Annotated in this window: 35 protein-coding genes and 5 pseudogenes (1 of these 40 cut by a window edge); 15 read left to right on the top strand and 25 right to left on the bottom strand. The window is 59.7% G+C overall.

Features of this window, described 5'->3' with window-relative positions; all coding sequences use genetic code 11:
• Positions 1–147: 147 nt before the first annotated feature.
• Positions 148–567, top strand: a pseudogene (locus GRZ55_RS19725) (transposase); the annotation flags it as partial.
• Positions 568–1133: 566 nt separating this feature from the next.
• Here the strand turns inward: GRZ55_RS19725 and GRZ55_RS19720 are convergent.
• The 10 genes from GRZ55_RS19720 to GRZ55_RS19675 form a co-directional block, all read right to left on the bottom strand.
• Complete coding sequence (locus GRZ55_RS19720; RefSeq protein ID WP_169288669.1) at positions 1134–2417, bottom strand: TRAP transporter large permease; 1284 nt, start codon at positions 2415–2417, stop codon at positions 1134–1136.
• Between the two features lie 23 nt (positions 2418–2440).
• On the bottom strand, positions 2441–3007 hold the full coding sequence (locus GRZ55_RS19715) for a TRAP transporter small permease subunit (RefSeq protein ID WP_169288668.1): 567 nt from the start codon (positions 3005–3007) through the stop codon (positions 2441–2443).
• Between the two features lie 192 nt (positions 3008–3199).
• Positions 3200–4261 carry a TRAP transporter substrate-binding protein gene (locus GRZ55_RS19710; RefSeq protein WP_169288667.1) on the bottom strand — a complete coding sequence of 354 codons (1062 nt, stop codon included), beginning with the start codon at positions 4259–4261 and terminating at the stop codon, positions 3200–3202.
• Between the two features lie 95 nt (positions 4262–4356).
• On the bottom strand, positions 4357–5511 hold the full coding sequence (locus tag GRZ55_RS19705; RefSeq protein WP_169288666.1) for a mandelate racemase/muconate lactonizing enzyme family protein: 1155 nt from the start codon (positions 5509–5511) through the stop codon (positions 4357–4359).
• Positions 5508–7187, bottom strand: coding sequence for a hydantoinase B/oxoprolinase family protein (locus GRZ55_RS19700; RefSeq protein WP_169288665.1), 1680 nt, complete (start codon positions 7185–7187; stop codon positions 5508–5510). The genes GRZ55_RS19705 and GRZ55_RS19700 overlap by 4 nt, the downstream gene beginning before the upstream one ends.
• Positions 7177–9255, bottom strand: coding sequence for a hydantoinase/oxoprolinase family protein (locus tag GRZ55_RS19695; RefSeq protein ID WP_169288664.1), 2079 nt, complete (start codon positions 9253–9255; stop codon positions 7177–7179). The genes GRZ55_RS19700 and GRZ55_RS19695 overlap by 11 nt, the downstream gene beginning before the upstream one ends.
• A 73-nt stretch (positions 9256–9328) precedes the next feature.
• A complete protein-coding gene (locus GRZ55_RS19690) occupies positions 9329–10339 on the bottom strand; it encodes a LysR family transcriptional regulator (protein WP_169288663.1) in 1011 nt (336 codons plus the stop codon).
• A 541-nt stretch (positions 10340–10880) separates the two neighbouring features.
• On the bottom strand, positions 10881–11645 hold the full coding sequence (locus tag GRZ55_RS19685) for a GntR family transcriptional regulator (protein WP_169288662.1): 765 nt from the start codon (positions 11643–11645) through the stop codon (positions 10881–10883).
• Between the two features lie 13 nt (positions 11646–11658).
• On the bottom strand, positions 11659–12996 hold the full coding sequence (locus GRZ55_RS19680; protein ID WP_169288661.1) for an MmgE/PrpD family protein: 1338 nt from the start codon (positions 12994–12996) through the stop codon (positions 11659–11661).
• Positions 12993–13376, bottom strand: a complete 384-nt coding sequence (locus tag GRZ55_RS19675) for a hypothetical protein (protein ID WP_169288660.1) — start codon at positions 13374–13376, stop codon at positions 12993–12995. The genes GRZ55_RS19680 and GRZ55_RS19675 overlap by 4 nt, the downstream gene beginning before the upstream one ends.
• A gap of 418 nt (positions 13377–13794) precedes the next feature.
• On the opposite strand from GRZ55_RS19675, the pseudogene GRZ55_RS23495 reads away from it, so the two are divergent.
• Positions 13795–14019, top strand: a pseudogene (locus GRZ55_RS23495) (hypothetical protein); the annotation flags it as partial.
• Here the strand turns inward: GRZ55_RS23495 and GRZ55_RS19665 are convergent.
• The gene (locus GRZ55_RS19665) at positions 13975–14985 is read right to left on the bottom strand and encodes a GlxA family transcriptional regulator (RefSeq protein WP_210257434.1); all 1011 of its coding nucleotides are present in this window, start codon (positions 14983–14985) and stop codon (positions 13975–13977) included. The pseudogene GRZ55_RS23495 and the gene GRZ55_RS19665 overlap by 45 nt on opposite strands.
• 126 nt (positions 14986–15111) lie before the next feature.
• On the opposite strand from GRZ55_RS19665, the gene GRZ55_RS19660 reads away from it, so the two are divergent.
• From GRZ55_RS19660 to GRZ55_RS19620, 9 genes and pseudogenes are all read left to right on the top strand, one after another.
• Entirely contained in the window at positions 15112–16362 is a 1251-nt protein-coding gene (locus tag GRZ55_RS19660) for a sarcosine oxidase subunit beta family protein (RefSeq protein WP_169288678.1), read from the top strand.
• Between the two features lie 8 nt (positions 16363–16370).
• Positions 16371–16661 (top strand): sarcosine oxidase subunit delta, encoded by a 291-nt coding sequence (locus GRZ55_RS19655; protein ID WP_169288659.1) that lies wholly within the window; start codon positions 16371–16373, stop codon positions 16659–16661.
• Positions 16658–19591 (top strand): sarcosine oxidase subunit alpha family protein, encoded by a 2934-nt coding sequence (locus tag GRZ55_RS19650; protein ID WP_169288658.1) that lies wholly within the window; start codon positions 16658–16660, stop codon positions 19589–19591. Before GRZ55_RS19655 ends, GRZ55_RS19650 begins: the two co-directional genes overlap by 4 nt.
• On the top strand, positions 19584–20150 hold the full coding sequence (locus tag GRZ55_RS19645; RefSeq protein ID WP_169288657.1) for a sarcosine oxidase subunit gamma: 567 nt from the start codon (positions 19584–19586) through the stop codon (positions 20148–20150). The genes GRZ55_RS19650 and GRZ55_RS19645 overlap by 8 nt, the downstream gene beginning before the upstream one ends.
• Positions 20147–21037 (top strand): bifunctional methylenetetrahydrofolate dehydrogenase/methenyltetrahydrofolate cyclohydrolase FolD, encoded by an 891-nt coding sequence (gene folD / locus GRZ55_RS19640; protein WP_169288656.1) that lies wholly within the window; start codon positions 20147–20149, stop codon positions 21035–21037. The genes GRZ55_RS19645 and folD overlap by 4 nt, the downstream gene beginning before the upstream one ends.
• Positions 21038–21099: 62 nt before the next feature.
• Positions 21100–21984 (top strand): formyltetrahydrofolate deformylase, encoded by an 885-nt coding sequence (gene purU / locus GRZ55_RS19635; protein ID WP_169288655.1) that lies wholly within the window; start codon positions 21100–21102, stop codon positions 21982–21984.
• Positions 21985–22292: 308 nt separating this feature from the next.
• A complete protein-coding gene (locus GRZ55_RS19630) occupies positions 22293–23525 on the top strand; it encodes a DUF3422 domain-containing protein (protein WP_169288654.1) in 1233 nt (410 codons plus the stop codon).
• 246 nt (positions 23526–23771) lie between these two features.
• Positions 23772–24119, top strand: coding sequence for a transposase (locus tag GRZ55_RS19625; RefSeq protein WP_169288653.1), 348 nt, complete (start codon positions 23772–23774; stop codon positions 24117–24119).
• A gap of 177 nt (positions 24120–24296) precedes the next feature.
• Positions 24297–24527 (top strand): annotated as a pseudogene (locus GRZ55_RS19620) (IS6 family transposase); the annotation flags it as partial.
• Positions 24528–24582: 55 nt separating this feature from the next.
• On the opposite strand, the pseudogene GRZ55_RS19615 reads toward GRZ55_RS19620, so the two are convergent.
• Positions 24583–25029, bottom strand: a pseudogene (locus GRZ55_RS19615) (transposase); the annotation flags it as partial.
• A gap of 77 nt (positions 25030–25106) precedes the next feature.
• On the opposite strand from GRZ55_RS19615, the gene GRZ55_RS19610 reads away from it, so the two are divergent.
• From GRZ55_RS19610 to GRZ55_RS19600, 3 genes are read left to right on the top strand one after another with little or no spacing between them, the layout of a single operon-like run.
• The gene (locus GRZ55_RS19610; protein ID WP_169288652.1) at positions 25107–25553 is read left to right on the top strand and encodes a transposase; all 447 of its coding nucleotides are present in this window, start codon (positions 25107–25109) and stop codon (positions 25551–25553) included.
• Positions 25550–25906: an IS66 family insertion sequence element accessory protein TnpB gene (gene tnpB, locus GRZ55_RS19605; protein ID WP_169288651.1), complete on the top strand. Its 357-nt coding sequence runs from the start codon at positions 25550–25552 to the stop codon at positions 25904–25906. Before GRZ55_RS19610 ends, tnpB begins: the two co-directional genes overlap by 4 nt.
• Before the next feature lie 58 nt (positions 25907–25964).
• Complete coding sequence (locus tag GRZ55_RS19600; RefSeq protein ID WP_169288650.1) at positions 25965–27494, top strand: IS66 family transposase; 1530 nt, start codon at positions 25965–25967, stop codon at positions 27492–27494.
• A gap of 14 nt (positions 27495–27508) precedes the next feature.
• On the opposite strand, the pseudogene GRZ55_RS19595 reads toward GRZ55_RS19600, so the two are convergent.
• The 10 genes and pseudogenes from GRZ55_RS19595 to GRZ55_RS19550 form a co-directional block, all read right to left on the bottom strand.
• Positions 27509–27766: pseudogene (locus GRZ55_RS19595) on the bottom strand (transposase); the annotation flags it as partial.
• 192 nt (positions 27767–27958) lie between these two features.
• Positions 27959–30427 carry a S8 family peptidase gene (locus GRZ55_RS19590; protein WP_169288649.1) on the bottom strand — a complete coding sequence of 823 codons (2469 nt, stop codon included), beginning with the start codon at positions 30425–30427 and terminating at the stop codon, positions 27959–27961.
• A 17-nt stretch (positions 30428–30444) separates the two neighbouring features.
• Positions 30445–31431, bottom strand: coding sequence for an AAA family ATPase (locus tag GRZ55_RS19585; RefSeq protein ID WP_169288648.1), 987 nt, complete (start codon positions 31429–31431; stop codon positions 30445–30447).
• Between the two features lie 97 nt (positions 31432–31528).
• Positions 31529–32251: an SMC-Scp complex subunit ScpB gene (locus tag GRZ55_RS19580; protein WP_169288647.1), complete on the bottom strand. Its 723-nt coding sequence runs from the start codon at positions 32249–32251 to the stop codon at positions 31529–31531.
• Between the two features lie 5 nt (positions 32252–32256).
• Positions 32257–33279 carry a DUF1403 family protein gene (locus tag GRZ55_RS19575; protein WP_169288646.1) on the bottom strand — a complete coding sequence of 341 codons (1023 nt, stop codon included), beginning with the start codon at positions 33277–33279 and terminating at the stop codon, positions 32257–32259.
• Between the two features lie 273 nt (positions 33280–33552).
• On the bottom strand, positions 33553–34662 hold the full coding sequence (locus GRZ55_RS19570; RefSeq protein ID WP_169288645.1) for a TniQ family protein: 1110 nt from the start codon (positions 34660–34662) through the stop codon (positions 33553–33555).
• A complete protein-coding gene (locus tag GRZ55_RS19565; protein ID WP_169288644.1) occupies positions 34659–35540 on the bottom strand; it encodes a TniB family NTP-binding protein in 882 nt (293 codons plus the stop codon). The genes GRZ55_RS19570 and GRZ55_RS19565 overlap by 4 nt, the downstream gene beginning before the upstream one ends.
• Positions 35533–37149, bottom strand: coding sequence for a Mu transposase C-terminal domain-containing protein (locus GRZ55_RS19560; protein WP_169288643.1), 1617 nt, complete (start codon positions 37147–37149; stop codon positions 35533–35535). The genes GRZ55_RS19565 and GRZ55_RS19560 overlap by 8 nt, the downstream gene beginning before the upstream one ends.
• A 260-nt stretch (positions 37150–37409) precedes the next feature.
• Entirely contained in the window at positions 37410–37937 is a 528-nt protein-coding gene (locus GRZ55_RS19555) for a GNAT family N-acetyltransferase (RefSeq protein ID WP_169288642.1), read from the bottom strand.
• Positions 37934–38212, bottom strand: coding sequence for a DUF1778 domain-containing protein (locus tag GRZ55_RS19550; RefSeq protein WP_169288641.1), 279 nt, complete (start codon positions 38210–38212; stop codon positions 37934–37936). The genes GRZ55_RS19555 and GRZ55_RS19550 overlap by 4 nt, the downstream gene beginning before the upstream one ends.
• Positions 38213–38311: 99 nt before the next feature.
• Between GRZ55_RS19550 and GRZ55_RS19545 the strand changes: the two genes are divergently transcribed.
• A complete protein-coding gene (locus GRZ55_RS19545; RefSeq protein ID WP_169288640.1) occupies positions 38312–39436 on the top strand; it encodes a site-specific integrase in 1125 nt (374 codons plus the stop codon).
• 17 nt (positions 39437–39453) lie between these two features.
• Here GRZ55_RS19545 and GRZ55_RS19540 read toward each other — a convergent pair whose 3' ends face one another.
• The 3 genes from GRZ55_RS19540 to GRZ55_RS19530 form a co-directional block, all read right to left on the bottom strand.
• Positions 39454–39795, bottom strand: coding sequence for a DNA-binding transcriptional regulator (locus GRZ55_RS19540; protein ID WP_169288639.1), 342 nt, complete (start codon positions 39793–39795; stop codon positions 39454–39456).
• Positions 39792–40130, bottom strand: coding sequence for a type II toxin-antitoxin system RelE/ParE family toxin (locus GRZ55_RS19535; protein ID WP_169288638.1), 339 nt, complete (start codon positions 40128–40130; stop codon positions 39792–39794). Before GRZ55_RS19535 ends, GRZ55_RS19540 begins: the two co-directional genes overlap by 4 nt.
• A 186-nt stretch (positions 40131–40316) precedes the next feature.
• Positions 40317–41035: the 3' portion of a TniQ family protein gene (locus GRZ55_RS19530; RefSeq protein WP_169288637.1), read on the bottom strand. The gene runs 445 nt beyond the window's last position; only the last 719 of its 1164 coding nucleotides appear in the window; its start codon lies off the right edge, out of view; the stop codon is at positions 40317–40319.

Raw genomic sequence — 41035 nt, 5'->3', positions numbered from 1 at the left:
GCCCGCATCGCCGACATGCCGCAGAACCGCCTCGACGACCTTCTGCCCTGGAATTGGGCAGCCGGAACTCTTGGGATCGAAAAGGTAGCCGCATAGCCACAGTATCACCGCAGGCCCTTCAAGCCGCGGTCCAGGCCGGACGGTTACCCTGACACTGGCCATGTCATCTCTGCCGATGCCGTCGCTGCTTTGTGCATCAAGCCGCGCGGCCTGCTGACAAACCGCCAGGCAAGACGGGTCGATGCATTGAAGCAGGGCTCAGAAGCGTTCCGCGTGATGCGTGGCTTGGCAATGCGCTTTAGCGGAATTCTGCGCAGCAGGAACCCTGATGCGCTGGATAAGTGGATCGACGATGCCATCGAGACCGAACTTACGGCAATCATGCGATTCGCCAGTGTTCTGCGGCGGGATATCGATGCCGTGAAAAACGCAATCGAGCTCCCTTGGAGCAACGGTCAAGCCGAAGGCCAGATCAATCGCCTAAAAACACTGAAGCGAGCCATGTATGGCAGAGCCGGGCCAGAACTGATGAGAGCCCGTATGTTACCGTTGAATCACACAAAGTGAGGAAGAACCCGTTTAAGTGGCAAGCGACACTAAGCCCTCCGTTAGCCTTCGCGGCCTTCTGATTGGGCGGGCGGGCATCACCCAGCTTCATGCGAACCGACAGGCGTTGTCCGTTTTGCTTCCGCTCGCCCTGAACGACGAAGGTCTTCTTGCGCTTTCCGACCAGAACCGGCGAGCGGCTTTTTCAACAGCCTGCTAAGGCTACTTGCGAAGGGTAATTGCCCCACCCCTATTTTCCGGTCATGGGTCGCGGTCAGCGAGCGCAGGCTTTGAGGATAATTCTGAGTCTAGCGAGCGCCGACCCCGCCCTTGCGACCGCGATCCTCTGGACTGCTCCTGGTTTAAGATTGATGCCCCAGGCGCATCACCATCATCGTCTGGCTTGTTCTCGCTAAGGTACAAAACCCACAAGGGATCCATGACATCTTTCCCCACAAACTACATTTTTTCCTACACTTCTCCACGCAGAAGGATGATCGGGATACGTAGACCACCCAATTCACCTGCCCCGGCGAAGAGACCGCACTGCGACTTTCGTTAACACTTTTCTTGATGCCACACGACTATCAATCGAGTACACCCGGAAGAAACGTTGCGATCTCGGGAAATACTACAAGCCCTATGACCGCCACTATCATTACACCAACATAGGGAATCGCACCTACTACTACATCACGAAACTTCCCTTCAGTTCGGACACTCTGGACAACAAAGAGATTGAGTCCTACTGGCGGGGTAATAAGCGCAAGTTCGATCATGAGGATAACCAAGATACCGAACCAGACTGGATCATACCCTACCGACATCATGATAGGAAATACAATCGGAACAGTGATGACCAACAGCGATATTGTTTCTATAAAAAGCCCAAGAATAAAGTACAACAAAATTACCATCATCAATGTCTCAAACGGACCCAATCCGGAACTCCGAACAAATTCTTCGATCCTGATGTTGATGCCTATTACAGCTAGAACGTAGTTGAGATAGTATGCGGCAACTACAATCAATAGGATCATCCCGGTCGTTCGCATAGTACCGTCGAGTACCTCTATCAACATACGAACATTCAGCGTTCCGATTGTTGCCGCGATAACAAGTGCGCCGACTACACCCAGAGCCGCCCCTTCGGTCGGCGTCGCCCAGCCAGCATAAATCGGTCCAACGATTAGCCCGAACAGAACCACTATCGGCACAAGATGGATCAGTGCACGAATACGCATAGGCCAGTCGTAGTGTCGCCGCGGACCTCCGGCCTTTGGGTTGATGATGCATATAAGCGCTGTACACAGCATAAACATTAGTGCGAGCAGAAACCCCGGTAAAAGTCCGGCAGCGAATAGTTTTGGAACTGACGTCTGGGTCAGGAAACCATAGATAATCAGACTAATGGAGGGCGGGATCAAGATTCCGAGCGTACCGCCCGCCGCAATCGAGCCCGCAAACAATCGTTGATCATAACCCAACTCTTTTGCTTGGGGCATCGCGACCGATCCAACAATTGCCGCTGTTGCAACACTAGATCCTGATGTGGCAGAAAACAATGTGGCCGTACCAATGTTTGCATGGAGCAATCCGCCCGGCAGCCATGACAACCACAACTCCATCGCCCTATACATCTTGGCAGCAAGTCCGGCGCGGACAAGAATCTCTCCGATGAGCACGAAGAGTGGAATGGCGATAAGTAGGAAACTGTTGGAAGCCGACCAGAGAACCTCCCCCATCGCCAAGTGCACGGGGAACGCCGAATATACAGCTCCCAATAGCAGACCAAGCGCGATTATTGACGCTGCCACCGCCACGCTCGTTGCCAGAAGCGCAAGAAGTGCAAGAATTGCCGTTGCTATCATTTTCTACTCCTGGGCCTTCCAAACTAATCGATCGTGTCGGCACTGCTGCCGGCTAACTCCCTGACGTCGCTGTATCTTCTTTGGAAAAGAGCGATCACAATCCGAAGAAGCAACACGTACAGATTCAGGCAGAACCAAGCAAAACCAAACGCCCAAACCGCCTGGGGTATCCATAGAGGAGTGCCCAATGAAGTATTTGCTATATCTCCATACCTAAGCGACGTTGCGGCCGTTCTTATGCTTGCGTCGGCCACGTAGTATGCAACAACACCAAACGCCGCCAGTGCAATCACATCGATAAATGCCTGCACCGGATAAGGAACCGTATTGTGCACTGCGTCGATACGGATATGGCCTCGACGATGCAATACGTGAGCAAGCGGCCAAGTAACGCAGATGGCAAGGGCGTAGCCAGATACTTCCGTTGAGAACCCCATAGATCGGCCAAATAAAATTCGCGAGAATATTTCTGCCGAAATAACCACGACAATCAGCACGACAACGACACCAGAAAGTCGCGCCAAATACCGTGAACCGATTGCTAGAATCCGTATGGAACGGTCTGCCGTCCGGACGCAGAAGTCAAACATGGCAATGCCCTTTGAGATATGTTTCCGCTTCGAGCGCGATCGGCCACATAATGGGTGCAGTCGCATTACAACCACGTGGGCGGCCAAACACTCGCTCGCTACTCCTTCCCGGCGGTCGAGAGCAAGAAGGTGGGCCATTGAAGATAATTGGGCAGGCGGACCCGCTCCACTCTTCAATGGCCTGCTTGCTGACTATTTTGAGTCGAGTGCCAGCCCTGTGACTTGGCCGACGGTTTCATTCCACCTATCAACAGTTTCCGAGTCGACTAGATCCACCCACAAAGGGATGACTTCTTCCACAGAAATTCTGCGCGCTGATTGGAGATCTTCTTCAGTAACGTCGACAAGAACCATATTTGCGGCAGTCCCATGCGTGCATTCTCCTATGCCGGTCAAACAATTTACGCCTTCCTCGTAAGCGGCAGCAGCACCTTCCCACGCTGGTATTTCATAATTTTGCTTTACCTCATTGAGCAATAGTTCCTGTTCTACAGACGTCAATGAATTCCATTCATCACCGTTCATCGCTGTAAGTATGAAATCCCACCCAGCCACCGGCAGTGTATAAAGATGGCTTGCAACTTCAAACCAGCCGGCCTGATAGCCCGAGAGTGTACCGGTGAATGCACAATCGATTACACCACGCTGCAACGCTCCCGGCACCTCTGCAAAGGATATGGTAACACCTGCTGCGCCTATGGCATCGAGAAATTGCGCAACGCTTCGTCCTGTTGCGCGAATCTTCTTACCATTGAGGTCGCTCATATTGGCAATTGCATCCCTGCAGAATAACGCCTGCTGCGGAAAGTGTGAAGTTCCCAGCAACTTCGCGCCTGAGAATGTCTCTGCTATTATTTCCTCGATAACGGGACGATAGACTGCCATAACGTCATTTGCCATCTCTTGGCTAGTGATAAGAACCGGAAGATTCGATCCGCCGAGAGCGGGGGCATTGGATAGGATATATGCGACATCCGTGGTGCCTATGCTAAATGCACCAGTTGATAGCATCCTAAATATCTCTGACCCGTTCAAGCCCATTTGATCAAATGTTGTCAGATCTGCAGACCATTTGCCTTCCGTCGCTTCTGTAATCTTCTCCCCCCAGAACGGCTCTTCGAATGAACGGTAGTTCAGTAGGCTACTCCAACTTCCTACATAGGAAAACGATCTTGGTGTTACGTCCTGCGCAAGTGCGACTCCAGCGAAAAGAAAAGCGGCCAGTGACGTTCCAACGATGAAAGTCCGTTTCATTTTTTTGATCTCCTGGTTCCTTATATATTATTTCCCATCTTATATTACCATTTCCGATGATGGGAACCGGAATGGATTTTACTTTCAGCTGGGCATTACGTTCTGTATTTCTCTATTTTATCCATATCGAGCTCAACTCCGAGACCCGGCTTGTCAGATACCCAGAGGCAACCATTGGCATAGGCAAACGGTTCTGTGATCACGTCATCCAAATAGAATACGCCCGCGACCTTCGTTTGCTCCCGACCTTCCAGCGTGTTGATCGTAATTACGCTGGGTAGAATCTGGCCCTCAAGCGCAGCAGACAGGTGAAGATTCGCGGCATTTCCGACCCCCCCTTCCAGCGATCCATTAACGTTCATCGGCATACCAGCTGAACGCCCGATTGCGCCGATCTCCATTGCCCGGGTCAATCCCCCTGACTTGGTGTAGTAAATCGAAATGATATCGGCGGACTGTCGGCGTACGATTTCCAGTGCGTCGAAGGGAGACCAGCAACCTTCGTCCACGATTACTGGAACGTCCACGGATTTGGTAATTTGTGCCATCATGTCGATGCCTTCGACCGGCTGTTCGACGGCCGAAATGCCAGCTTCACCAGCCATTGCACGGATGCTGTTGATCGCTGTCTTGGTGTCGCGGTAGCCCCGATTGATGTCGGGATAGATGACAACAGCGTCACCCACCGCCTTGCGAACCGCCTGGACGATGGCGAGATCGGTCGCCGGATCTCCCGGAACCTTGATCTGGAGATACCCTATACCATCCTCAACGACCTGAACGGCGGTATCAGCGGCCTTTGTGGGACTATCGATACCTATGCTATGGCAAACTGGGATCTTCGTGCGCGCGGCACCACCCAGAAGCTGATAGACTGGCAAATTGGCAAATTTCCCCGTGATGTCCAAGAGTGCGCTTTCGATCATCGCCTTGGTGTAAGGGAAACCACGGACGACGCGGTCCATCATCGCCAGCGCGCCCTTTATGTCTCTGGGATCGCGTCCAATCAGTTTCCGCGCCAGGACGTTGACGATTAGGTGGCATACAATCTCAGAATCTTCTCCGAAATAGCGTTGGTTCTCACCGCCCCAGCTCAGAATAGCCGGCGCTTCGCCCAGTCCGACGATGTGACTGTCGGTCTCGATGCGCAGGATCACATAGCGCCCGATCGGCACCTCTAGGGAACGCCAGCCATATTCAGTTCGGCCGGGTAGCTGGATCACGACTGGATCTAAAGCCGTGATTCTCATTTGACATCGACCTTTACGCCATAATCCGCTTGGGCACGCTCGGGTGTTAGCTTCCCTTCGACGACATCACGCCGTATCGCCTCCTGGTTGCGCTCAGTAGGGGAGCCATAGCCTCCGCCACCCTGGGTGAACATTGAGAAAATATCGTCTTTTACCATCCGCTGGTTCATAGTTTTAGAGCGTAGTGGCAGCGGCGAATTGCTGTCGGGGTTTAGAAACAGCTTGCCGGTCGCTCCGGGCATGCCACCCTCCAGCCCAAATGGCTCTACTTTGAATTTGTCGAACTGCGTCTCCAGCGTCCCGCTCTTGTCAAGAAACCGGATATCACGCCGAACGCCAAGACCGCCACGCGTCCGCCCTGCCCCGCCTGTATCCTCCAGAAACTCATAGCAAGTGAACTGGAGGGGATACATGGCTTCGATCATTTCGATCGGCGTATTGGCCAAGTTGTGGATACCTTGCGACCAGCAATCGACACCGTCTTTCGTTAAGCGCGCTCCCCCGCCACCGACTTCAATGTCGAAGAGGATCCATGGCGGGATATCGCCCGTGCCATCACCCGAGAGGATGTGTACGTTCGAGTTCGCGTAGTATCCGGCCGTGACTCGCTCCGGCACGACCTTTGATAGTGCCATCATGATCGCACTCACAATGGTATGGCATATCGTGTTTCGCCCGACCACCGGTGCCGGGGATTCGGCATTCACGACGGTACCTGTAGGCGCAAATATGCTGATCGGCTTGTAGAGCCCATAATTTGCCGAGATCGTCGGATCGAGGATCGACAGAATCGAGAAATAGGTCGCCGATTCTGTCGATGAGATCGTCGCGTTCGTAGGGGCCCGGCGTTGCTTGTCGGTGCCCTCAAAGTCCACGTGGATGGTGCCGTCCTTGATAGTAAGCTTGACCTTGATTTTGATGCGTTCGTCGGTGATTCCGTCGTCGTCCACCCAATACTCGCCGCTGTACTCACCCTCGGGCAGTTCACGGATCTTGGCTCGCATCCTTGCTTCCGAAATGTCGATCGCATCGAGGAGACAGTCCTCGAAAGTCTCGCGTCCATAGCGCTCGACAAGTTCAAGAACTCCGTCGCGTCCGATGCTCAATGCAGCTGCTTGGGCGCGCAGATCACCCCCAGTCTGTTCTGGCTGTCGCACGTTCGCATCGAAAATGGCGAGAAACCGCTTATTGGCCTCGCCCTTCTCGAAGAGCTTGAACGGCGGAATGCGTAGACCTTCCTGGAATATCTCGACTGCATCGCCGGCATAAGATCCCGGGCGCATTCCGCCGACATCGAGATGGTGATCCAGCGTGCCGCAAATCGCGACAATCTCGCCGCCCACGAATACGGGCATAAAGGTCTGCACGTCGGGAAGATGCTGACCGCCGAGATAGGGATCGTTGGTGATGATGATGTCGCCCTCGTTCCATTCCTCTATCGGAATGATCCCTTCCAGCGTCGTCCTCAAAGACCTCGACATGGAGTTGAGGTGGATGGGAATTCGGCAGGATTGTGCGATGATGTGACCTTGCGGATCAAAGACTGCGGTGGAATAGTCGAGCATCTCGCGTACAACTGTGGAATAGGAGGTTCGCAAGATCGTCGCTGCCATTTGATCGGCCACTCCGATCAAAGCGTTGTTCACGATCTCGAAGGTAAACGGGTTAACGCGCATGGGCTTCTCCCCCCGTGGCGATCAGCAGATTTGCATGGCTATCGATGGTAGCGGACTGTCCGGGATGGATAATGATCGTAGTGTCGAGCTGGACAACGACCGCGGGCCCTTGAACGACCATCCCGGGAGTAAGCACTTCGCGAGAATAAATCGGCGTATCCGCGTAGCCGCCAACTTCTTCGAAATAGATGCGGTGGTCACCAAGTTTGGCGGGGCACCCGCCTCCATCGGTTTTGTATTGGCGCATAGGTGGCGCCGACATCAGACCATTCGCGATCAGACGCCCGCTGACGAATTCAATCTGCTTGTCTGGATGAAAATGGGCGTAGAGTTGATTATGGTGGGCGTGGAACCTGTCGGACAAGACTTTGATCAACGCGGCGTCAATTTCTCCATCCGGCAGAGTTACGTTGATCTCATAAGCCTGCCCTACATACCGCATGTCTGCGGTGCGTGTGAGGCGCTGCCTTTTAGCTGGAACTGCATCGGCATCCAATGCTTCTCGGCCGAGGGTCTCTAGCTGCTCATAGATCTCCTTCAGCACATCGGGGGCAATATCTTCTCCGCGCAAAATCCACGTTCGGACAAAATCATGACGGATATCCGCCATGACGAGACCCACCGCCGAAAACACACCGGGTTTGTCTGGCACCAGCACCGTTGGCATCCCGGCCGACTTCGCCAGCGCCGCAGCATGCATTGGACCGGCTCCACCGAATGCAACCATGGTCATAGTTCGCGGGTCATAACCCTTTTCGGCTGAAGAAACGCGAACAGCCCGCTCCATATTGGCGTTTGCGATGCGGACAATGCCGAGCGCGGCCTCTTCCACGGACATGTCTAGGGGATCTCCGATCTGCTCCTTGATAGCTCGCCGCGAGCCCTCCACGTCGAGCTCGATGCGACCGCCGGCGAAAAATTGCGGCAAGAGACGCCCTAGTACAATATTGGCATCGGTCACCGTCGGTTGGGTTCCGCCCTTGCCGTAGGCTACCGGTCCAGGATCCGACCCTGCGCTATGCGGACCTACATGCAGCCCCTTAACCTCATCCAGCCAAGCTATACTGCCCGCACCGGCTCCAATCGTGTTGATGGCTATCATGGGCAACTTGATTGGACGTCCGGCCACGTCGGCTTCAGTCGTCATCTGTAATTCGCCATCCTGGATCAGCGAAATATCCGTACTCGTACCCCCCATATCGACGCCGAGTAGACTCGGATATTTCATGTCTCGGCTCATCCGCTGGACCGCCAAGGCACCGCCGGCTGGCCCAGAGGTCAAAATACGTGCTGGATAGTTCCTTGCAGCATGGACTGTCAGAGATCCTCCATTCGACTGCATCAGAAGAACTTTGGCGTTGGGCAGAACACCACGAATATTTGGCGTTATCTCACTTAGATATTTAGCAACTAATGGTATCGCTGCCGCATTAACCGAGACGGTACTGACGCGCTCGAATTCCCGCATTTCGCGGCACACATCATACGAAGCAGAAACGGCCAGACTGGCCATTTTTTGGTTGAGCCATCCGAGCACAAGCGCTTCATTCTCTGGATTAACATAGGAGTTGAGAAAGCAGATCGCGACTGCTTCGACATTATCTGCCTTTATACTTTCAAGAATATTGTCGAAGTCTGCCTCTTCTGGCCTGACAAGGACCTCGCCAGCGGCGGATATCCGTTCAGCAAGACCGTAGCGACGATTTCGGGGAATTATGGGAGGGACCCGATCTTGTTGGAGATCATACATATCAGGACGGAAATGTCGCCCGATCTCCAATACGTCCCTGAACCCTTTGGTGGTTATCAACGCGGTTCTCGGAAGTTTATTTTCGAGGACCGCGTTGGTGACTATGGTCGTGCCGTGTACTAGCAATGTCACGCTGGCAGCATCGATGCCGGCTGCTATGAGGCCGGCATTTACACCGTCCAGCAATGCGCCGCCCGGATCGCTCTTGCGACTGGGCACCTTTGCGATGGTTACATTACCATCTTCTTCATTGAGCACCGTAACATCGGTAAACGTGCCGCCAATATCAACGCCAATTCTAACCGAACTCATCGCCATCTGCCCTCTTTACTCAAGAGCCGCAGGGTAGACGGGTACGTCCATCAGTTCCAAATGTAATTTTCGATGTAGGTCAATAAAGAATTTTTATCGACTCGGAGGTACGGTAACGCCTTAGAACCGCCATGGCCCTCTCTGACAGAATTTCGGGAAAATGGCGGTCCGGCCCTTGCAGATAACATACCGCAAATCGAATGCTGCTGAGTTGGAGCTCGGTGTCAAGTATGACGAGGCTACCTGCGGATATGTCTTCCTCAATCGAACATAGGGGCACCACCGCAACTCCAAGGCCTTTGCGGGCCATTAGGTTGATGGTCGGAAGTGAGTTGATAGGATTGAGCCTCGGCGAAATGTCGGCTTTGCGCAGATCGCGCAGAAGATCTTGATGCGGTCTTGTCATGCGTTCAAAAGTCAGGATGTCCATTCGAGCGATGTCAGCGGACGTTTGCAGATGGCGATGCAAGCCCAGCGAGGGTGCAGCGGCGAACACCATTTGGCAGTCGCAAAATGGTTGGTTGACGATCTCTGAGTTCGAGAGCGGTCCTACGATGAAGGCAATATCAATATGTCGAGCGAGCAATTCTTCGCGCAAACGATACGAAGGGCCGATGTGGAGTTCGAACTCAGCATTCTTGTATGCTGCGCGAAGTTCAGCGAGAAACGGTGGAACCCAGGTAACTGCCATCGTGTCGGAAGCACCGATTCTGATGATACCTCGCAACTGGTCATTTCCGGAGCGAATCAGCACCTTGGCTTGGATCTCGAGGAGTTTTTCGGCGCTGCGCAAGAAGCTTCGCCCTTCAGGTGTCAGGGCAACGCGATGGCCTGACCGATCGAACAGGATGGTTCCCAAGCGATCTTCCAGCGCTGCGATTCGCGCGGAAATGGTCGGCTGTGTGGTGTTCAGTTGCTCCGCCGCCTTGGCGAAGGTCCCCAGCGCAGCAACAAGATAAAAGCTTTTAATCTGATCAAAGGTCATGCGGATTGATTTGTCGGCACCAGCGGTTGCGCAAGCAGCTGCGTGAGCAGCCTCAGCCATACACTGAAATCGTAATATGTCGAAGCCGTCAAAGGCTTCGAACATCGTCCTTCACGCCCCGACGCGAAGGGTGGCGCCGGGACACCGCCCTTACCCTTTACGAGGCGGCCAATGTCATCCTGACGCGCCAGGTTGGCGTCTTCCCTGAAAGCCCTGGGGACTGCTTCAAGAAGACGAAGGCTGTCGCGGCGCGCAAACTCGCCGTCATATTCCACTCCATTTGGAACACGAACGAGCCGTTCCGTCACGCCACGACCTGAGGAAGGCGCTTCACGATTCACCGATAGCTTCCAGCCACCAAGATCCGTCCGTGCCAGCTGCGCGGATGAAGTCGCTCTCAGGCATGCGGTCCAAAGGGAACGGCAAACACCAGTTCGATCCAGCCGTTGCAGCGCAAACATTCGTCGATCCTCGCGATCGACCACGGAGAGAACCTTGAGCCCGGCAGTCGCTGCATCAATGAATAGAAGGGAGCCCATTGGCAGAGGTGATTAGAGAAGTTCTGCGGACGTCACCTGCGCCGCTTGAGCCTGCGTGGCAATGTTTGCCGCGGCACAGCATCGCCGCGAGGCCTGCGTGTTCGGTCCTAGTCCCCCAAAGATGGGGCCGAGGCCATCATGGCCAGTGCGCGGCGCAAGGTATCCAAGCTTTCATCTCTGCCGCGCTCAATGGCGCGGACAAAACGCGAACGAAAAGTCATCGCCTGGTCATCCAGCACCGTAGAGATCTGCGTACGACTTTTGCTCTCCAGTGCGGAAAGGAGAACCACATGCTGGCGCTCGGCGATCGAAAGCGAGAAGGATGGGTGCTCAACCTGCTGAACTTCCAATGTGTAGACGAGGGTGTTGAGGCGGCGTGCTTGATTATGCACCCGCTGGCAGGCTGTGATGAGATGGTCGTTGCGCGAAGAACTTATGAGCCGGAGATGGATCAAATAATTCCAGCGGCTGACCTCCAGGGGCAATTGGGCACCGATTGCCTCCCGATGCTTCCTCTGCATTTGGGCGACATCCTCGACGAGCCCGACATCCGAAAAGTCGACATAAGCCGCCGTGATCTGGCTGATGGCGCGGTAGCCTTCGAATAGCTTCAGCGCCTCCTCGAGATCCAATTGTCTGACTGAAGCGGTTTGGTTTAGTTCGGTATCGATAAGCCCCTCGGCCGAAATCCGGTTTATAGCCTCGCGAATCGGCGTGCGGCCGACGCCCAGCATCGTCATTAGCTCCTGTTCGTGGATACGTGCTCCAGGCGGGAGGGTCAGATCGAGTATACGGTCGCGTATTAGGCGCGTCGCTAGGTCGGCCATACTTTCGCCGACGATGCGCGATCCCGTGCAAGCCTCGTCGACCATCAATCGTGCTCCTTCATCGGCTGGCCGGAGCGTCCGCGAGCGCTGCGTTGATGCGAGTGAGAGCGTCCACGCCGGGCTCCAGGAGGATCCCCGCTATCGTGTTAGGCAGTTGAGGACACCCCGCAGAAACGCAAAGCTGGCGGCATTTATCAAACAGTGCCTCATCACTGAGGGGGTTTGCTGGATCACCGAGGGGGTGCAGAACAGTGCGTACAAACGTGTCGGACCCGGTGATGATACGAATACGACCCGGAGTCCTGACTGGAAACATTTCCTGCAGGTCAGTCCCGACGGTCATTTTGACGAGTTTGGAGAGCCGTACCGCCCCTGGCTGGTGCAGGTGTGCTTCGGTAAGCGGCAAAAAGACCTCGGGTTGCGAAACGCAGGCAAGGGCCGTGCAGTAGGGAATGCTGTATTGCGCGCCTTCAATGGTCATCGGATCCACCTCGTTCCCGAGGCCCAACGCATGTTCAAAGGTCTCGACCTCGATTGATTTGATCAGTTCGACTGGAATCGTGTGCTGAGCCCGCAGTTCGAAGATGCCGTCGATCAGCGCGTGAATCCATCGGCAACAGGAATAACGCTTCAAATAGGCGCGATGGGCCAGCCATTGGTCACCAAGGCCGTCGATTATCTCTTCGCCGACATAATGCGAGGCGTGGTCGAAGATGTCGCGCGGACCGGTATGGCCCACTTCCGCCAGATCCACCGCAGCCAAGCCAGTCACGGAAGCCCAGCTGATGCCTTCCTTGACGGAGTTACCAGTCTCACGGACATACCCAAATGCAGCAAGGTCTGGAGCCATAGTGGTTGCGATGGCAATGGCATGTGTAGTCTGCGTGGCGCTCAGGCCACGAAGACGCGCCACAGCAGCGGCGACACCGATACCGACCCACCGGCCAGACGAAACGGCTGTCAACGGAATGGCTGGCCTTCCCGCCCCGACCCGCAACGCGACTTCGTAGCCGATGGCTATGGCATCAACCACATTGTTCCAGCTTGTGTCGGCAGGCGCTGCGGCCAGAACCGCCGGAATGATGCCCGCGCCGGGATGACCTAGCGCTGCGCGATGGCCGTCGTCGAGATCGAGAATTGAGGCGGCGGTTGCGTTGGCGAATACCGCCGCCTTTACCGTCACCGATGCTCCATCGAACCACATTGCCGTTTCACCCCGCCCGAACAGTCTCGGTGCGGCCTGTCGGGCTTGCCGAGCGGTTCGAGTATTCGATCCTGCCGCAGCGACTGCCGCAATGTCGAGTATGTAGCGGTTTACCGTTGTAGCTAGCTGTGTCGGAAGCGAGCCGCCCGGAAATCCGATCGCAAAGTCAGCGAGCCGAGCAGCGTGTGTCATGCGCCAACCCACCTCTGGTCTCTTCCCAGCACCCCGGAGGTAACGAGATCGGGCACATAGAATGCCTCGGCAGGTTCGATCGGCACGTGCGGCTGGTTGGAGCCGACTGAGCCGTTACCTTCTTGCCGATCACGCACTCGCCGGGCGCCGAAAGCGCCCGTCAAGTTCTCGCCAAACTGGGAATGGGGATCGTCGTAATGACGCGGGAATGTCGGAAGCGATGATCCGCCGCACCTGTCGCCTTCGACTCCATCAAGAACCACCTCCTCGGAGCCTCCAATTGATAGACCATCATCGAGAAGGCCGATCAAATCGGCTACGGTTCCGTTAGTGTGACCAACTGCCATGTCGAATTTCTCGATTGAATATATCTTCTGCATATGTTCATGGATATCATAAATATGCAATCGCTTTGTGGATCGAAAGAGCAGTATCCACGTAGGCTTAGCTGGGATGGCCGACTCTTCGATTCGTGTCGTGAAAGCCCAATGATGCGCCCATCCCCTAAGATTGCGATGGGCAATCCGTTTCCCGCAGCAGGACCGGCAAGGCACCCAGCGCAGCGAGGTCGACGTAAAGAGCATCTAGGATGCGCCAGCTCGTTGCGGCCGTCGGTTTGAGCATCCACGCCGGAATTTCGAACCACCGACCTGATGCCCGACCGGACAAGCTGGAGAAAAAACCTCTGTGTCGTTCTTGTCGTGCACTTCATGAATATGGGCTTGGAAAGTTGCGCAAGGATGCCATGAAAGAAGCTCGCGCTCCGCACCGGTCTCGTGGGCGCCCGTCGCTCAGTTGTACAACACCGCCCGACCGCGCTCATCCCTGGGCTATCGGCCACCAGCGCCGGAAGTCTTCATCCCCGCCTTCGCCGCGCGGCCGGCTCTGCAACCCCGCCCAGCGCCGCCGCCCGCGCTGGCTCAGCGACCGTCAAATGCACTAACATTCCATTTGGACCCGTGGATGGGGGCCTGTCAGCTACGTGTGGAGCGCTGGCCCCTTACGGTGCCCCGTTTTGCATAGTCGGCCCTGTTTGCGTTGAGTAACGGGGCCGACGCCAAAATGGGCCTTGAACGCGCGTGAGAAATGGCTGCGGTCGGAAAACCCCGTGGCCAGCGCCACGTCGACGAGGGGAAGATTCGACTGTTGCAGAATCTCGTCGGCCTTCTCCAACCTCAGAGATCGATAGAACTGCATCACGCTCTGTCCCAGCTGTTGCTTTGCCAGCCGCTCTAATTGCCGTGCCCCAATTCCGCTCAGGTGCGCCAGATCTTCCAATCTCAGCGGGTCGGCGATGTGGCTCGTCATCAACTCGACCACGGCAACCAGTGCGGGATGGTGTACATCATACCTCCGTACCGGGTCCAACTGCTGCGGGGCTTCGGCCTGCCGGATTCCAGTGTGGATAAACCAGTCGCTCACCCCGCGCGCTAGTTCAACACCATGATCGGAGGCGATCAACGCGTAGGCCATGTCCAGCGGAGCCATGCCGCCGGCGCAGGTGAAGCGGTCGCGATCGATGACGAAGAGACGTCGTTCGATCAGCGCTTCGGGATAGATCTCACGCATTGCATCGATGTGTTGCCAGTGGATCGTGAACCGGCGTGAGGCCATCACGCCGGCGGCAGCCAGAATTGCCGCTCCGCCTGAAATCCCGCCCAGTGGAACTCCCGCACGGGCAAGACGGCGCAGCCAAGCCAGGACTCTGCCTTCGTGATAGGCGAGCGGATTGCCGCCGGCCACCACGAAAAGAATATCAAAATCCCTGTCTGCTTCAGAAACAGGCGCTGTCTCGAACGCGCCCGATACAGAACTGCGCACCCACCCACCCTGGGCCGAAATGAAGCTGAGTTCGTAAAGTGGCTGCCCGCTAAGCAGGTTGGCGGCGCGTAGCGGTTCGACCGCAGAGGCCGCGGACATCAATGCATAGCCTTCGATCAGTAGGAAACCGTATCGCTGCGGTCTGCCTCGACGATTTGCGTCAATCATCAAGTAGGAGGACCTCTGTCCGATTCATTCTCCCACATGTCCCGTAAACGCACTTGGGTGTCAATTTCCGAAACAACAGTTTGCTGATTCCGTGACATGGTTGCAGCGGTTCTGGGAGTTCTCGCAATGAAGTTTTCTGGTTTCCGCGTCTTTGCCGAAGCACTCAAGGGGCATACCGGTTGGCGGCCGCTGTGGCGGGACCCCGACCCAAAGCAATCCTACGATTACGTCATCGTCGGTGGCGGCGGTCATGGCTTGGCTACGGCCTATTATCTGGCCAAGACTTTCGGGCGATCTCGTATCGCCGTGTTGGAGAAGGGTTGGCTCGGATCCGGGAATGTCGGGCGAAATACGACAATCATCCGGTCCAACTATCTGCTCGCCGGTAATGAACCCTTCTACGAGTTCTCAATGAAACTCTGGGAGGGGCTGGAGCAGGAACTCAACTTCAACGCGATGGTATCCCAGCGCGGCATTATCAACCTATTTCACACGGATGCGCAGCGCGATGCCTTCCGCCGCCGCGGCAACGCGATGATCCTGGCAGGTGCAGGCGCGCGCCTGTTGGGGCGAGAGGAGTTGCGTGCCACAGTTCCATTCCTGAACTTCGATAACGCGCGCTTTCCGATCAAGGGCGGCCTGATGCAACCACGTGCCGGTACCGCGCGGCACGATGGCGTGGCTTGGGGCTACGCCCGCGGCGCCGACAGGCATGGCGTGGACCTGATCCAGAATTGCGAGGTGACAGGTTTCCGAATAGACCGCGGCAGGGTGCGTGGCTTGGAGACATCGCGCGGCTATATCGCCGCCGACAAAATTGGGGTGGCGGTGGCGGGCTCCTCAGGCCGCGTCATGGCAATGGCCGGAAAACGGCTTCCGATTGAAAGCCATGTCCTGCAGGCCTTCGTTACGGAGGGGCTCAAGCCCACTATTCCGGGCGTGATCACCTTCGGGGCGGGTCATTTCTACATCAGCCAGTCAGACAAGGGCGGGCTTGTCTTCGGCGGAGATATCGACGGCTACAATTCCTATGCCCAACGCGGCAACCTGCCGGTCGTCGAGGATGTCACCGAAGGCGGAATGGCTTTGATGCCGATGATCGGGCGGGCGCGGCTCCTGCGCATGTGGGGCGGCGTCGTGGACATGTCGATGGACGGTTCGCCAATTATCGACCGCACACATATTGATGGACTCTATTTCAACGGCGGCTGGTGCTATGGCGGCTTTAAGGCGACCCCGGCTAGCGGCTACGCCTTCGCCCATCTTCTTGCCACCGGATCTCCCCACGAGATCTCGCGCGCCTATCGGTTCGACAGGTTTGCCTCCGGATATGTGATCGACGAGCGCGGCGCCGGCGCGCAACCCAACCTCCACTGAGGCCACCGATGCTGATGCCCCATCCATTACTAGGCTTGCGCGATGCCCGGGAGTTTTCGTACCTGGGCGATGCGCGGCTGCTCGACCGTCCGGACCCAAACGCGCCTGATGCTGAGGCCGCCTTCTGCGATTACGTGTTCCTGCGCGATAACCCAGCGGGCGTGCATCGAGAGTTGTGGTTCCACGAACAGGGCGACCGCTCCTGGCTGGTGGTGACGCGCGACACCGTAACCCATGAAGTCCTAGGTGCAGAGCTGGCCAGGGATGTAGCGCTGGCGCGGAAAGGGAGCGGAGCATGACGCGGCTATCCGGTGGGCTGATCGACCGTTCGCAGGCCCTGAGCTTCACCTTCGACGGCAAGCGCTATGAGGGCCTTTCCGGCGACACGCTCGCCTCTGCACTCCTGGCCAACGACGTGCGTCTGATGGGGCGCAGCTTCAAGTATCACCGACCGCGCGGTGTGCTGTCTGCTGGGTCAGAGGAACCGAACGCCTTGGTGGAACTGCGCTCGGGCGCGTGGCAGGAGCCAAACACGCGCGCTACGGTAGTGGAGCTGTTCGACGGTCTTGAGGCGCGAAGTCAGAACCGCTGGCCTTCGCTGGGCTTCGACGCGTTGGCGGTCAACGATCTGCTGGCACCGTTCCTCACCGCCGGGTTTTACTACAAGACCTTCATGTGGCCGAAGGGCTTTTGGGAAAAGCTCTACGAGCCCGCCATCCGCAAAGCGGCAGGCCTCGGAAGTCTCTCAATGCAGCCCGACCCAGATGCCTATGACAGGGGCTACCTGCATTGCGACCTGCTTGTCATCGGTGGGGGGGGGGCCGGACTTGCGGCGGCGCTTACGGCCGCGCGCTCAGGTGCCCGTGTGATCCTGGCGGATGAGGATTTCCGCCTAGGTGGCCGGCTCCTCCGCGAGACGGACACGCTCGACGAAGTACATGCCAGCGAGTGGATCTCCGCTATGGAAGCTGAATTTGAGAGCTTGCCGAGCGTTCGGATCATGCGTCGCACCACGGTATTCGGTGTCTATGATCACGGGATCTATGGTGCAGTGGAACAGGTTTCGGATCACCTCCCTCAGCCGGGTGACCAGGTCCGCCAGACGCTGTGGCGCATTACGGCGAAACGCGCTGTCTTGGCTGCCGGCGCAATAGAGCGGCCGATCGCTTTTGCTGACAACGACCGTCCTGGCATTATGCTGGCCGGCGCGATGCGCTCCTACGCCAATCGCTGGGCAGTATGCCCGTCCGAGACGGTTGCCGTCTTTACGAATAACGACGACGGACATCGTACTGCCCGCGATCTCGCCGCCAAGGGTATCCAAATTGCCGCTGTTATCGACGTACGCCCCGAGGCAAAGGCTCGGGGTGACTACCGCCTGATCGCGGAAGGCATGGTAACTGGCTCGCGCGGCCGGCTTGGACTGACGGCGATCGAGGTACAGGCTGACGGCAAATCCGAATGGATTAATTGCGGCGCGCTGGGTGTGTCCGGTGGCTGGAATCCGAATGTGCACCTGGCTTCGCACCATCGCGGGCGGCCGATCTGGAGCGATGATTTGCAGGCATTCTTGCCAGGCGAAGGTGGGCCTTCGGGCTTGCTTCCTGCGGGTGCTACGACGGGATGTTTCTCGACCGCTGCGGCGCTGCGGTCAGGTGCGGAAACGGCGAGGCGCGCGCTCCAGGAGATTGGAGTCGCGGCGCGATTGCCTGAACTGCCGCGCGCTGAGGAGGAAGGCTACAAAATTGCGCCCATCTTCCACGTGCAAGGCAGGAGACGTGCCTGGGTCGATTTCCAGAACGACGTGACAGTGAAAGACATCAAACTCGCCCATACCGAGAACATGCGGCCGGTCGAGCATCTGAAGCGGTATACGACGCTGGGCATGGCAACGGACCAAGGCAAGACCGCCAATGTGACCGGTCTCGCCGTGATGGCGGAGCTGACCGGCAGAACCATCCCGGAAACCGGAACGACGATCTTCCGTCCGCCCTATGCGCCCGTCGCTCTTTCGGTGCTGGGCGGCGGCGATACGGGCCCGCATTTTCGACCGCGTCGCCTGACGCCGACCCATTACTGGGCAGAAGCCCGAGGCGCGGTGTTCGTTGAGGCCGGCCAGTGGATGCGTGCGCAATATTTTCCGCTAGCAGGTGAAACGCACTGGCGCCAGAGCGTAGATCGTGAGGCTATGGCCGCGCGCAGCGGCCTTGGTCTCTGCGATGTGACGACGCTTGGCAAGATCGATGTCCAAGGTCCGCACGCGGGCGAATTTCTCAATCGGCTTTACAGCAACATGATGGCCACGCTGAAGGTGGGAAGAATCCGCTATGGGCTTATGCTGCGCGAAGACGGATTTGCCTATGACGACGGCACCTGCGCGCGACTGGCGGAGGATCACTATGTGGTCACCACGACCACGGCCAATGCCGGCCTGGTCTTCCGCAACATGGAATTCGCGCGGCAGTGCCTTTGGCCAGAACTTGACGTCCAGCTCATCTCCACGACCGATGCCTGGGCGCAGATCGCCGTCGCAGGGCCGAAATCGCGCGCCCTGCTCGCCCGGATCGTTGACGGGTTCGACCTGTCGAACGAGGCCTTCCCCTTTATGGCCTGCGCGGCGCTGACGGTCAGCGGCGGCTTGCGCGCACGGCTCTTCCGCATCTCGTTTTCGGGCGAACTTGCATATGAAATTGCGGTTGCCGCTCGATACGGCCACGCCTTGATGGAGCGTCTGATGGAGTTGGGTGCCGATCTCGGAGCAACACCCTACGGCACCGAGGCACTCGGCGTCCTGCGGATCGAGAAGGGCCATGCCGCCGGAGCCGAGCTGAACGGACAGACGACGGCCAACATGCTCGGCTTCGGCAGTATGGTGTCGCAGAAGAAGGATTCGATCGGTGCTGTGATGTCGCGGCGCGAGGGCTTGGCAAGCGACAGACACCGTCTGGTCGGACTGCAACCCGTCGATCCGGCCGGCAAGGTGGTTAGCGGTTCGCATCTTTTTGCCGAGGACGCGCCGCATAGTTTCGATACCGATCAGGGCTGGATCACTTCGGCCTGCTACAGTCCGCATCAAGGCTCGATGATCGGGCTCGGTTTTCTTGACAAAGGCGATGAACGACTGGGCGAGGTGATCGTGGCCGCGAACCCGCTCGAAGGCGAGAGCGCGCGCCTGCGCGTCGTGCCGGCGCATTTTGTCGATCCTGAAGGAGTACGACTTCGTGAGTGAGCTGAGACCCATCACGGCGCTCGGTGCCGCACAACCACGCCTCGCATCGTTCGGGGCCTTGGAGATCCGCGAGAACGCGGATCTGGCGCTTGCCTCTCTTGCATTGCGCTTCGGAACCCGTGAGCCCACGCCGTTCGGGCTCACTCTGCCCCGCACCGGTCGCTGGGTTGCAGGAGAGGGTGTTGCCGCGCTCTGGACCGGACCGGGGCAGTGGATGATCGAGGCCCAGGGCCGCGTCGAACTGGATTTTACCGCGGAGCTGAAGCAGGTCGCCCCCGGCTGCTCGGTGACCGAACAGACGGATGGTTGGGTCGCGTTCGAGATTATCTCGCGGGCTGGCTCAATGCCTCTCGAGTCATTGCTGTCGAAGCTTGTCAACATCGATCCGGCAGACCTTGGCCCCGGCCGCGCGACGCGCACCGGCCTTGATCATATGAGCTGTTTCGTCATCCGCCGCGGTGCCGCTCACGTCGCCCTACTGGCCGCGCGCTCGTCCGCAGGATCGCTCTGGCATTCGTTGGAAACGGCTGCGAAGCGGCAGGAGGAGAAGGTTACATGACTGCCCACATCATCGACGGACAAGCTCTCGCGATGCAGTTGCGTTCGAGGGTCGCTGGCCATGTGGCGCGGCTCAAAGAGAAGCATGGCTTGACACCCGGCCTGGCTGTGGTTCTCGTCGGCGACGATCCGGCATCGGAACTCTATGTGCGCAACAAAAGACGGCAGACAATCGAAGCTGGCATGACGAGTGTCGAGCACAAGCTGCCCACGGAGACGTCTCAGGCCGATCTGCTTGCGCTAATCGAGCAGCTGAATTGCAATCCGGAGATTCATGGTATCCTTGTCCAACTCCCTCTACCCAAGCATCTGAACGCCAATCTGGTGATCGACGCGATCGATCCGGCGAAGGATGTCGATGGGTTTCACATTTCGAATGTCGGGCTTCTCGGCACGGGACAAGATGCGATGGTGCCGTGTACCCCTCTAGGGTGTTTGATGCTGCTGCGGGGCCATCTGGGTGATCTGGCCGGGCTAGAAGCCGTTATCGTGGGACGGTCGAACATCGTCGGAAAACCGATGGCGCAGCTCCTGCTCAACGAGAGCTGCACCGTAACCATTGCTCATTCCCGTACACGCGATCTGGCAACAATTTGCCGTCGGGCCGATATCCTTGTGGCTGCCGTCGGCCGCCCAGAAATGATCCCCGGCGACTGGATCAAGGCAGGCGCGACGGTAATCGATGTGGGCATCAACCGCATCGTCCGGGGTGGCAAGCGACAACTCGCGGGCGACGTGGATTTCAGCAGCGCGGCGGGGATAGCGGGCGCGATAACGCCAGTGCCGGGAGGTGTCGGTCCCATGACCATCGCCTGTCTGCTCGCCAACACGGTCACAGCCTGCTGCCGTTCTCACGCGCTGCCCCCGCCCGATGGGCTGACCTTGTGAACTCGGGCAGTCTCGCTGACGCATCCGAACGAATCTGCACTGGACACACGAGAAAGTTCGATATGACAAACTACGGCCTGACCGTCACCTGCAAATCCAAGCGCGGGATCGTCGCTGCCATCGCAGGAAATCTCGCCGAGAACGGCTGCAATATTACAGACAGCTCGCAATTCGATGATGCACAGACCGGCAATTTCTTTATGCGCGTGAGTTTCATTTCCGAAGAGGGCGCTGGACTGGCGGCACTTCGAGACAGCTTCGCCGACACCGCCCAGGCATTTGAAATGGACTTCGCTTTCCATGACGAAAGCCAAAGGATGAAGGTTGTCATAATGGTCTCGCACTTTGGCCATTGTCTCAATGACCTCCTGTACCGCTGGCGCATCGGCGCGCTACCCGTGGATATCGCGGCAGTGATCTCGAACCACCTGGACTACCAGAAGCTCGTCGTTAACCACGATATCCCGTTCCACTACATCAAGGTGACGAAGGAGAATAAGCGGGAAGCCGAAGCACAGCAGATGCGCATCGTCGAGGAGACCGGCACGGAGTTGATCGTGCTCGCCCGGTACATGCAGGTACTGTCGGATGAGATGTGCGAAAAGATGTCCGGGCGCATCATCAACATTCACCACTCATTCCTGCCCTCCTTCAAGGGGGCGAACCCTTATAAGCAGGCCTTTGAGCGCGGGGTGAAGCTAATCGGCGCGACTTCGCACTATGTGACTGCCCATCTCGACGAGGGACCGATTATCGAGCAAGATATCGTACGCGTCACCCACGCCCAAAGCCCGTCCGACTATGTATCGCTCGGGCGCGACGTGGAAAGTCAGGTACTTGCCCGTGCGATCCACGCGCATATCCATCGCCGTGTCTTCATCAACGGAAACAAGACGGTGGTCTTCCCCGCTTCCCCAGGCTCGCACGCTTCGGAACGGATGGGATGAAAATGGGCTAATAGAACTTGGGAGAAGGAAAGCCTTTGAATTCCGTGACTGAATATGCCGCCCCGCAACGGAAGCCAGACTAGTAACTGCCGCATCGAGGTCGCAAATGCCAATTGGCTTCCTGATGCGCGACGAGGTCCTTGAAAGGGGTACCAAGATCAACCTCGCCCGTTGGGGTCTGGAATACATCATGTGCAGTAGTGGAGACGCAACTAGAAGTTCGCGTCTGCAGGGATGCCTCGGTCGCTCTAATTCGGAAAGTTGCCGAAACCTGTGAGGCGATCAGGACCTTGAACTCGGAATCGGACATGCAGAGCAGCGAAACGAAAAGCTTCAACGACGCGAACTTCAATGCCGAGCTTCATGCGCGGCCATCCCTCTATTTCTCTGGCCCTGCGTTGGTTGAACATATCGCTCTGCGGGCCTCCAACTCGCTAAGCGAACATCAGGGTGCCTCTACATTTTCCGGTGGGTGTGACACTCATCGGGTAAAGACCCGCGTTGAGATTCATACCGAGTTTGTGACAATTACACGCGTAACCAGCTTGGCGGAAGAACCGGGGGAATGGCCAAAACCGACGTTGTTTTCTTCCGACATCGCCGATCTGCTTGGCATGTCCTCACCGACACTCGTCTGCCAGGTTCGCATCCTCGTGATGGGAGAGCCATCAAACGAACTTGGGACCATACTATCCAATTTCGGATTTGCGGACACAGTCGCGTCGTTAATCGGCGCGGGATCGGGGCAAGTGTGTTCCGATTTTCGGGTTCGATCAAATGGGTGGAGCCAAATCCTGTTGTTTAACAAAGATCTGAACGCATATCGCCTCGGCCGCATGGTTCGCAGGATCTATGAGATCGAAACTTATCGGTCGATGGCCTTGCTGGGGCTTCCTCAAGCTCGTCGCCTGACCCTGCGACTCGCTGAGTTTGAGACCGCGCTCGTGGAGCTAGCAGGCCGCAATCAGTCGACCCCCGTCGCACAGCATAGGAAGCTGCTCGACGAGATTTCGGAACTCTCTGCAATGGTAATCTCGGCCTCGGCCGAGACCCGCAGCCGGTTTGGCGCCACCGCAGCATATGGGAAGATCGTTGAGGAGCGGATCGCTGAACTCCGCGAGGCACATGTTCCGGGGTTCCAAAGGTACGGCGTGTTCGTGTCCAGACGTTTCAAGCCTGCCATAAGGACGTGCGAGGCAACCGCGCTCCGACTCGAGCAATTATCGCATGCGACGATGCACCTGCTCAACCTTCTTCAGACCCGCATTCAGGTCGAAATCGAGTTCCAGAACTCGGTTCAGATTCAGGCAATGGCCGACCGGGCTGCGACACAGGTAAAGATTCAGAGGGCCGTCGAAGGGTTTTCCATCATCGCGATTAGCTACTACCTGGTCGGGCTAATTAAGACCGCCATGGAGGCAGGTGAGCATGCAGGTGTCCATGTTGATCCATTAGTGATGATGGGCTCCATACCGATTGTGATTGGAACCGTGATCATCGCGGTTCTTCGCGTGAGACACGCGCTTTCAGCGCACACGTAGTGGCTTGCGTATGAAAGTCAGGGAGGAATTTACTATGGCCATCGTCACCAGCGAACTCAGCGCGGATGACCAGTTAACGAAGATGTACCGTCCGATAGGAATGAGGGCTGTGGCTGCAGCGTGTAGGTTCGGAGTGACCCACAAGGAGCAGCAAGCCATCCGGAATGCGCGGCATCGCGGTGAACTAAGCGATAGAGAATACGAAAGAGCCCACGTTCAATCTCTGGTTCGGTAGCGGACAGCTACATGAATGGAGCTGAACTGATGTGGTGGATGCCGACGGAAAATACGTCATCAGAGGTCTGGGCTGACAGCACCTACCGGTCACAGAAGAATGAGAAGTGGTTAGCGTCAAAGATGCTTGGTCAGCCGGATCCATCGCCGCAAACCGGCTGGCAAACCGATGCCGTAGAGCATCGCGCGAGCCAACGCGGGGAATCGACGATCCGAGCGGCGGTCGAGCATGTCTTCGCCCATCAGAAGAACCGCTTCGGCCTCTTCATCCGCACCATCGGCGTCGCTCGCGCCGAGGCGAAACTCATCCTGGCCAACATCGCCTACAACCTACAACTTCGAGCGGCTGATCTTCCATGAGCGCGCCAGGACCATGGGATGAGTCTGCCCAGAACCGGGAAAAGACGCTGAAATCGGGCTTCAATGCCGCTCCTCAGGCAGCCTGACGCCGATCATCATGCCGAATAGGTTCTGTCGCGAACTCTTCGGCAATGACGGCGAGGGCATGAAGGCTCCTTGGTTTCGAGGGAGTTTGTCATGTTCAAGGGCTGTCATTTCGATCGTTCGGTGATCCTGCTGTGTATTCGCTGGTATCTGGCCTACAATCTGAGCCTGCGTGACCTAGAAGAGATGATGGCCGAACGCGGCCTGAGCGTCGATCACTCCACCGTGCCTCGCTGGGTCGTCCGCTTCGCGCCGCAGTTGCTGGAGTGCTTCAACCGACGCAAGCGGTCCGTCACCGGCAAGTGGCGCCTGGACGAAACCTACAGGCTCTGTCGCAAACTTGGCAATGAGGTCGTGAAGTTCCGCCTCGGCCTGTCCGTCAGGCAGCGAGAATATCGAACTGTTCGGCGATCGACGGCCTGGGATTGAAGGCATACCTCGCCTGTCGTTTGCGCATCATGTGGATCATCTCGATGCCCGACGGGATGATGGCGGCGCTCGCTTCCGACTTGAAGCCGAGCATGGACCGGAGGCGGCGCTTGATGCGCCGATGGTCCTGCTCAATCCGGTTGTTGAGGTACTGGATTTGCCGGATGCGGATCGGCTTCAGGCAACGTCGCGACCGATCTCGCAGCCTGCTTTCACCGTCGCAGGAAATGATTGCCTCGCGATTGGTCTGGCTGCCGTCGATGACGATGCGCTCGGGGCGGCCATGACGCTGAAACGCCTTGCGCAGGAAGCGCTTTGCCGCCTGGAGATCACGATGTTTGCTGAAGAAGAACTCCACCGTGTCGCCGACGCTATCGATGGCCCGGTAGAGATACATCGTAACCGCTGTTCCGGTGCCACCTTTCGCATGCGGTCGTGAGCCACGATGTTCGGAGCCTTTGAGGGCTTCGACACATGACGATTTCAGAGCCTACGCTTAAATCCAGCGATCCCGAGCCCGCGCGGCGGTTCGAGGTGTTCACGGGTTCTGGCCGTCGGCGCGATTGGCTGCCGGAGGAGAAGGCGCGGATCGTGGCGGAAAGCTACGAGACCGTCGAGAGCGTGAGCGCGGTGGCACGCCGATATGCATTGTCCCCGCAGCAGCTGTTCGCCTGGCGTCGCGCCGCTCGTGTGCCGTTGGCGAAATCGCCGGCACCCGAACCGTTGCTTGTTCCGGCGGTGGTCGCAGAGCCGAAGTCGGAGCTGGCGGCAACGCGGCCGGCGAAGCTGCGGAAGCGGAAGGCCGCGCGAGACGTCGGGGTGATCGAGCTGGAGATCGACGGTGTCGCCGTGCGGGTCGGTCGTGGCGCCGACGCCAGGACGGTGGCGGCGGTGATCCGTGCGCTGAAGGCGCCGTCGTGATCGGCCCGACCGGCGTCGTGCGCGTCATGGTGGCGACCAGGCCTGTAGACTTCCGCAAGGGGGCCGAGGGCCTGGCGGCGCTGGTGCGAGAGACGATTGGCACCGATCCGTTCTCTGGCGCGATCTACGTCTTCAGGGCCAAGCGCGCCGTCCGGGTCAAGCTCGTCTACTTCGACGGCACCGGCGTGTGCCTGCTGGCGAAGCGTCTGGAGGACGGGAAGTTCGTCTGGCCGGCGATCACCGACGGTGTGGTGAGGCTGACGGCGGCGCAGCTGCAGGCGCTCCTGGAGGGATTGGATTGGCGGCGCGTGCATGACGCCCGCGAGACGCGCACTCCAGTCGCGGCAAGTTGATTCCATCAACGGCCGAAGACTCTGGCAAAGCATTGGAATCCATGATTGAATCGGCCTTGTGAGCAATCCGGCCGACCCTCTCCCCAGCGATCCGATCGCGCTTCAGGCGATGCTTGCCGCGGAGCGCGCCGAGAACGAGCGGCTGCGCCAGATCATCAAGGAGTTGCAGCGTCACCGCTTCGGCCGCAGAGCCGAGAGCTTGCCCGTCGAGCAGTTGCTGCTGGGCTTGGAAGAGGCAGAGCAGGTCGAGGCCGAGCGCTTCGCCAAGGAAGACACCGCCGATCCCGCCAAGCGCGATGCTCGCGCCAGGAGGCGCCGCGCCAACCGTGGGTCACTGCCCGCGCACCTGCCGCGTATCGAGCAAGTCGTCGACATCCCAGACAAGATCTGCCCGTGCTGCAAGGGAACGCTGCATGTCATGGGCGAGGATCGCTCCGAGCGCCTCGACATCGTGCCCGCCCAGTTCCGTGTGCTCCTCACGCGCCGGCCGAAGTATGCCTGCCGGAGCTGCGAGGAGGTCGTGGTGCAGGCGCCAGCTCCGGCGAGCCTCGTCGAAGGCGGCATTCCGACCGAGGCGACGGTGGCGCATGTGCTGGTGTCGAAATACGCCGATCACCTTCCGCTCTACCGCCAGTCCCAAATCTATGCGCGCCAAGGCGTGAACCTCGACCGCTCGACGCTCGCCGACTGGGTTGGCAAGGCAGCCTTCTTGCTTCGGCCGATCCACGAGCGGCTGTTCGAGCGGCTGAAGGCATCCGACAAGCTCTTCGCTGACGAGACAACTGCGCCGGTGCTCGATCCTGGGCGCGGCCGCACCAAGACGGGCCAACTGTTCGCCTATGCGCGCGACGATCGCCCCTGGGGCGGGATCGATCCGCCCGGCGTCGCTTATCTCTATGCGCCCGACCGAAAAGCCGAGCAGCCACTGCAGCACCTGCAGGGCTTCGTCGGGATCCTGCAGGTCGACGGCTACGCCGGATACCGGGCGCTGGCCGAGCGCAACGCCGTGAGCCTGGCCTTCTGCTGGGCCCATGTTCGGCGCAAGTTCTACGACCTGGCCCAGTCCGGCCCCGCGCCGATCGCCACGGAGGCGCTCCAGCGCATCGCCGAACTCTACAGGATCGAGAGTGAGATACGGGGGCGCTCGCCCGAAGAGCGGCGAACCGCGCGCCAAGAGAGAAGCCGTCCCGTCATTGACGCCCTTGAGCCGTGGCTGCGCGGGAAACTCACGCTGGTCAGCCAGAAGAGCAAGCTTGCCGAAGCAATCCGCTACCCGCTCGCGCGCTGGGCTGGACTTTGTCGCTTCCTCGATGACGGCCGCGTCGAGATCGACTCCAACGTGGTCGAACGCTCGATCAGGCCGATCGCCCTCAATCGGAAGAATGCGCTCTTCGCCGGTTCCGACGGCGGTGGCGAGCATTGGGCGACGATCGCCACGCTAATAGAAACAGCGAAACTCAACGGTGTCGACCCGTACGCCTACCTCGCCGACGCCATCACCCGCATCGTCGCCGGCCATCCGCAACGCCAACTCGACGAACTGCTGCCCTGGGCCTACGCCCCCACGCCACTCAAGGCCGTGGCCTGAGAACAGCGGTTACGATACATCCATTGACCGCGAACCTTGATGTAGGTTTCGTCCAGGTGCCACTTGCCGGTGACGGACCGCTTGCGTCGGTTGAAGCACTCCAGCAACTGCGGCGCGAAGCGGACGACCCAGCGATGCACGGTGGAGTGATCGACGCTCAGGCCGCGTTCGGCCATCATCTCTTCTAGGTCACGCAGGCTCAGATTGTAGGCCAGATACCAGCGAATACACAGCAGGATCACCGAACGATCGAAATGACAGCCCTTGAACATGACAAACTCCCCCGAAACCAAGGAGCCTTCATGCCCTCGCCGTCATTACCGAAGAGTTCGCGACAGAACCATCTGGCTTGCTGCCGGTTTCTTGGACACGCAGTTAAGGTGACTGCGTACTAGCTCAATTTGAGGGCGTGGACTGTCTTCTGCCGGCGAGTATCGACACTCCAAGCGCCAGTCACAATCGCATCACGCTTCAACCGCGATTGGAACGTTCACTGCTGCTTCGACCGGAGTGAAGATGTCGACATTGGAGCCCGGCGCCCGAATGGTCACAATCAGGGAATACCGGGCCGAGGCATTGAAACGTTCCAAGTAAGGCTTCTCCTTCCACCAACCGCCGACCGGAAAAACGCCGATCGCATCCCGCTCGGCGAGATCGGCGGCGCTGCCCGACCAGAAATCGGCATGCAGGGAGCCCCGATCCCGAAAAGTGCCGAGCAGCCACTCCTCCCCGCCTCCGGCCGGCGCCCCTTCCTCCTCGTCGCGAGCAGCCTGATTAATGCGGGCCCGAAATTCATCAACACTCTCGGTCGCCGACTTCACTCTGAACCGAAGCCCATGCGATGCATAGCGATGCCGACGCGTCCATCCGCGTTCGCCCGGATTGGGCTCTATGTAATATGAGAGAGTCGCACGAAGCTCGACCTGTGCAGCGCCGAGCGCCGCAAGTTGCTCCTTTGGCCAAGGCAAACGATGCAACTTCATGTCACGCGTTTTCGCGGCGGCGCTGCCTTCGCGCTGAAATGGCTGCAGCTCATCTTCGACAATGAGCGTCAGATCATTCACGGTCGACAAAAGTGCGCGCCCCAGATCCGGCACACCGTAACCATAGCGCCGCACCAGCGCGTGAATTTGGCCCTTCGCGCCATTGCAGGCGTCGATGCGAGCGCGCATGGCCGGTGTCCATTCAGCCGAATGGACCATCAAGGCTCGCACCGTTTCGGGCCACAGCTCGGGGCGAGCTGACAATATCTGTCCCGCCATCCGCGCCGCATGCGCCGTCGCCGCACTCGTATCACCAATGGTCGTGAAGTGGCGCAGGTCAGGACGATAGAAGGTTGTCAATATCTGCAGATCGTCAATCGGCTCGCCGGGAAGTACGCCGTCATGGCCGAGATTTCCGCCCTCAAAAACGACCTCCGGTTTCACCGGCCACTGCCGGTCCCAAACGACCGAGGTGCGACTGCGCGGCGAGAGCTCGCCCGCAGGCGCAATCGGTGCATAGCCTGCAAAGGCAGCGTCAACGATATTGACCTTATCTGTGAAGGCGCCGACCGTCAGCGCGTTCCAGGCCTGAGATGGATCATCGACCGCCTCTAGGTCGTTCCGAGTCAGGTGATCGGCTGGCATGAGGTCATCGCCGATATTGCCGGCCGAGAGAATGATCAGGCGTCGCTGCTCTTCCTCGAAACAGAGCTGGTCAACGGCTGCAGACCACGATGTCGGTCTTCCGCGACCTGTGTTCGGACTGGTGATCGCCATCGCGATTGCGCGGCGACGGTTCGGGGCCTGCACTTCGGCGCGAGCGATCGCTTCGCCGGTGATAGCGCCATAAAGTTCTGGATCGTTCGCCTCCTCCTCCGGCGGCAAAATGCGAACGCTCTCAAGTCGGAAGGGCAACGGGACCGAATCGCCGCCTGCCAGGACGGGCACCAGATCACCGTAGAGGCCGACCCCTGCCATCCGCGTACCGTGTCCGCTCCATGCAGGCGTGTCGTCGGCGCCCCAGGCCGGCTTGATGGTGTGCCAGTCCTCGCCGGCGAGCGCGAGTTCGATGAGCGGATGAGTGCGACGCACGCCGCTGTCGAGAATGCAGACTGCGATGTCGGCTTCATTCGGTGTCACGCGCTGCAGAAGCTCGTCACTCCAGTCCCTCTGCTCGGCGCCGCCGAGACCCATGAAGAAGGACGGCGTATCCTTCGCGCGCCGAAGCTCGGCTATGACGTCGCTATGCGCAACCAGCCGGTCGAGTGTGGCCGCGCTCGCGAGCGCCAGCATGACCACCCGTTCAGGAAACCTGACCGAGTGCGCGCGCAACGTGATGTTAAGCGCGTGGGCTATGCGCTCAAAGTCCTCGCGGTGTCCCTCGCGTAGCCAGATTTCCCACCAAATGTCTTCGTCGGCAGCTTGAGGAAAGAGCTCGGAGCCGTCGGTGAACAATGACCTTGCCGTCGCCAAGCGAACAGTTTCCATACGCGAGACAAGCGGCTCGTTTCTCGGCCTGCCGCGGTTGGTATCAACATCTCGATAGGCCTCGACCTTCCTCAGATAGTAAGCTTCCGCGCGTTGGGGGACGAACACCGATGCTGTGATAGGAGCACCGGGCTGCTCCGGCTCGTGCACGGCGACGAGTTCCATGTTCTGACGACGATCGGCCAACTGATCGAGAGCGGCTCGCTCCGAGGCTGGCAAATCGATCTCTAGGTAGAAGCCGGGCATTCCTACTGTTAGCTGCCCATCACGTGCTGCAGTCTGCTGGCGCGCAGCTTCGACGGCCTGTTCAATCGATTGCGTGAGGGCAGCAGCATGTGCTGCCCGATCACGCGCTGGGAGCGGCGGCGGCTCGATCCTTTGGTTCGGCCGCCGATAAGCTTCTCCGATGCCGTTGTTGCGGAGGTGGATATGAGGGCGGTCGCGCGGGAAGTCGTCTGCCATTCTAGCCTATGCTGTCGCTACTCAGGCAGCGAGGCCTGCCGACGTTCCGTCAGCGCCTCGATGAGGGCCTCCGAGGTGATCCGTTTCTCGCCCCGCAATATGATGTTTTTTGCTGCATCGTCCGCCGCACGGGTGATCTCGGCCTGTGACAATCTCTCGGACTGAGATACCGCCTCCTTCCACGCAAGCCCTCTGGTATCGAAGCGATCGAGCCGAGCCCGAAGCAACGCCTCGATGAGCGACCGGTCGGGGACCGTGTATTCGATGACGTCGTCGAACCGGCGGAACAAGGCTTTGTCGAGCAGTTCGGGATGGTTCGTGGCCGCGATGATTAGGCTTTGGCTGTCATCTTGCTCGAGGAACTGCAGGAACGAATTGAGCACACGCCGAATTTCCCCGACATCGTGGCGTTCTCCTCGCCGCGCGCCGATGGCGTCGAACTCGTCGAAAAAATATATTCCACGCGTCGCCTGAATCGCATCGAATACGAGCCGCAGCTTGCCGGCCGTCTCTCCCATGAACTTGGTGATCAATCCATCGAGGAGGATCGTGAATAGGGGGAGATGGAGCTCGCCGGCCAATGCCGACGCGGTCATCGTTTTGCCGGACCCGGGCGGACCGACCAGGAGAAGCTTGCGACGGGGTGCCAGACCGTGTTCGCGCAAGCTGGCTTGCTGACGCTGCTCGCCAAGCACGCGTTGCAAGCGCGCTCGAAGGCTATCCGGCAGGATCATGTCGGTCAGCCTCAAGTCGGGATAGTGCGCATGCAGGAGCCCGGCGAGTTCGCCTTTTGGCTGAACAAGGGGAACCGGCCGACCGTTCTTCACGATCCCGGTATCGCTGCCCTTGGCAGCATCGATCAGATTCTTGAGCTCTTGCGCCAGCTTGCCATGACCCTGACGCGCCTCATGCGCAGCAAGCTGCATCGCGGTGGCGAGGAAACGATCCTCATCGCCGGCAATGTGGCTCTTAAGCAGCGTCACGATATGGCGAGCGGTGGTCATAAGCTCTTCTTTTCAGGTCTCCGGCAACTCGGAAACGCGGCTACGATGTTAACTCTTCAGCGGTGATTTGTATCGCGCAATTGTGTTTTTTCCCTTGTCATTCAGCCGCAGTTGTCGTCGGGTGGTCGGTGTCTGCCAAGTCCTCCTCAGCATAACCCTCGTCGCGGCTCAGCCCGGCCGGGATAGCGCCTGCCAACAATTTATCTTTCGACAGCAGCCCGGCATCCTCAAGCGCCTCAAAATCCGGCAGGTCGCGCAGCGTATCGAGCCCGAACTCCAGCAAAAACTCCTTCGTCGTAACGTAGGTGTAGGGCGCACCCGCTGTCGGGCTGCGCGGACCGGACGCGATCAGCTTCGCGCCGCGCAGATGGCCGATCAGATCGCGAGATATCTCCTTGCCGAAAAACGACGACAGCTCTCCGCGCGTGATCGGCTGGAAATAGGCGATGCACATCAGCACGAGGACTTCGGACTGGGTCAGATCGGTTGCCGTCTCATTGCTGCCGACTGCGGCGCGGATAGCGTCGGCGTAGGCCGGCCGGGTCACGTGCCTAAAACCACCAGCGACGGCGACCAGGTCGTAAGGCCGCCCGCGCAGCTCTTCGCGAATGTCGTCGATCAGAAGATCGATGCTGCAACCCTTGCCCACCACCCGCGCCAGCGTCTCGCGGGTAACGGGCTCACTGGCAGCAAAAATGGTCGCCTCGACCCGATGCATCCATTCGCGCCAGCGGGCTTCCGGCGGCAGATGATCCAATTCCCGATCGAACAGTGCATCCTCGTCGGCCCGGCCTCGTCGTTTGCGCGTCGTCTCCGCCATGGTCGTCAGAGCCCGTAAATGCGGAAGGTCGTCCGCCCAGAGAGTTCGCGCACAGCGCCGAGCTCAACCAGCCGGTCGAACAGGCGGCGCAATCCGCGATCGCTCATGCCGGAGATTCTTTCGGAGGCGACGATCGCGTCGTCGGACAGCAGTTTGTCGACAACGGTGTCTGCCGCCTTGGCCCGGAGTTTCGGCGCAACGGCAAGCATCCGGCTCGCGCGACGCTCGAGGTCGGCGGACAGATCGATGGCGCGGATCGCGGCACGCGCCTGCGCGGCAAGTAGACCTTTGGCACGCTCAGGATCTGTCTCAATGCCTGTCGCCACAAAACTGGCTGCCGATCGACGCGAGCGCGCGCTTATGCCCAAGGCTGCTTCGGCGCCGAGCAGCGGCAGCGCATGTGGCCAACCCAGGCGTTGCGCCAGCAGGGCATCGGCGAGCCAGGCTCCGACGGCGCGCGCAAGGCCGTGGCGTTCTGCGGCCATGAATGAACCGGTCAGCGTTGCGACCATGCCAGCGCCGTTCGCCAGTTGTCGGAGATCATCCGCCAGATCGCTGACCACCTCATCATCCGGGGCGTAGCCGAACTCTTCCAGAACCGCTGCAAGGCTCTTCAACGTCAACAATTCATCCGCCGGCCTCGATGCCAGCCGGCGCCAGGCGAGCAGCAAAAGCCCGGCGGGGCCGACAGACAAAAACTCGCCCGGTCGCGTGAGCAGCACGGCATCGCGCAGCGCCGCCTCATCCTCGACGCGGCCCACCTGCTTCGCCGTAACCGCGGCCGCCGCAAGCGCCAGCCGCTGTCGCCAGGCGCCGGCCCAGCGCTCCTGCCGGCGGACTATTGCATCGAGCGCGCCGATGGCGGCACCCGCTGAGAGCGCGAGGTCCTCAAGGTCCTTTCCCGCAAGGCTTTTCGCATCCGGTACGGCTCGGTGCAGCCAGGCCGGCACGGTTGCCAACGGCGAGGTCGAAGCGGCACCGGCAAGCGTGGCGTGGTGGTGCGGAAAGGGTTTGGGTCGATGAATCATTGCAAGCACGATGATTCATCGCGGCGCTTTTGGCAACAGAAATGGACAAAAAGCGCTGTGCTTGTCGCGCTGATAGAATGATCGATAATCTTGCCTTATCGGTCGTTTTGTTCTCTATATGAGAAATGGCCCATGTTGCTCGTTTTTCTGTCGGATGAGCGGAATTCTTGAGACTCAAGGCCTTGAGCCGAAATCTCGCGCATGATTGTGAGATTCCCGGAGCATAATTTGTGAGACTGGCCGAGTCGGAATTTGTGAGACTGGTGCATAATATCACCTATTCCGCAGCCGGTTTTGCTTCAGAGGCCGCCGGATCGGCGATTTCGGCCATAGAAGGCCGTGGACGGCGTTTGGGCCAGTCTGGCATTGCGGGTCATCGAGACCCCGCAAACGCGCCTTGTGAGCTCCTGTGGCGACAAAAAATCCGCGACCCCGGTCTTGGCGCGCCTCGCTCTTGTCGCGAACGCGCCGCAGCCGAGCATAGATCCGCCGCCGCGTCGCCTCTGGCCAGGCCCGCAAGGTCTCCCTGAGCCGGTCCTCGCCTTCCGCATCGCTTGCCAGCAGCACGGACGCGGCATGGCCGACCGGGTCGGCAGCGAGCCGCCCGACGCCGATGGCCAGCGCGTAGTTCTGAAGCAGCGATCCCCGCGCCAGCCCCATGAGACCGGGCCGCACCGGCTTGCCGAGAACGGGCGCCACAAGATCATATTCCGGCACGATCACCAAAAGCGCCTGGCGGGCGATCGGGCGGGTGAGGAAATCATGGTTGGCGCGCCGCGCCGCAAGCGAGAGGCGCGGTTGCTCGGATAGCGACGGCGGCGAGGATCTGCGATGTCGTGTCGTCAGGAAGACGAGCAGGGCGCGGGCGTCCGGTTCCTTTTCGTCCCTTCCCCGTGCCCAGGCGCCCAGCCTGACGGCACCGTCGCGCGCGTAGCCGTCGAGCATCGCCAATGACCGTTCGGGCAACAGTGTTTGCAGCCGCCCGCCGCCCCTTGGACGCAGTCTCACGCCATGCTCGACGCACCCAAAATTCCAGGGCAGCGCCGCTGATTTCAGATGGATGTCGATGGGACAGTGCGGGCAGACATAACGGGTGTGTGACGCGATCATTAGGCGCGCAGGCGGCGCGATCTCGGCGAAGGTCAGCGCTCTCAAAGCTTCGACATCCATGCCGGTGCGCGACGCCAGCAAAGCCCCCTCCCCTCCCCCGAGGCGCCATTCGAGGTCGTCGATCCCGCGGTCGCTCAGGCCGCAGCACTCCAGAAACACTTCGATCGGCATCGCGTAGAGGCGCGCCAGGCGATGCAGCCAGGAGGACAGCCGCTCGTCGCATGCCGGTCTGGGCACGACCGGCAGCAACTTCATCGTCGATGCGGCGGTCACACCGGGTCTCCCAACAGCGCCAGGACGTTGCGCTTGTCGGCGACGTCACGGGCCACGATCCGCTCCTCGCCGCTCTCGATTGCGGCAATGGCGAGCCGGCCCATCAGCGAAAACACGCCGGCGGTGATGCCGCCCGTAACCTCGATCAGGCGCTTGAGCATCGGTGCTCCGATTTCGCTCGGCCGTCGCAAAGGCAGCGTGCGCTGCAGGCTGCCGATCAGGCCCCCGAAATCCTCGTCATTCTGCCATGGCGGCAGCGCGAAGGCCTCGAAGCGGCGCACCAGCTGATCGTCGGTGCGCAGGGCGTTGCGCGCCTGCTGCGTGCCGACACAGACGAGCGGGATCCTGAGCTCGTTGCCGAGAAAGCGCAGCATGTTCAAAAACCGCGTCTGCTCGCGCACCGAGCCTGCCTGCAGGCTGTGGACCTCGTCAATGACCAGGAGCCCCGGGCGAATCTCGGAAAGCAGGCGCAGAGTCAGGTTTTCCAGAACCGACAGCGTCGCGCGCGGCGGCTCGGGCGCGCCGATCGCCGCCAGCAACCGCTTGTAGAAACGCGCCTCGTCTGGGCCCGAGACCATCTGCACGACGATCACCGGCATGTGCATGCAGCCGCTCACCGCGTCGAAACGGGAGGGATGATCGCGTGAGAACTTTTCCACGATCATGGTCTTGCCCATGCCGCTGGCGCCGACGATGAGCAGATTGGGCATGCGGGCGCGCTGCGGGAAGACGATCAGCCCCTCCAGCTTTGCCAACGCCTGCTCGGCACGGGGATAGTTGATCCAGCGATCGGCACGGATTCTGCGGATGCGTTCCTCGGCGCTCAATGCGGCGACCGCCCGGCTGGCCGGAAAGAGATGCGAAAATTCCTCAGTCATCCCATTCCTCCACTTCGAAATAGGGCAGCTGCAGCGGTTGGTCGTCGCCGACAGTTCCGGTCTGCGGCGTGACGTCGATCATCTTCGTCGCGGCGAGGTGATCGCGCCGTGCGAGATCCCGTCGCATCGCCTTGGTCGTCCGCGTCGCTTCCTCGACCAGCGCGCGTTGAGCGAGGATGGTGGAAAAGATCAGCTCCTCGTCGACGGCCCGGCGCCCTTCCGCCCGCAACGCGCGCCGCGCCGCACGTTGCTCCCAAAGCGCGATCGCTGGCCGGGTGCGATCGGCCGGGCGCGCTTCGAGATACCCCTGCTCTGTCGCGACAAAGACGCAGGAGAGGTCGCGCGGATCGTATTTGACGGTCAACCGCCGCCGCTCGCGGCCCATCAGCCAGCGCAACTCGTCCGACCAGTAGCGGATGTGAAACAGATGCAGCCCGTCGCGCTGCAGGACGCGGTCCTCGGAGGGCAGAAAATCGATCAGGAACTGTCGTGGATCCGACGGCATTCGCACAGCGGTCTCGCCGATCCGGGCGTTCCACGCAGCAGACGGCGGCATATCGAGCGCCTTGTGGATGCGGGCGTGGTAGGCGCCGACGATCTCGAGCGCGATGTAGGTTTCGAGTTCGCCGAGCGTCATAACCGCCTCGGCCTCGGGATCGAGATCGCCGCGCTCGCGGATATTGGAAAAATGCGAACCTGGAATGAGATGCACCGCGCCCATCATCGTGCCGATCAGCCGCTCGATGTGGCCACCGAAACGCGGCGTGCCAGGCGGCCGGTAGCTGAGGTCGATGCGATGCTCGCCGCAGGCGCGCTCGAAGGCACGGGCATGGAATTCGGCGCCATTGTCTACGTGAATGGTCTTGGGAATCCCGTGCGCCGGCCAGTCCGCTGCAATGCCTCGCGAAGCAAGCCAGGCCGTCTTGTCCATTGCCGCATGGGTCAGGCACAACGCCACGGCCGTGAGCGACGGCGCTTCGAGCGAAAGAGAAAAGCCCAGCGCCATACGCGTGTTGACGTCGATGGCAAGCGTCAGCGTCGGTCGGCCGATCGGCAGTCGCGTCACCGGGTCGACCACCGTGACGTCGACCTTGGTATGGTCAATCTGGACGATATCGAGCGGTGCTTCAGCCGTCAGCCCGCCCGGTGTCGGCAAGAACACGGATTCGGATTTCTTGGCTCCTTCTCGCCGCTGCATCAGATCGGCCTGATCGCGGCTCTTTAGCCACCTTCCCAGACGACGGATCGAGGGTGGCGGCAGGCCCCCGGCCCGGCAATCGGCGGCCACCTCCCGCTGGAAGCGCGTCAGCGTCGGCTTGCGCCGTGTCGCGTAGAGCTTTTCGAAATGCTGCTCCACAACGGCGAGCACCGCCGGATCGAGCGGCTGCATGCCGGCATTCGGTCCACGCCGGCGCGGCAGCAAAGCGCTGGTGCGCTCGTCCTGGCGGAACCGCTTCAGCCAGCGGAACAGCGTCGCCCGGCTGATCCCGAGGGCACGCATGGCTTCGCGCAGCTCCGCGTCATCGGGTCGATCGGAGAGTTTTGCGAGGATTTCGGCGCGTGACAGGGCCTGCGCCCATGCCCCGGAATCGGTGCTATCATGATCCATGGACAGCCTCGCCGTTTGGCTGCAAGCTGGTCTCATAAATACCGACTCAACTTCGAGGCCAGTCTCAATAACCCCGACTCAGTCTCACAATTGCGGCACGGGCAAGGCATTGAAAACAAACGAACGGCTGTCTAATGAATCACGATATTCCGACACAAAACCCCGAAAAGCGGACTCGGCACCGCTCAGCGCGATCACAGGACACGGCACAGGCTGTCGACAAGGATGCGCCGCATGATCCGGCCGAGCCCGGGCAGATGTCAGAGATGACCACTGTCTTTCAGGGCCGCGGCAAAACTCATAAGCGGCGCCACCAGCGTCAACGGACGATCCGCAAGTGGCTCGGCGCCATAGCCGGCATACCAGTTTGCCGCCCGTTCGCTTTTCGCGTCGATGATCATCAGAACACCGCCCACTTCCTCCGTGACGCGGATGCAGCGCAGCGCGGCGGCGAGCAGAAGCTGGCCGCCGAGCCCCCTGCCCGCCACCGATTTGTCGACGGCGAGCCGTGCCAGAAGAAATCCCGGCACGCTGTGACGGGCCAGGCCCTTCACCATCGCGGCGGAAACGGCGTCATATTCGACCGAGGCCGGGGCCAGGCTGTAGAAGCCGAGGATCCGGTCGGGCGCGTCGTCGGAGATCGCACAGAACGTCTTTGCGGCATTCTGCTGGTGCCCCTGGCGCGCGAAGCGCTGCAGGAAAATGTTCATGCCGGGATCGCCGCAGTCGAAACTCTTGCGGTCGTGGGATTTCGTGATCGCCTCTTCGTGCCAGGGGGGCAGCATCAAAGCGTTTTGGGTAGGGCCTTGGCCGCCGCCCGCAGTTTTTCGTTCGGCCTCGGCGGATTGTCGAGAAGCTCGAGGATACGGCCGAAATCGCGCTCCGAAACCTTTATGACGTCGGCTTCGGCAATGACGGTTTCCGCCTCGCGCAAGGCCGATTGGGTTACGAAGCTGGTAAGATCGGTATGGCGAAGTGCCGCGGCCCGAAGCAGGCGTGCCTTTACCTCCGGCTTCACCCGGATGTTCATCCGATCGGTATCATCAAGGGCTGCGCGCGCCATGGTTTTGATCCTGGAATTGCCTATCCAGGCAAGATACGCCTTGCCTGCCCCGATGGCAAGTGCGTACTCATTGAATGCGCACAATCTTGAGGCTTCCTCATGAATCCTGACGAGGACGATCTTCCCGACATCATCGATGTGGTGATGGCAATGGGCCGGCAGACGGTCGACGCAGATATGTCCCCCTCCCCTGCCCCGCCCGCCCAGACAGGAGACGCCAAGCGACTTCCTGGTCATCTGGAAGGTCTCGCCGGTCGGGCGCGCGACTATGTCGAGGCAGCCAGTTCCCAAAACACCCGCCGCGCCTATGCCGCCGACTGGCGCCATTTTGCCAGCTGGTGCCGCCGCCAGGGTTTTTCGCTCATGCCGCCCGATCCGCAGGTGGTCGGGCTTTACATTACCGCGCTCGCCTCCGGCACGGACGCTGGCACGGCGACCGGAGAGAAAAAATCGGTGGCGACGATCGAGCGCCGGCTTTCTTCGCTCTCCTGGAATTTTGCGCAGCGCGGCCATCCACTCGACCGCAAGGACCGTCATATCGCGACGGTGATGGCCGGAATCCGCAACAAACATGCCGCCCCACCCCGTCAGAAGGAAGCGATCCTGCCGGAAGACTTGATCGCCATGCTGGAGACATTGGATCGTGGGACGCTCAGAGGGTTGCGCGACCGCGCCATGCTGCTTTTGGGCTTTGCCGGCGGCCTGCGCCGTTCCGAGATTGTCGGCTTCGATGCCGGCCGCGACCAGACCGAGGACGGCCGTGGCTGGGTGGAAGTTTTCCCCGACAAGGGCCTGCTGGTGACCCTTCGGGGAAAAACCGGCTGGCGCGAGGTCGAGATCGGTCGCGGCTCGTCCGACGCCACCTGCCCCGTCGTGGCCTTGCAAAGCTGGATCAAGTTTGCCCGCATCATCCACGGCCCACTGTTCCGCAGGGTGACAGGACAAGGCAAAAAGGTCGGCGCCGAGCGCCTCAACGACCAGGAGGTCGCCCGCCTCGTCAAGCGGGCCGCGCTGGCCGCCGGCGTGCGAGGCGATCTTTCGGAAGGCGAGCGCCAAAAACTGTTTGGCGGCCATTCGCTGCGCGCCGGCCTCGCCTCATCGGCCGAGGTCGACGAGCGCTATGTGCAAAAACAGCTTGGCCACGCCTCGGCCGAAATGACCCGAAAATATCAGCGCCGGCGCGATCGCTTCAGGGTCAATCTCACCAAGGCGAGTGGGCTCTGAAAAGCCCCCTCCCCTACTCAGTGCGCAGCTTCCTTGTTTTCTGGCGCTGCATCAGACGACGACAGCGCGCGCAGTACCGCCTCCGGCTCTCGGTCCATGACACGAAGCAGTGTGCGGGCGGCGCCACTCGGCTGCCGTTTGCCCTGCTCCCATTTCTTGTAGCCGGAAGGGCTGGTCCCAAGGACCACTGCCATCTCATCCTGGGTCAGGTCGAGCTTCTTGCGGATCGCTTTTGCGTCGACCGCACCAACGTCAACACTATGCACCTTGACGCCGGGAACGTCCTTACCCTGAGCATGCGCCAAAGCTTCCGACATGGCCTGGATCAGATCAGCGCCGAATTTCGTCATCTCGCTCATGTCCTGCTCCTGTTCGCCGCCTTGATCGCCCTCGCGAAGGCGGCAACCGCTTTTGCCTCGTCCGGCTTCAGGTCGACCTTTTCATTCTTGCCATATGCCAGCAGCGCATAGATCGGCGCGTCATCGCTGTACCAGTAGTAGATGACCCTGGCGCCGCCACGCTTTCCCTTGCCTTTGGCTCCGAACCGCATCTTTCGAACGCCACCAGCACCCGGGATTTCATCGCCGACCTGCGGATTGGCCGCAAGGAAGTCGATCAGTTCCTTTCGCTCATCGTCGCTGAACAGCTCCGCCGCCTGCTTGATGAACAACGGTGTTTCGGCAACGGTCTGCATACGCTTCCTATAACCCAATGGGTTATATATGCGACGGCGCTAGGCCAGAGTCAATGGCCGACTCACCCCAAAAGACACCTTCAACGGATCGGTTATCCCTATCCTCTGGTTTTGGAGATCCGCTCGCAAATGCTCTCTCAGGTGTCATTTGTCACAGTGGACTGCACTGGCGGGACAAAGCTGACTTCAGTAGGGCTGACCGGTGCGATCAGGAGTCCCGGCAACGAGAAGCGGCGCCAACACCGGAATTCCCAAGCTTTTGAGGGCTTCGTCCGTTTGAGCGACGAACCGTGCACTGCGCGGCTGATGATTGAGCATCCGGCGCAGATCGATCGCAACATCATCGTTTTCACGGGCCAGCATGGTGATGTTCTCGATTTCGATGGGCATCAGCTGGAAATCTCGCACGAGAACGGCAGGCGAGACGGCCCGTGACGCTTCAGCCTCCAATGGGCGCGAGGATACTTTCAAAGGCTGGAAGCCCGCCCTGATCAGCGGTCGCATGGCTAAGGCAGCGACTTTCAGCACATTCGCCCGCTCCAAACGACCCAACTTCTCGTAAATGCCCCAGCGCCCCAGGGCATGGCGATAGGGGAGGCCTGCTGCTTCCCACGCGGCCTCAATTATCGGACGGACCGCATCCTTCATGCGGCGCGGCCGGCAAATCTCGTCGATAACGCCACGCAGAACACGAAGCCAAAGGCCACCGTGAACAATGCGACCACCGGGCAATTGTACCCTGCCCTTCGTAACGGCCTGCAGGGTCATGCCGTCAAGCGAAACGAGCTCTGCTGCGGCTTCTTGAGGACCAGGATATCCGGATTGCTCGGCTGAACTGGCTGCTTGCAGCAGGATGCCGTGCTTCGGGCAACTCGCCATCCAGCTCGCTCGCCAATGCAGCCGGC

The organism is Chelativorans sp. ZYF759, assembly GCF_012911015.1.
Classification (GTDB): domain Bacteria; phylum Pseudomonadota; class Alphaproteobacteria; order Rhizobiales; family Rhizobiaceae; genus ZYF759.
The sequence above is the reverse complement of the archived record's forward strand: the minus strand, read 5'-3'. Positions and strand labels throughout refer to the sequence as shown.

Coding starts and splice junctions, on each gene's coding strand:
- GRZ55_RS19720 (WP_169288669.1), bottom strand. CDS start 2,417: ATGATAGCAACGGCAATTCTTGCACTTCTTGCGCTTCTGGCAACGAGC.
- GRZ55_RS19715 (WP_169288668.1), bottom strand. CDS start 3,007: ATGTTTGACTTCTGCGTCCGGACGGCAGACCGTTCCATACGGATTCTA.
- GRZ55_RS19710 (WP_169288667.1), bottom strand. CDS start 4,261: ATGAAACGGACTTTCATCGTTGGAACGTCACTGGCCGCTTTTCTTTTC.
- GRZ55_RS19705 (WP_169288666.1), bottom strand. CDS start 5,511: ATGAGAATCACGGCTTTAGATCCAGTCGTGATCCAGCTACCCGGCCGA.
- GRZ55_RS19700 (WP_169288665.1), bottom strand. CDS start 7,187: ATGCGCGTTAACCCGTTTACCTTCGAGATCGTGAACAACGCTTTGATC.
- GRZ55_RS19695 (WP_169288664.1), bottom strand. CDS start 9,255: ATGGCGATGAGTTCGGTTAGAATTGGCGTTGATATTGGCGGCACGTTT.
- GRZ55_RS19690 (WP_169288663.1), bottom strand. CDS start 10,339: ATGTTCGAAGCCTTTGACGGCTTCGACATATTACGATTTCAGTGTATG.
- GRZ55_RS19685 (WP_169288662.1), bottom strand. CDS start 11,645: ATGGTCGACGAGGCTTGCACGGGATCGCGCATCGTCGGCGAAAGTATG.
- GRZ55_RS19680 (WP_169288661.1), bottom strand. CDS start 12,996: ATGACACACGCTGCTCGGCTCGCTGACTTTGCGATCGGATTTCCGGGC.
- GRZ55_RS19675 (WP_169288660.1), bottom strand. CDS start 13,376: ATGCAGAAGATATATTCAATCGAGAAATTCGACATGGCAGTTGGTCAC.
- GRZ55_RS19665 (WP_210257434.1), bottom strand. CDS start 14,985: ATGATTGACGCAAATCGTCGAGGCAGACCGCAGCGATACGGTTTCCTA.
- GRZ55_RS19660 (WP_169288678.1), top strand. CDS start 15,112: ATGAAGTTTTCTGGTTTCCGCGTCTTTGCCGAAGCACTCAAGGGGCAT.
- GRZ55_RS19655 (WP_169288659.1), top strand. CDS start 16,371: ATGCTGATGCCCCATCCATTACTAGGCTTGCGCGATGCCCGGGAGTTT.
- GRZ55_RS19650 (WP_169288658.1), top strand. CDS start 16,658: ATGACGCGGCTATCCGGTGGGCTGATCGACCGTTCGCAGGCCCTGAGC.
- folD (WP_169288656.1), top strand. CDS start 20,147: ATGACTGCCCACATCATCGACGGACAAGCTCTCGCGATGCAGTTGCGT.
- purU (WP_169288655.1), top strand. CDS start 21,100: ATGACAAACTACGGCCTGACCGTCACCTGCAAATCCAAGCGCGGGATC.
- GRZ55_RS19630 (WP_169288654.1), top strand. CDS start 22,293: ATGCAGAGCAGCGAAACGAAAAGCTTCAACGACGCGAACTTCAATGCC.
- GRZ55_RS19625 (WP_169288653.1), top strand. CDS start 23,772: ATGAATGGAGCTGAACTGATGTGGTGGATGCCGACGGAAAATACGTCA.
- GRZ55_RS19610 (WP_169288652.1), top strand. CDS start 25,107: ATGACGATTTCAGAGCCTACGCTTAAATCCAGCGATCCCGAGCCCGCG.
- GRZ55_RS19590 (WP_169288649.1), bottom strand. CDS start 30,427: ATGGCAGACGACTTCCCGCGCGACCGCCCTCATATCCACCTCCGCAAC.
- GRZ55_RS19585 (WP_169288648.1), bottom strand. CDS start 31,431: ATGACCACCGCTCGCCATATCGTGACGCTGCTTAAGAGCCACATTGCC.
- GRZ55_RS19580 (WP_169288647.1), bottom strand. CDS start 32,251: ATGGCGGAGACGACGCGCAAACGACGAGGCCGGGCCGACGAGGATGCA.
- GRZ55_RS19575 (WP_169288646.1), bottom strand. CDS start 33,279: ATGATTCATCGACCCAAACCCTTTCCGCACCACCACGCCACGCTTGCC.
- GRZ55_RS19565 (WP_169288644.1), bottom strand. CDS start 35,540: ATGACTGAGGAATTTTCGCATCTCTTTCCGGCCAGCCGGGCGGTCGCC.
- GRZ55_RS19560 (WP_169288643.1), bottom strand. CDS start 37,149: ATGGATCATGATAGCACCGATTCCGGGGCATGGGCGCAGGCCCTGTCA.
- GRZ55_RS19550 (WP_169288641.1), bottom strand. CDS start 38,212: ATGGCGCGCGCAGCCCTTGATGATACCGATCGGATGAACATCCGGGTG.
- GRZ55_RS19545 (WP_169288640.1), top strand. CDS start 38,312: ATGAATCCTGACGAGGACGATCTTCCCGACATCATCGATGTGGTGATG.
- GRZ55_RS19540 (WP_169288639.1), bottom strand. CDS start 39,795: ATGAGCGAGATGACGAAATTCGGCGCTGATCTGATCCAGGCCATGTCG.
- GRZ55_RS19535 (WP_169288638.1), bottom strand. CDS start 40,130: ATGCAGACCGTTGCCGAAACACCGTTGTTCATCAAGCAGGCGGCGGAG.